Consider the following 57,671-nt stretch of genomic DNA (forward strand, 5'->3'; position numbering starts at 1 on the left):
GTAAGTAGATTATAAATGATTTGGGTTATAAGGCGACAATTATTTGTATCGTTTGACAGTTATTTGTAATTTTAACAATTATAGTCCTGAAAAATTAAAATGCAAGTTTTTTAGAATAATAAATTCGCTATATATATGTATGCATTTTGATTGAGAAAACTTTTTAATTAACATTATGTTAATGATTATTGTAAATGAATGATTTCTACTTCTTCTATTGATTTTACAGTAAATTTACAACTTTTAACTTTAATTACAAAAAACACTTAAATATGTGTGGATTTAGAGATGTCGCGATTTATTTCTTTTTTCTTTGTAGGAAAGTCGTATTTTTTACGCTTTTTTAACTTAACTAAATCAAATTTTGTTGTTTTTCTAAAAAAGGATATTTATGGAAGATCAATTTTATTGCATTTAGTCTCTTTCGATGCAAATTATGCTATATTGCCTGCCACTTTTTTATCCACTTTCTATATATTGCTGTAAAGTCGTGCAAAGTGCGGTCGGAAATGGCAATGGATTTGGGGGGAGCAACATGGGTAAGATGATTATTGACTTACAAATCGCCAGCGCAGATGAACGTGGCTTGCCGACGGCGGCACAAATTGAGCAATGGGCAACGGCAGCAGTGCAACCGCAAAGTGATGAAGTGGAAATGACCGTGCGCATTGTGGACGAGATGGAAAGCCACGCATTAAATCTCAATTATCGTGGCAAAGATCGCCCCACCAATGTGCTGTCTTTCCCTTTTGAATGCCCTGATGAAGTGGCGCTGCCGTTATTGGGCGATTTGGTGATTTGTCGTCAAGTGGTGGAGCGCGAAGCTCAAGAGCAAGAGAAACCGCTCATGGCGCATTGGGCACACATGGTGGTGCACGGCAGTTTGCATTTACTCGGTTATGATCATATTGAAGATGACGAAGCGGAGGAGATGGAAAGCTTGGAAACGCAAATTATGATAGGGCTTGGCTTTGTCGATCCGTACCTGAGCGAGAAGTAAGAAAAAAGTCGGAAAGCGTAAAACTATTTCGGAAAAACAGGGTCAAACGGGCATTCTTGCTTCAGTCGCCATTAAAAGCCATATATGGTTACACGTAATTCAGACTTTTAGGGTTGCTGCAGCGGGACAATGATTAATCTATTTTCAACCTGAAGGAATATCATGTTAAAAAAATACTTACTTATTTTACCGATTTCTATTTTAACCGCCTGTGCCGGTTATTATCCTTATCCGCAATTTGAACCCGGTTATCCGGTCCCTTCCGTGCAGCATAATGACGATGAAGAAAATGCCGTTTTCAGCACCCGCCGCACGTATGAACCGAAATATCAGGATCCGAGATACAAAATTTCCACGGAAGACATGGAAAAATTCATTTTAGCCAAAAATAACTTGGAATATTGTTTGCTGCCGGAATTGGGCAAGCAATCGGACGAACGTGTTACCGCCCTTGAAAAACGCTTATTAAAAGATATGATCAATGACGAGTTGGCGAAGATTGTGGGCAAACCTTCGGCGCGCACGATTTTTGACGATCAGTCTTCTTACGATTATTTTCAATTTAAGTATCAACAACTCAATCACGGTGTGAATAACATTCGTGAATTTGAATGCCGCGATTTGAAACGGCATTTTCGCGATCGCCTCAACGAACGTAAACGCCGGCAAGGCTTGGCGGGTGACAGTCGTTCCGTTGAAAGCCAAATGCAGAAGCAACGACAAACGATAGACGATGCGTTTCGCCGTTTTCACACGCAACGAGAATCTATTGAACGCCAAATTCGTGGCGAAAGCGAACCGCTCTATAAAAGCAATAAAAATATTAATGTAGATTGGACGGATCCGTATTCACGGGGTTGGTAAACTATGGCGCGGCAGTTAATTCTTCTCATTGGTGACGATGCCACGTTAGCGCACCAATGGGAACATTTTCCTGCCCTGAAAAGTGCGGTATGGATTGGCGGCGTTTCACCGCGCTTTTCTGCTCAGCCTCACTTCCCTTTTAGCAAAAGTAAAAATCTGCTCGGCAGCGAATTCCCCGCGCTTATTTATGATGGGCGTCAGGGCATTCATTTAGATGCTTTCGCCATTGCCGCTGGTGCGCTGTCGGGAGGCGGCACATTGTTGCTGTTATTCAATGAGTGGCAGGATTTGGCGGTGCAACCCGACGGCGACAGTTTGCGTTGGAGCGGTGAAAAACACCCGATAAACACACCGCACTTTACTGCTTTTCTGCAAGAAAAAATCCAAAAATACGGCTTTCCCATTTATCAATATCTGCCGCCCGCGCTCGTCTTTCCTAAGATTGAAACGTCGCTTTCAGAACCACACAAACCGACCTTGGAACAAGCCCATTTATTGCGGCAAATGGCGACATCCGGTGCAGAGATGTTAATCGTTACGGCAAAGCGTGGGCGGGGCAAATCCGCTTTGGCGGGCTTATTCGCCAAGCAGCAATTAGCGGCAAATCAGCTTGTTCTACTGATGGCACCGAACAAAAGTGCGGTCAATATTTTCAATGAATTTGCCGATGCGGAAATCCCGTTTATGCCGCCCGATGAACTGCGCCGAAAGATTGGTGAAAATCCGCAGCAATTTGCGGATTTATGGTTGTTTGTGGATGAAGCGGCGATGATCCCGTTGGATACGCTGTTTGCTTTAACTGCCGCCTTTAAACGCATTGTGCTGACCACGACCATTCACAGCTACGAAGGCACGAGCAGGGGCTTCCTGTTAAAATTCATGGCGAAAACCGACCGCACTTTTCGGCATTTTGAATTGTTCAGCCCGCTACGTTGGCAGGCGGATGATAAACTGGAGCGCTTTATTGACGAATTGCTGTTGTGCGATTGCGAAGATCATCTGCCGCAACCGCGTTACGACGCCAACCTTGCCGAACAGATGCAGATTTCTTACGAAGAACAGATTCCGCTTCATCAAATCGAATCGGTTTATGGCTTGCTGACCTTGGCGCATTACCGCACCTCGCCGTTAGATTTACGTCGATTATTGGATGCGCCGCGACAACAATTTTATCTTGCACAGACGGAGGAAGCTCTGCTGGGCTGTGTGTGGGCGGTGCCTGAGGGCGGATTTAAGGATGACGCATTAATTCGTCAAATTCGACGCGGACAACGTCGCCCGCGCGGCAATTTGGTGGTGCAAATGTTGTGTTTTCAGGCGGGATTGGAACAGGCGTGCAAATTGCGCTCATTACGCATTTCCCGTATCGCCGTACAGCCTAACTGGCAACAGCGGGGACTAGGGTGGCGTTTAATTGAACAGGTTAAACAACAACGTGCGGTAGATTTTCTTTCCGTCAGTTTTGGTTACACCCCCGAATTGCTCGCGTTTTGGCAAAAGTGCGGTTTTATTTTGGTGCATTTCAGCGAAAGCAAAGATGCGGGCAGCGGCTGTTATTCCGTGGTGGCATTGTGTCCGCTAACGGAGAACGGGCGGGCGTTGGTGCAACGGGCGGAACAACAATTTAAACGCAATTTGCCCCTTTCATTGCACCCGCTGGCGACACAATTTGCCGGAAGCGAAACGGATTGGTCGCTCAATGAAGCCGACCGGCAAGGTTTGGCGGATTTTGCCGATTTCTTCCTGCCGTTGGCGTTTGCCTTGCCCGCTATTCGGCGCTTGATGAAAGTAAGCGGGGAACAGGATTTTCCTTTATTGGCAGCCTATTGCAAACGTCCTGACGACATTCAACATAAAAAAACGTGGCTGGCAAATTGTCGGTTGGAAGTGAAGAAAGGGTTGCAAAAAAATTTCGCTTTCTTATGATAACAATCCAAAATAAAACGGCATCGACTAAGGAGGCAAATATGACAGAAGAAGCTAAAAAAGGTTGGTTAAAACGCGCTTGGGATGCCTATTCCGATTTCTGCAAAGAAGCTGGTGTGGATCAAGGCACTTGCCGGGGCTGCGTGCCGGTGGTGAAGTTTGATGAAGATCCCAAACCGAAAGAAAAAACGGCGGAGAAGAAAGAAACGCCCTAAGCGGGGATACTCGGGGCAATTCCTTGCCCTAGGTAGAATTACTGTCTTTTTATACAGATCTTTATTGGAAATCCCCCCTGTTTGCGCTAAACTAACGGCAATTTTTTTCTTACACTTTTGTTGTTTTATGCAAACTCAATTTTTTCATCTCGATATTCCTACCCAAGCGAATGATCATAAAATTTTAGCCAATGTGCTGCCCGGTGCGGATAGCCTCGCCATTAGCGAAATTGCCGCGCAATTTGACGGTTTAACCGTCGTCGTGACCAATGACACCCGAAGTGCGGTGCGTTTGGAGAAAGAATTGAAGCAACCGGCGCCCGCCGCATTATCGCAAAATGTAACTTTTTTCCCCGATTGGGAAACCCTGCCCTATGATAGTTTTTCGCCTCATCAGGATATTATTTCCGCGCGCCTGAGTGCGTTGTTTCATTTGCAACAGCGTAAACAAGGCATTTTCATTTTGCCTGTCGCCACCTTAATGCAACGGGTTTGTCCGCCGTCTTATTTGCAGCATAACGTATCGCTGATTAACAAAGGCGATCGTTTTGTGATCGAGTCCCTTCGCCTGCAATTGGAAAAAGCGGGTTATCGTGCGGTGGAACAGGTGTTGGAACATGGTGAATATGCGGTACGCGGTGCGTTGTTGGATTTGTTCCCGATGGGAAGTGCAGTGCCTTTTCGCCTAGATTTTTTTGATGATGAAATTGATTCCATTCGTACTTTTGATGTGGACACCCAGCGCACGTTGCAGGAAATCGACCAAATCAATTTATTGCCGGCACATGAATTTCCGACGGATAGCGCGGGCATTGAATTTTTCCGCAGCCAATTTCGGGCGGAATTCGGGGTAATTCGGCGGGATCCGGAACATATTTATCAACAGGTCAGCAAAGGCACGTTGGTGGCGGGCATTGAGTATTGGCAGCCGCTGTTTTTTGAACAAATGGCAACCTTATTCGATTATTTCCCGGCAAATACGCTGTTTATTACCGGCGAGCAAAATCAAATTCAAGGCGAACGTTTTTACACCGATGCGCAACAACGGTTTGAAAGCCGCCGCGTGGATCCTATGCGCCCGCTGTTATCACCCGATAAACTTTGGCTGCGCATTGATGAAGTCAATCGTCATTTGAAGCAATATCCGGCTATCGCGCTGAAAGCGGAAAAAGTGCGGTCGTCTGCACGGCAGAAAAATTTAGCGATTGCGTCGCTGCCACCGTTGACCATTCAATCCCAGCAAAAAGAACCCTTGCAGCAACTGCGCCAATTTATTGAGCAATTTAAAGGCAATATGTTATTTATCGTGGAAACGGAAGGGCGCCGCGAAACCTTGCTGAGCCTGCTTGCGCCGTTAAAACTCAAACCTAAACAAATTCCTACTTTAGTCCAGGCGGAAGAACAAAAATTTGCGTTAATGGTCAGCCCGTTGGAGCATGGCTTTATCATTGAACAAGGTACGCCGCTCGCCATTATTTGTGAAACGGAATTGCTGGGCGAACGCGTACAGCAACGGCAACGGGACAAATCCCGCACGGTGAATCCCGACACCTTGATTCGTAACCTGGCGGAACTGCAAATCGGTCAGCCCGTGGTACATTTGGATCATGGCGTAGGGCGCTACGGCGGTTTGGTGACGCTGGAAAACGGCGGTGTGAAAGCGGAATATTTATTGCTTAATTATGCTAACGACTCCAAATTGTATGTGCCGGTGGCGTCCTTGCATTTGATCAGCCGCTATGTGGGCGGTTCCGATGAAATGGCGCCGTTGCACAAATTAGGCTCTGAAGCCTGGGGCAAAGCACGTAGCAAAGCCGCCGAAAAAATCCGCGATGTGGCGGCAGAATTGCTGGGCGTATATGCTCAACGGGAAGCGCAAAAAGGCTTTGCTTTTCAATATGATCGTGAAGAATTTCAACAATTCACCGCGACGTTCCCTTTTGAGGAAACCCACGATCAGCTGATGGCGATTAATGCGGTGATTTCCGACATGACCCAACCGAAAGCTATGGACCGCCTGGTGTGCGGCGATGTGGGATTCGGCAAAACGGAAGTGGCAATGCGCGCGGCGTTTTTGGCGGTGATGAATCACAAACAGGTCGCCGTCTTGGTGCCGACGACATTGTTGGCGCAACAACAGTTTGATAATTTTAAAGACCGTTTCGCCAACCTGCCGGTGAACGTGGAAATGCTGTCCCGTTTTAAAACCGCCAAAGAACAAAAACAGGTGATTCAGGATTTAGCCGATGGCAAAGTGGATATTCTGATCGGCACCCATAAAATCATTCAGGGTGATGTGCAATTTCACGATCTTGGCTTATTGATTATTGACGAAGAACACCGTTTCGGCGTGCGGCAGAAAGAAAAGATGAAACAACTTCGCGCCAACGTTGATATTCTAACACTGACCGCGACGCCGATTCCGCGCACCTTAAACATGGCGATGAACGGCATTCGCGATCTTTCCATTATTTCCACGCCGCCGGCACGCCGTTTAGCCATTAAGACGTTCGTGCGCCAAACGGACGATTTGGTGATTCGCGAGGCGATTTTGCGTGAAATTTTGCGTGGCGGGCAGGTGTATTATTTACATAACGATGTGGCGAGCATTGAAAATACGGCGGAAAAACTGACCGCACTTGTGCCGGAAGCACGCGTTACAGTAGGGCACGGGCAAATGCGCGAGCGGGAGCTGGAGCGCGTGATGTCGGATTTTTATCATCAGCGTTATAACGTGTTGGTGTGTTCTACCATTATTGAAACCGGGATTGACGTGCCGACTGCCAATACCATTATTATTGAACGCGCCGATAATTTTGGTTTGGCACAGTTACACCAGCTCCGCGGACGGGTAGGGCGTTCCCACCATCAAGCCTATGCCTATTTGCTCACCCCGCCGCCGAAACTGATGACCAAAGACGCGCAAAAACGCCTGGAAGCCTTGGAAAGCCTGGATAATCTCGGGGCGGGCTTCATTTTGGCAACCCATGATTTGGAAATCCGCGGTGCCGGTGAATTACTGGGCAACGAGCAAAGCGGGCAAATTGAAAGCATCGGTTTTTCCCTTTATATGGAATTGCTGGAACGCGCCGTGAAAGCCTTAAAAGAAGGGCGTGAGCCGTCGTTGGACGAGCTGACCCAGCAACAAACGGAAATTGATTTACGCGTGCCGTCCCTGTTGCCGGAGGATTATTTGGGCGATGTGAATATGCGCCTGTCTTTCTACAAACGCATTGCCGGCGCGGAAAATACGGACACGTTGGACGAATTAAAAGTGGAGCTTATCGACCGCTTCGGCGTGCTTCCGCAAGCCACCCGCAACTTATTGCAAATCGCCCAATTGCGTCTGGATTTAAAACCGCTCAACGTTATTCGGTTGGATGCCAACGCACAGGGCGGTTTCATTGAGTTCGCCCCGAACGCCGATGTAGACCCGATGATCTTTTTGCAGCTTATTCAACGCAGTCCCGCCGTCTATCGCTTTGACGGCCCGCACAAATTCCGCTTTAGCAAAGACTTAACGGACAATAAAGTGCGGTTAGAATTTGTGGCGGATTTGGTGCGGGAGTTGACTAACCCCGATAATTTCCGTGGATAATGAATTTCTTGGGTATTGAGCGATACGCTGTTTTTGCATACAATCTATCGACTTTTCACGTTAAAGAAAAACTCAAAAGGAGAACCCGATGTATTTCGATCAAATCAAAGCCGAGCTTACCGAAGCGGCGGAGGTATTAAACAAATTTTTATCTGATGACAACAACATTAAATTGATTCAACAGGCGGCATTGTTGATTTCCGACAGCTTTAAACAAGGCGGTAAAGTGTTGTCTTGCGGTAATGGCGGTTCGCACTGTGATGCCATGCACTTTGCGGAAGAATTAACCGGTCGCTACCGTGAAAATCGTCCCGGTTATCCGGCAATCGCTATTTCCGATGTCAGCCATTTGAGCTGCGTAAGTAACGATTTCGGTTACGATTATGTATTTTCCCGTTATGTGGAAGCCGTGGGGCAAAAAGGCGACGTGTTGTTCGGTTTATCCACGTCCGGCAATTCCAAAAACGTGCTGAATGCCATTGAAGCGGCAAAAGCCAAAGGCATGAAAGTGATTGCCATGACCGGCAAAGACGGCGGCAAAATGGCGGGGCTTGCCGATGTGGAAATTCGCGTACCGCATTTCCGTTATGCGGATCGTATTCAGGAAATCCATATTAAAGTCATTCATATTTTGATGATGTTAATTGAATTCGAAATGGCGAAAGCGGAATAAAAGTGCGGTCGTTTTAAGAAACGTTTTTAAAATCCCAAAATGAGTTGGGATTTTTTATAAGTTTTATTTGCATAATTATTCATTAAATACTAATATATTTTCAATTTTAACGATGACTAAATGTAGAGAAGTAACAAACAATGACAATTAGGGTTGAGAATTTGAATTTTTTTTATGGCGCGAACCAAGCCTTGTTTGATATTAACTTAACTGCCGATGATGGCGATGTGCTGGTGTTGCTGGGGCCGAGCGGAGCGGGAAAAAGTACCTTAATTCGTACCCTGAACCTGTTGGAAGTGCCGCAATCCGGTAAATTGAGCATTGCCAATAATCAGTTTGATTTATCTTCCGGTAACGACCCGAAACAGCTTCGCCAATTGCGTCGTGATGTGGGCATGGTGTTTCAGCAATACAATTTGTGGCCGCACATGACGGTGATGCAAAATTTAATTGAAGCACCGATGAAAATTCTGGCTGTCAGCGAAACGGAAGCCAAGCAGCAAGCCTTGGAATTATTACAACGTTTGCGTTTGGATGAATTTGCCGATCGTTTCCCGTTGCATTTGTCCGGCGGTCAGCAACAGCGTGTGGCGATTGCCCGCGCGTTAATGATGAAACCGCAAGTGTTGTTGTTCGATGAGCCGACGGCGGCGCTGGATCCGGAAATTACCGCACAGATCGTTTCCATTATTGAAGAATTGCAACAAACGGGAATCACGCAGGTCATCGTTACCCACGAAGTGAATGTGGCGAAAAAAGTGGCGACCAAAGTGGTGTATATGGAACAGGGACATATCATTGAAATCGGTGATAAAAGCTGCTTTGAACAGCCGCATACGGAACAATTTAAACAATATCTATCACACAACATTTAATATTGAGTAGGAGAAATATCATGAAAAAATTACTGTTAAGCGCCCTTTTATTCGGTTCTGCGCTCGCCGCTAACGCCCAGGATTTAACCTTCGCCATGGAGCCGAGCTACCCGCCGTTTGAATCTACTAACGAGAAAGGCGAGATTATCGGTTTTGACGTAGATATTGCGAACGCCATTTGTAAAGAAATTCAAGCCACCTGTCATTTTAAAGGCGAGGCATTTGATTCGTTAATTACCAATTTAAGATCAAAACGTTTTGATGCGGCAATTTCCGCCATGGATATTACCGAAGCGCGCGCCAAACAAGTGCTATTCTCCGATCCTTATTATGACAGCACCGCAAGCTATGTAGCGCTGAAAGGCAAAGCCACATTGGACAGCGCGAAGAATGTCGGCGTGCAAAACGGCACGACTTTCCAACAATATACCGTTGCCGAAACCAAGCAATATGCGTCGAAATCTTACGCCAGCCTGCAAGATGCGATTTTGGACTTAAAAAACGGACGTATTGATATTATCTTCGGTGATACCGCCGTGCTTGCGGACATGATTTCCAAAGAACCGGAAATTCAATTTGTCGGTGATAAAGTAACCAACAAAAAATATTTCGGTAACGGTTTGGGCATCGCCATGAACAAAGCCAACAAAGAATTGGCAGAAAGTCTCAATAAAGGCTTGGCGGCAATTAAAGCCAACGGCGAGTATCAAAAAATCTATGATAAATGGATGACCAAATAATCTTATGTTTTCCGATTATTTTTCTTTAATGTTTACCGCAGCCCTGATGACCTTGGGGCTTGCGGTTTGTTCGTTAGTGCTTGGGCTGATTTTGGGTATGCTGTTCGCCGTGCTGGAAGCAAACCGCTTTGTGGGCAAACCGATGGCGGTGTTTGTCGCCTTATTGCGCGGCTTGCCGGAAATTCTGGTAGTGTTGTTGGTGTATTTCGGTTCTAGCGAAGTGGTGGAGATGATCACCGGCGATTACATCGAATTCGGTGCATTTGGTTGCGGTGTGTTTGCGCTTTCCCTCATTTTCGCGGCGTATGCCTCACAAACCTTGCGCGGCGCCATTCAAGCAATCGCCAAAGGGCAATGGGAATCCGGCGCGGCACTGGGCTTGAGCAAGGGATACACTTTCATTCATATCGTGATGCCGCAAGTATGGCGTCACGCGCTGCCGGGCTTGAGTAATCAATGGCTGGTGTTGCTGAAAGACACGGCGCTGATTTCTTTAATTGGGGTGGATGATTTAATGCGTCAGGCACAGCTGATTAACACCAATACCCATCAACCTTTTACTTGGTATGGCATTGCCGCGTTGATTTATCTATTGGTAACTTTGGTAAGCCAAGTGGGCATCCGTAAATTAGAACTGCGTTTTACCCGCTTTGAAAGGGGCGTGTAATCATGTTTCAGGAATATTTAAGCGTTATTGCACAGGGCATTCCCACCAGTTTGTTATTAACCGTCGTTTCATTGGCGATTGCGTTTTTCCTGGCGCTGTTGCTGACCGTTTTGCTTTCTATGGGCAATAAAGCGGTTAAAAGTGCGGTCAATTTATACCTTACTTTATTTACCGGCACGCCGTTATTGGTGCAATTCTTTTTGATCTATGCGGGACCGGGGCAATTTCAGTGGATCGTCAACAGCCCGTTGTGGTCGGTGCTATCTAATGCGTGGTTTTGCGCGGCGTTGGCATTGGCGTTAAATAGTGCGGCATATTCCACCCAATTATTCCACGGCGCCGTAAAAGCCATTCCGAAAGGGCAATGGGAAAGTTGTGCGGCGCTCGGATTAAGCCGTTTACAAACGTTGAAAATCCTGATTCCGTATGCGTTAAAACGCGCGTTGCCTTCTTATTCTAACGAAATTATTCTGGTGTTTAAAGGCACGGCGTTGGTGTCCACCATTACCATCATGGATATTATGGGTTACGCCCGCCAGCTTTATGGCACGGAATACGATGCGCTCACGATTTATGGCATTGCCGGCGGCATTTATCTGATTATCACCGGTATTGCAACACTCTTGTTGCGCAGACTGGAAAACAAAGTGCTTGCCTTTGACCGCTTGGCTATGAAAAGCGTCTAAAAAGTGCGGTGATTTTCCCAAGCGTTTTTAAAGTAGGTTAAACCTTACAAGAGAACCTGAATAAAGGGCGTGCGAAGATTTAGAATAATGATAAATGCCCGAGAATTTATGCTAAATGGGTAGTGAAGTCGGTATCGAAAAGCGGGCGGAATGTCGCCCTTTTTTATTTACTATTAGTTATCCGGCAGACTACAATCAGCACCAATTAAGATTGTCCTAAAATTAAGTGGAATTTCATGTTTTCAGGGTAGGGGTATAACATGATTTCTGTGGCAGAATCCGTTTTGGTAAAAAGTATAACCCGGCGATTTTTGTTTAAAACATGAGAAATTTATACTGCACTTTTTCGTTCAGCATGAAAATGTGATTAACATCACATTTTGTGAAGATATTTTGAAGCGAAGGATCATAGTTTATTTACTTAATAGTAACCGCGCCCTAAAATAGCGCCGCTTGCTCGGTTTCGAGTTTAAATTAACCCGAACCGATGATTTCTCTGATTCATTAAATTCACTGTTCTCTTCTCCGTAGGATGCTTATATGTTGTGGTTTTTCTTCTGTGTTTTAATGTTGATTTTAGGGTATTTTATTTATGGCAAAGTCGTCGAAAAGATTTTTGCCATTAATCCTAAACGTCGCTTACGAACTCACTGATGGCGTGGATTACATGCCAATGTCTAAAACCAAAATTTGGTTAATCCAATTACTCAATATTGCCGGTACCGGTCCGATTTTTGGTCCGATTCTGGGAGCGTTATACGGACCGGTGGCAATGTTGTGGATTGTGCTCGGTTGTATTTTTGCCGGTGCGGTGCACGATTATTTCTGCGGCATGTTAAGTATTCGTCACGGTGGTGCAACCATGCCTTATTTGGCAGGCAAATTTTTAGGTCGTCCCGTTAAAGTTTTCATTAATCTTTTAGCGCTGATTCTTCTTTTACTAGTCGGGGTGGTATTTGTGGCAAGTCCTGCGCAATTAATGGGTACCATCACGATGGATATTTTCGGCGTATCACAAGGTGCTTTGCAACTAGGCGATGCTGAGGCGCTACATCATTCCGTTGAAGCCGGTGGTATTCAAGTATGGGGCATGGATAAAGCAACAGTAGTTTCTGTTTGGACACTCGCTATTTTTGCTTACTATATCCTTGCTACCTTATTACCAATTGATAAAATTATCGGCCGAATTTATCCGCTCTTCGGTGCGTTATTACTCTTCATGTCTGTGGGTATGGTGTATGGTTTAGTCTCTGCACATTTCAGTGCCGCGGATCCAATTGAATTCTTCCGCACGGTGAACGCAGACGGTCAAGGTTTAACTTGGGATAAATTTACACAAAACTTCCAAGTAAAAGGTGATGTACCGATTTGGCCGCTCTTGTTCTTAACCATTTCCTGTGGTGCGCTGTCCGGTTTCCATGCCACTCAAACTCCGTTAATGGCGCGTTGTGCAGAAAATGAAAAAGAAGGTCGCTTTATTTTCTATGGTGCGATGATTACGGAAGGTATTATTGCTTTAGTCTGGTGTACGGTCGGTCTTGCGTTCTATGAGAATCCACAAGCGTTACAAGACGCGATCACTGCAGGTTCACCGTCTAAAGTGGTATATGATAGTTCATTACATTTCTTAGGTTTTGTAGGGGGGATTTTTGCTGTGTTAGGTGTAGTGGTATTACCAATTACATCCGGCGATACCGCCTTCCGTGCAGCACGTTTACAATTGGCGGAAATCTTCCATATTGATCAACGTGTACTTTCCAAACGTTTATTGATTGCACTTCCATTGTTTGCGTTAGGTTATGTTGTCTCTACCATTGACTTCAGCGTATTATGGCGCTATTTCACTTGGGCAAACCAAATGACCGCAATGGTGATGTTGTGGACAGCGGCAGCTTATTTGTATCGCTACCATAAATTCCACTGGGTGGCTTCAATTCCGGCATGGTTTATCACTACCGTTTGTGCGACCTACCTGTACTACAACAAGATCGGTTTTAACTTAGATTATCAGTTGTCTGTTTATTTAGGTTTCGCAACCACCATCGTATGCGTCGTATTGTTTTTCGTATTGGTTAAACGTTCGGGTGAACCGGATCCTGATGCGTTAGAGGATAACTTCGCAAAACAATAAAAATTTCTACCGCACTTTTGGCGGTAAACAGGAAAGCAACACCCTGCTAATGAAAATTGGCAGGGTGTTTTTTATATCTGTGATTTCAGCTTAAAAAGATCCTGGCTTAAAAAACTTTACGCAGAAGATCCTGAAACAGCTTGCAACTTGAGCAAACAAATAATAAACTTAGCGGAAAGTGGTAGAAAGTGGTTTTTTGTGGAGAATTTTGGAAGAAAATCCCAAATTCTGACCATCCAAACGGAAAAAAGGAATAAATTCATGTTTCGTGGAGCTTCGGCGGTTAATTTAGATGCGAAGGGTAGAATTTCTATCCCGACCCGCTATCGCGCCGAACTTTTGGAACAAAATCAAGGGCAAATGGTTTGTACGGTGGATATTCGTCAACCTTGTTTATTGCTTTATCCATTGCAGGAATGGGAAATTATTGAACAAAAACTACTCGAACTTTCCAATTTTGATCCTGTACAACGCAGTTTGCAACGGGTGATGTTGGGCTATGCCACCGAGTGTGAGTTGGATAGTGCAGGGCGGATTTTAATTAGCGGTCCACTGCGCCAACACGCCAAATTAGAAAAATCCATCATGCTGGTCGGGCAATTAAATAAATTTGAAATCTGGAGTGATGCGGAATGGCAAGCCCAGGTGGAACAAGACATGGCATTAGGTGCAACGGATACTTTTGCATTATCGGAAAAATTAAAAACGCTGTCATTATAAGAGGCAAACTCACAGAACAGCGGCACTAGCAAAAGATAAGCGGCGGTGACGCCGCTCTATCTTCTCTTTATTTTACATTGTAATTTTTATGTACCATTGGTAATGGATTATGACGCATTTAAATACGTTTTCTTCAACTGAGCATTTGACGGTTTTATTGCATGAAACCGTGGACGGCTTGGCGTTGAAAAAAAACGGCATTTACATTGATGGTACGTTTGGACGTGGTGGACACTCCCGTTTAATCCTTTCCCAATTATTGGCTAACGGCAAATTGATTGCCATCGATCGCGATCCGCAGGCGGTAGCTGAAGCACAAAAAATTCAAGATCCGCGTTTTCATATTGAACACAATACCTTCTCGGAAATTCTGCCGATTTGTGAAAAACTCGGTTTAGTCGGCAAGGTTGATGGCATTTTGCTTGATCTTGGCGTGTCTTCACCGCAATTGGACGATGCAGAACGCGGTTTCAGTTTTATGAAAGACGGTCCGTTAGATATGCGTATGGACAGTTCAAAAGGCATATCTGCCGCCGAATGGCTTGCGCAGGTTTCCGAGCAGGATTTGGCATGGGTATTAAAAACCTTCGGTGAGGAGCGTTTTGCCAAGCGTATCGCCAAAGCCATCGTCGATTACAACAAAAGTGCGGTGCAAAATGGCGGTGAATTTTTAGCACGCACCTTGCAACTTGCCGAACTCATTGCACAGGCAGTGCCGTTTAAAGATAAACACAAACATCCGGCGACCCGCAGCTTTCAGGCAATTCGGATTTATATTAATGCCGAGTTGGATGAATTGGAAAATGTATTGCAGTCTGCATTAAGCGTGTTAGCCCCGCAAGGGCGTTTATCCGTGATCAGTTTCCATTCGCTGGAAGATCGTATGGTAAAGCAATTTATGCGCAAACAAAGCCAAGGCGAAGTCATTCCGAAAGGGCTTCCGTTACGCGAAGATCAAATTCAGCGTAATCAGAGGTTAAAAGTGATCGGCAAAGCGATTATGCCGAGTGAAGCTGAGATTGCACAAAACCCAAGAGCCAGAAGTGCCGTATTACGCGTTGCGGAGAGAATAAACTGATGTTGGAAAATAACGATAGATACCCGCTGCAAGACATTATTATGGAAGACTTATTCACGTCGAATAAGTTTGTTCTTATCTTGTTATTTTTGATTGTCATTACTGCGCTCGGCACAGTGTGGATTACCCATCAAACCCGGAGTCTGGTGACGGAAAAAGGCGATTTGGTTCTTCAGCACCAAGCATTAGAAAACGAATTTTTAAATTTAAAATTGGAAGAGGCGACACAAAGCGATAACACTCGAATTGAAGCGATTGCCAAACAATTAGGCATGCAGCGTGCAACACCCGAACAAGAAGTTGTTATTCTTGAGTAAAGTTGAAGGTGATGAAAATGATGAAATTTAATAAATCGGTAAGACCTTTAAAACCAAAGAAAACGACAAAAACTTCTTCTAAAAGCGGTTCTGCGGTAAAACCGAATAAACCGAAACAGGTCTATGAAAGAAGTTTCCTGAAAGGTCGTTATTTCTCCGCACTAAGTTTTATTGTGGTGGGGTTAACCGCACTTATCGCTCAAGCGGCTTATATTCAAATTGTGAATGCCGATCCATTGGTTAACGAGGCGGATAAGCGCTCCTTGCGCAAACAGGAAGTACAGTTCGTGCGCGGTTCAATTTTAGATCGTAACGGTCAGCTGCTTTCCGTTAGCGTACCGATGTATTCCGTGGTTGCCGATCCAAAATTCATTTTTGATGAAAACTCGCTGAAGGATAAAGAACGTTGGCAAAAACTGGCGGAAGCTTTGAGTATTTCATACAGCAATTTACTTAAACGGGTGGAAAAAGATCCGAAATCCCGCTTTGTGTATTTATCCCGTCAGATTTCCCCGACACTGGCAAGCTATGTTAAAGATTTAAAAATTACCGGCATTGTGTTGAGGCCAGAGTCTCGCCGTTTTTATCCCCGTGTGGAAGAAACTGCACATTTAATCGGTTATACCAACATTGACGGTGCAGGTATTGAAGGTATCGAGAAAAGTTTTGATTCCATGTTGATCGGCAAGTCCGGTTTGCGTACTTATCGTAAAGATAAACTCGGCAACATCGTGGAAAATATTGCTGATGTGAAGAAATATGATGCGCAAGACGTGACTTTAAGTATCGACGAAAAATTACAATCCATGGTGTACCGTGAAATTAAGAAAGCGGTGGCAGAAAATAAAGCGGAATCGGGCACCGCCGTGTTGGTGGATGTGCGGACCGGTGAGGTGTTGGCGATGGCGAATGCACCGTCTTATAACCCGAATAACCGTACCGGTCTGAAATCCGAATTGACACGAAATCGTGCGATTACCGATACTTTTGAACCGGGTTCCACAGTAAAACCGTTCGTCGTTTTGACCGCACTTCAACGTGGCGCAGTGCGTCGTGATGAAGTGATTAATACCGGTCCGTTAGTCTTAAACGGTCATGCAGTCAAAGATGTGGCTCCTCGCGATAAATTAACTTTAGAGGGTATTTTGGAAAACTCCAGTAACCGTGGTGTGAGCCGTTTGGCGTTGCGTATGCCGCCGAATGCGTTGATGGAAACCTATCAAAATGCGGGATTAGGTAAAGCCACGGATTTAGGTTTAATCGGTGAACAATCCGGTTTATTGAATGCGCATCGTGCCCGTTGGTCGGATATTGAGCGTGCCAATGTGGCTTATGGTTATGGAATCAATGCTACGCCTTTACAAATTGCACGTGCCTATATGACGTTAGGCAGTTTTGGGGTTTATCGCCCGTTATCTATTACTAAAGTGGATCCACCGGTGGTGGGTAATCGTGTGTTCTCCGAAAAAATCACCCGTGAAGTGGTTAACATGATGGAAAAAGTGGCGATTAAAAACGGTCGTGCCATGGTGGACGGTTATCGTGTCGGTGTGAAAACCGGTACGGCGAAAAAATTGGAAAACGGTCGTTATGTAGATAAATATGTGGCATACACCGCAGGTATCGCACCGATTTCCGACCCACGTTATGCCTTGGTGGTTTTGATTAACGATCCAAAAGCAGGTCAATACTACGGTGGTGCAGTATCTGCGCCGTTGTTTTCCAGCATTATGGGTTACGCATTACGCGCCAACAACATTGCGCCGGACGGTTTGGGGCAGGAAAAAACGGTAAAACGCACTGTGCGTTTGAGTGATAAAAAAGCGAGCGGCGTAAACTAAATTGATGAGAAAAAACAATGCACCGATTAACCGCACTTTTAGGGATTGATATTGCCGGAGAGATCAATCTTACCGAAATGACATTAGACAGCCGTACTGCAAAGGCCGGCTGTCTTTTTATTGCCGTTAAAGGGCACCAAACCGACGGTCGCCAATATATTCCGCAAGCCATACAGAACGGCGCAAGTGCGGTCATTTTTGAAGCCGATTCTGCGCCGCAACATCTTCAGGTGCATTACGAACAGGGGATTCCTCTCATTGCCTTTTATCGGCTAAGCGAAAATTTATCCCGTCTTGCCGATGTGTTCTATCAATATCCTTCCAAGCATTTGACCTTAGTGGGTGTGACAGGTACCAACGGCAAGACCACTACCGCGCAATTACTGGCGCAATGGACGCAACTGTTAGGGCGCACCAGCGCCGTGATGGGCACCATCGGTAACGGTTTATTCGGTCAGGTGAAAGAAGCCGCGAATACCACCGGTTCTGCCGTCGAAATTCAAGCCTCGCTGGCGGATTTTGTCGCAAAAGGCGCAGACTTTGCGGCGATTGAAGTGTCTTCCCATGGTTTAGTGCAGCACCGCGTAGAATCCGTGCATTTCAGCGCGGCGGTGTTTACCAATTTAAGCCACGATCATTTGGATTACCATCACACCATGGAAAATTACGCCGCGGCAAAAAAACGCCTGTTTACCGAACTGGATAGTCGTCATCAGATTATTGACGCGGATGATCCCGTCGGTGCGGCGTGGTTGGCGGAAATGTCTCATGCCGTGGCGGTCAGTGCCAAGGCGGATTTTCTCCCGCAACAAGCCAACTGGCTGAAAGCCGTTGCTGTGCGTTTTAATCACAAAGGCGCAACAATTCAATTTGAATCCTCCTGGGGCAACGGCGAATTACAAAGCTCGCTTATCGGCGCGTTTAACGTCAGCAATTTACTGTTGGTGACCGCAACCTTGCTAACGCTCGGTTACCCCCTATCTGATCTCATTAACAGCGTACATAAATTAACCGGCGTATGTGGTCGTATGGAAATGCTGCACGTCCCACAAAAACCGACGGTGATTGTGGATTATGCACATACGCCCGACGCATTGGAAAAAGCCTTACAGGCGGCGCGACTACATTGCCATGGACAACTTTGGTGTATTTTCGGTTGTGGTGGCGATCGTGACAGCGGTAAACGTCCGCTGATGGCGAAAATTGCCGAACAGTTGGCGGATCATGTCATTGCCACCGACGACAATCCACGCACGGAAGAACCGACGAAAATCATGGCGGATATTTTAACCGGTTTTGTCCATCCGCAACGCGTACAAGTCATTCATCAGCGTGAACAAGCCATTGCTACCGCGATTAAAAGTGCGGTGGAAAATGACGTTATTTTAATTGCCGGTAAAGGTCATGAAGACTATCAAATCATTGGCAAAACCAAACATCATTTTTCAGATCAGGAAGTCGCTGGTAACTATTTATCTCAATAGAAACAACATGATTACATTATCTCTTTCACAAATTGCCTCCATTTTAGGGGCGGAGCTCATGGGCGATGGTACGGTTACCGTCGAAAGCGTGAGTACGGACAGCCGTCAGGCAGTGAGCAACGGGTTGTTTTTTGCGCTTAAAGGCGAAAATTTTGACGCGCACCATTATGTTGCCAAAGCCGCCGAACAGGGTTGTGTGGCGGCGGTGGTTGAACATCCGACGGAAGGCAATATCGCCCAACTTATCGTTAAAGACAGTCGCCTTGCCTTAGGGCAGCTTGCCAAATGGCTGCGTGAAAAAATCAACCCGAAAGTGGTGGCGATGACGGGATCTTCCGGTAAAACCACGGTGAAAGAGATGGTTGCTTCCATTTTGCAACAAAGTGCGGTGGATTCTGACGACGTTTTATTTACTCAAGGCAATTTTAACAACGACATCGGCGTGCCGCTCACTTTGTTACGTTTAACGGAACGGCATAAATTCGCGGTAATCGAACTTGGCGCCAATCATATCGGTGAAATCGCCTACACCACCGCCTTGGCGCAACCCGATGTGGCGCTGGTCAATAATGTCATGGCGGCACATTTGGAAGGGTTTGGTTCCCTTGACGGCGTGGCGACGGCAAAAGGCGAAATTTTTCGCGGCTTGACGGAACAGGGCGTCGCTATTATTAATCTGGCACATAATTATCAGCAAAAATGGCAGGCGGATATTGGTCGGCACGCCGTGCAATATTTTGCTTATGATAACCCGCAGGCGGATTTTTACGCCGAACAAATCCATTTCTCCGAACAAGGCGCGTCTTTCTTGCTTCACACGCCACAAGGCAGCGTACAAATCAATTCCCCGTATTTGGGCGAGCATAATGTTTCCAATGCGTTGGCGGCAACGGCGTTGGCAATGAACGTGGGCGCCACCACGGCACAGGTGAAAAAAGGATTGGAAACGCCGTCTTTGGTGAAAGGGCGTTTGTTCCCGATTCAACCTTGCGAAAATCTCTTATTGCTGGACGACACATACAACGCTAATGTGGGTTCCATGAAGTCAGCAATTTCCGTGTTAGAAAAATATCCTGCTTTTCGCGTCTTTGTTGTTGGTGATATGGGCGAATTAGGCGATAATGCGCAACTTTGCCATCAAGAGGTGGGTGAGTTTGCGCATGCCGCCAAGATAGACTTGGTGCTTTCTTTCGGGTGTTCCAGTGGCGTTATCAGTGCGGTCAATTCCGGACGCCATTTTACCGATAAAACGGAACTTGTAACTTATTTAACACCGATTATTCAACAACAATTAGCGCAACAAAAAGTCGTTGTTTTGGTGAAAGGATCACGCAGCATGAAAATGGAAGAAGTGATCGATTTATTAAAAGGTAATTTTTTATGTTAGTTTGGATTGCTGAGTTTTTAACCAAATATTATTCGAGTTTCCACGTTATTTCTTACATCACCGTGCGTGCTATTTTAGCCTTATTGACTGCGCTTTTAGTGTCTTTATGGATTGGTCCGAAAGTCATTCGTCGCTTACAAATGTTAAAATTCGGTCAGGTTGTGCGTAACGACGGGCCGGAAAGTCATTTTGCCAAAAAAGGCACACCGACCATGGGCGGTGTGATGATTTTATTCGCCATCGGCGTGAGTACCTTACTTTGGGCAGATTTGCGTAATCCGTACATTTGGTTCAGTTTATTCGTGTTATTCGGTTATGGCGCGGTCGGTTTTGTGGACGATTACCGCAAAATTACCCGCAAAAGTACCGACGGGCTAATTGCCCGCTGGAAATATTTTTGGCTTTCCGTGGTCGCTTTAGTGGCGATTTTCGGGATGTACGCCATGGGCAAGGATACCGATGCCACCCGTTTGGTGGTGCCGTTTTTTAAAGAATTTATGCCGCAACTCGGTGTCTTTTATATCGTGCTGTCTTATTTCGTTATCGTCGGCTCCAGCAACGCGGTGAACTTTACCGACGGCTTGGACGGCTTGGCAATTATGCCAACAGTGCTGGTGGCAGGTGCATTTGCTTTAGTAGCATGGGCGACGGGGAACATCAATTTCGCCGAATATTTACACATTCCGTACATTAAATTTAGCGCGGAATTAGTGGTGTTCTGTACCGCTATCGTCGGTGCGGGTTTAGGTTTCTTGTGGTTCAATACCTATCCTGCACAGGTGTTTATGGGCGATGTGGGCTCATTGGCATTAGGTGGCGCGCTGGGCGTGATTGCCGTGTTAGTGCGTCAGGAATTTTTATTATTAATTATGGGCGGCGTGTTCGTGATGGAAACCCTGTCCGTCATTTTACAAGTGGGCTCCTACAAACTGCGGAATAAACAACGTATTTTCCTGATGGCGCCGATTCATCACCATTTCGAGAAAAAAGGCTGGCCGGAGCCGCGCGTGATTGTACGTTTCTGGGTCATTTCCCTGATGCTCGTGTTAATCGGTTTGGTGACGTTAAAACTGCGTTAAACGGTCATTTTTGAGAGAGAATTTCAATGCAATATCAAGATAAAAAAGTCACGGTGATCGGGTTGGGCAAAACAGGCTTATCCTGTGTGGATTTTCTGCGTGCCAAACAGGCGGATGTGCGCGTCATTGATACGCGCCAACATCCTGCGGGCGCCGAGTTGCTTGATAAAGCGGTTCCTTTGCATACGGGCAGTTTAAATCAGCAATGGCTGTTGGAAAGCGATCTGATTGTTATCAGCCCGGGGCTGACAGTAAAAACACCTGAAATTCAGACCGCACTTCAAGCGGGCGTCGAGGTGGTGGGCGACATCGAATTATTCTGTCGCGAGGCGGATAAACCGATTGTGGCAATTACCGGTTCCAACGGTAAAAGCACCGTCACCACATTAGTGGCGGAAATGGCGAAAGCAGCCGGTTTAAGCGTGGGTATGGGCGGCAATATCGGCATCCCCGCGCTTTCCTTGTTAAATCAACAACATGATTTGTATGTGCTGGAACTGTCCAGCTTCCAACTGGAAACCACCTATTCCCTTAAAGCTACAGCGGCGACGGTGTTAAACGTGACCGAAGATCACATGAACCGCTATGTGGATTTGCAGGATTATCGTCAGGCGAAATTAAGCATTTACGACAACTGCCAAACGGCGGTGATTAATGCGGAAGACCCTTTGACTTTGCCAACTTCTCAACAACCGCAAAAGCAGGTTTCTTTTGGTGAAAGCAATGCGGATTATCGATTAAAAACCGAAAATAACAAAACCTACTTAATGGCGCACGATGAAACGGTTTTAGCCTGCGATGAAATGAAATTAAGCGGTCGTCATAATTACATGAACGCGTTGGCTGCTATTGCGTTGGCGCAGGCGGCTGGCATAAATTTAACCGGAATTCGGACCGCACTTCGTGAGTTCGGCGGTTTGGATCATCGCTTTCAAGTGGCGCACATCGCCGACGGAGTGCGCTGGATTAACGATTCCAAAGCCACTAATGTGGGCAGCACCGTTGCCGCGTTAACCGGTTTACAGATAGCGGGCAAATTGCATTTATTACTCGGCGGCGACGGCAAAGGCGCGGATTTCTCCGAATTAGCCCGCTTAATTAATCAACCGCACATTTATTGTTATTGTTTTGGTCGCGACGGCGAACAATTAGCCGCGCTTTCTTCCCAAAACCAATTATTTGACACCATGGAACACGCCATTGCGGCGATTCGTCCGCAGTTGCAGACAGGCGACATGGTGCTGTTATCACCGGCTTGCGCCAGTTTGGATCAATTCAGTTGTTTTGAAGCGCGCGGCGACGAATTTACGCGCCTGGCACGCTTAAGTTAAAGACGGGTTGAAACATGGGATTTTGGGATAAGTTCAAAGAAAGCAGTCAAAACGCCACCACGGTGGCGCCGACCAATTTGTTATACGACCGCGCGTTGTTGTGGTTGTATTTGGTGTTGTTGCTCATCGGTTTATTAGCGGTGTCTTCCGCGTCCATTCCGGTGGGGACCCGCTTGTATAATGACGCTTTTTATTTTGCCAAACGCGATATTATTTACATCATTTTGTCCTGTTTCACCTGTTACATCACCTTACAAATTTCCATGGAAAAATGGCAAAAATGGCATGCCAGATTATTTTGGGTTGCGATTATTTTGCTTGTTCTTGTGATGATTCCGGGTATCGGGCGCGAAGTTAACGGTGCGCGCCGTTGGATTCCTATGGGGTTATTTAATTTTCAGCCGGCGGAATTCGCCAAATTGGCATTGACCTGCTTCCTCGCCAGTTATTTCACCCGCCGTTATGATGAAGTGCGCAGTCGCAAACTGAGTGCGTTTAAACCCTTTGTGGTGATGGGCATCATGGGTTGTTTTCTGATTGTACAACCTGATTTGGGAAGTACCGTCGTCTTATTTATCATTACCTTCGGCTTATTGTTTATCGTCGGTGCCAACTTCTGGCAGTTCATCGGTTTAATCAGTATGGGCGTGTTCATGTTCGTGTGGTTAGTGCTTTCTTCCGCTTACCGGCTGAAGCGTATCATAGGTTTTATGGATCCCTTCAAAGACCCTTACGATACCGGTTTCCAATTATCCAATTCTTTAATGGCATTCGGACGCGGCGGTTTTTTCGGCGAGGGGTTAGGCAATTCCGTTCTGAAACTGGAATATTTGCCGGAAGCGCATACAGACTTCGTCATGGCGATTGTAGGCGAAGAATTCGGCTTCTTCGGTATTTTCGTGATTATTATTTTTCTTGGGTTGTTGGTTTTTCGTGCCATGAAAATCGGACGCGAATCTTTAATGTTAGAACAACGTTTTAAAGGTTTCTTAGCGTTTGGTATCAGTTTCTGGATTTTCTTCCAGGGCTTCGTCAACCTTGGCATGGCGCTCGGAATGTTGCCGACCAAAGGGTTGACATTTCCGCTCATCAGTTATGGCGGCTCCAGTATCATCATCATGTCCGTCACCATCGGTATGTTATTACGTATCGACCACGAGAATCGCCTCATGCGGGGTGGTCAGGCGCGATTACGGGATGACTAAAGTGCGGTCGTTTTTTTCAGTGTTTTTTAGAGAAGAGATATGGGTAAAAAATTATTAGTGATGGCAGGCGGAACGGGCGGACATGTTTTTCCTGCCATTGCCGTTGCACAAGAATTACAACAGCAAGGCTGGGAAATCCGCTGGCTGGGCACCAAAGACCGAATGGAAGCCCAATTGGTTCCGAAACACGGCATTCCCATCGAATTTATCCAAATTTCAGGTTTACGCGGCAAAGGCATCAAGAGTTTATTATTGGCGCCTTTTGCCATTTTGCGCGCGGTATGTCAGGCGCGTAACATCATCAAACAATATCAGCCTAACGCGGTGCTGGGTATGGGCGGCTATGTGTCCGGTCCGGGCGGTCTTGCGGCGAAACTTTGCGGCGTGCCGGTGGTGTTACATGAACAAAATGCCATTGCAGGGTTGACCAACAGTTGGTTGTCAAAAATTGCCACCCGCGTGCTACAAGCGTTCCCGAATGCATTCCCTCATGCGGAAGTGGTGGGTAATCCCGTGCGTCGCGATTTGTTCCAAACGGAAACGCCGGAACCGCGTTTTGCCGCGCGTGATAAAACGTTGCGTATTTTAGTGGTCGGCGGTAGCCAAGGTGCGCGCGTATTGAACCAAACCGTACCGCAGGTCGCGGCGAAACTTACCGCGCAGGGATTGGATATTCATGTGCGCCATCAAGTCGGTAAAGGCAATTTGGCGGGGATTGAAGCGGTTTATCAGGCAAATCACAACGGCGTTGCCACTGAATTTATTGACGACATGGCGAAAGCCTACGCGTGGGCGGATATTGTTATTTGCCGCTCAGGCGCGTTGACCGTATGCGAATTGGCGGCGGTCGGCACGCCAGCGATTTTCGTGCCGTTTCAACATAAAGATCGTCAGCAATTTCTGAATGCGACATATTTAGCGGACGCAGGCGCGGCGCTCATTATTGAACAGCCGGAATTTACCGAAGAACGTCTGTTGCGCGAACTAACCCCGTTATTGGCGGATCGTGAAAAATTATTAGCCATGGCGTTAAAGGCGAAAAAAATGGCGACACCGAAAGCGGCGAAACGGGTTGCCGAGGTGATTGAAGACGTAGCGAATTAAGCGAAAAGTGCGGTCGTTTTTCGCGGTGTTTTTACCTCCGACGACTCGCACGGGAGAAAAGGAAATAATCATGGACAATTATCATCAACAGATTAGAAACATCATTCCGGAAATGCGCCGAGTAAAACAAATTCATTTTATCGGTATCGGCGGTGCGGGGATGTGCGGTATCGCGGAAATTTTATTGAATGAAGGCTATTCGGTTGCCGGTTCAGATATTGCCGAAAGTGCGGTTACTCAGCGCTTAGCCAAAGCCGGGGCGAAAGTGTTTATCGGTCATCAAGCGGAGAATATTGCCGGTGCCAGTGTGGTGGTGATTTCCTCTGCCATTCACGGCGACAATCCGGAAGTGATAGAGGCAAAAGACGCTCGTATTCCGGTGATTCAGCGTGCGCAAATGCTGGCGGAGCTAATGCGCTTCCGCCATGGTATTGCCGTTGCCGGTACGCACGGTAAAACCACCACGACCGCGATGGTTTCCATGATTTATGCCGAAGCAGGATTGGATCCGACGTTCGTCAACGGCGGCTTGGTGAAATCTGCAGGCACCAATGCGCATTTAGGTTGTAGCCGTTATTTGATCGCCGAAGCGGATGAAAGTGACGCGTCTTTTTTGCATTTGCAACCGATGATTTCCATCGTGACGAATATTGAACCCGATCACATGGATACTTATCACGGCGATTTTGATGAAATGAAGCAAACGTATGTGAATTTTCTGCATAATTTGCCGTTTTATGGTTTGGCGGTGTTATGTGCCGATGATGCCGTGCTGATGGGGTTGGTGCCGCAGGTCGGGCGTCAGGTGATCACTTACGGTTTTAGTGAAAACGCTGATTATCGCATTGAAGATTATCAACAAACCGGTTTTCAGGGGCATTACACGGTGATTTGCCCGAACGGCGAACGTATTGATGTGTTGCTGAACGTGCCGGGACGTCACAACGCACTGAACGCCACTGCCGCCTTGGTGGTCGCCAAAGAAGAAGGCATTAAAAACGACGCCATTTTAGCCGCGCTGGCAGATTTCCAAGGCGCGGGACGTCGTTTCGATCAGTTGGGGCAATTTATCCGTCCGAACGGCAAAGTGATGTTGGTGGATGATTACGGTCATCACCCGACGGAAGTGGGCGTTACTATTCAAGCGGCGCGTCAAGGCTGGGAAAATAAACGCATTGTGATGATCTTCCAGCCGCACCGTTATTCCCGCACCCGCGATTTATTCGATGATTTCGTGCAGGTGTTATCTCAAGTGGATGTGTTGATTATGTTAGATGTGTATCCCGCAGGCGAAACGCCGATTGTAGGCGCGGACAGCAAAGCATTGTGTCGTTCTATTCGTAATCTGGGAAAAGTGGATCCGATTTTGGTTTCCGATACGGCGCAATTAGGTGGCGTGCTCGATCAGATTATTCAGGATGGGGATTTAATTTTGGCGCAAGGCGCCGGTAGCGTGAGTAAACTTTCACGTCAGTTGGTGGAATGTTGGACGAAAGAATAAGTGGATAAGAAGATGAGTAAAACATTAAAACAGGAAAAAATCGCCGTGTTATTAGGCGGCACCTCTGCCGAACGCGAGGTGTCTTTAAATTCGGGCGAAGCGGTATTAAACGCGTTGCGCAAACAAGGATATGACGCCCATCCGATTGATCCGAAAACCTTTCCGGTAGCGACCTTAAAAGCACAGGGGTTTGATCGCGTGTTTAATATTTTGCATGGTCGCGGCGGGGAAGACGGCACGATGCAGGGCTTATTGGAGCAAATCGGCATTCCTTACACCGGCTGTGGCGTGATGACTTCCGCCTTAACCATGGACAAAATGCGTACCAAAATGTTGTGGAAAGCGTTTGGTCTGCCGGTCGCCGAGATGGAAATCGTGACGACGGAAAATAGAGTAAACTTAAACCCGGAGTCTGTGGTCAAAAAGCTAGGATTGCCGTTGATGGTTAAGCCGTCGTTGGAAGGCTCCAGTGTGGGATTGACCAAAGTCAAATCTGTGGATGAACTGGAAAGTGCGGTGGATTTTGCGCTTAAATTTGATAACACGGTGTTAATTGAAGAATGGCTTGCCGGCGATGAATTTACCGTGCCGGTGCTGGATAATGAAGTTTTGCCTTCCATTAAAATTGTGCCGGAAGGTGAGTTTTATGATTACGACGCGAAATATATTTCTGACAATACGCAATATTTTTGCCCGGCGGGATTAACCGAGGAGCGTGAACAGGAGCTCCGCCGTTTGGTAAAACAGGCTTATGATGTGGTGGGCTGCCGTGGTTGGAGTCGTATTGATGTGATGACGGACGCAGAAGGGAAGTTCCGTTTGGTGGAAGTCAATACCAATCCGGGCATGACTAGCCACAGTTTATTCCCGAAATCGGCGGCAACGGTGGGCTATTCTTTTGAGCAGTTGGTTGAGAAAATTTTAGAGTTGAGCGCGGAATGAATTTACTAAAACGCAAAACCCCACAAAATATAAGATATGGTGAACCGAAATCAAAAGTTTTTGTGCAAATTAAATTATTACTTGTGCTATTATGCGTCGGTATTTTGTTCTATTCTTATTCAAATTGGCAAAATTTTTTAGAAAAATTAGATAGTAAGCCAATCAGCGCATTTGCTTTGGTCGGCACGCCGAATTTTACTGATGATACGGATGTACGCGAAGCACTATTAAAAATGGGCGAGCTAAAGGGATTTTTCGGTCAGGATGCCGATTTAATTCGTGAACAAATTGAGACAATGCCTTGGGTTAAAGGCGCGGTTGTCCGTAAAATGTGGCCGAATAGGTTAAGCATTTGGGTTACGGAATATCAACCGGTCGCCATTTGGAACGAAACCGAATTCCTCTCAAAAGACGGCGTGGTTTTTCAGTTGCCGATGAATAAACTGAGAGAGCAGCATTTGCCCCGTTTGTCCGGACCCGATTTCCAAAGTGAAAAAGTATTGGATGCCTGGAATAGAATTTATGCCGATTTAAAACAAAAAGGGTTAACCCTTAAAGCGGTTGCTATTGACGCACGCGGCGCTTGGCAGGTGGTATTGGATAATGATGTGGTGCTGAAACTTGGGCGTGGTGAGTGGAAAACAAAATTGGATCGTTTTGTGACCATTTATCCGCAAATTGAAGTGCCTGAAAATAAAAAACTCTCCTATGTGGATTTGCGTTACGCTTCCGGTGCTTCGGTGGGTATGGTTGATTTAAATTAATGATTAACAGTGTGAAGTTAAAAAATGTCTAAAATTGTGGAATCAAAGACGATTGTTGGTTTGGAAGTGGGTACTTCTAAAGTCGTTGCCGTAGTCGGTGAAGTCTTACCGGACGGTGTCGTAAATGTGCTTGGCGTGGGCAGTTGTCCGTCTAAAGGGATCGATAAAGGAAGCATTACCGACCTCAATGCGGTGGTTATATCTATTCAACGGGCTATTGAAGCGGCCGAGTCCGTTGCCGATTGCCGTATTATGAGTGTGACTTTGGCGATTACCGGTGAGCATATTCAAAGCCTGAATGAGAATGGTTTTGTACCTATTGCCGAAGGCGAGGTGACCCAAGATGAAATTGATTCTGCTATTCACACGGCAAGCTCGGTTAAAATGCCGGAAGGATTGTCTTTACTTCACATTATTCCGCAAGAATTTGCTGTCGATAAGCAAATGAACATTAAAAATCCGTTGGGTTTACAAGGTGTTCGTTTAAAAGCGCAGACTCACTTAATCGCTTGTCATCAGGACTGGTTAAATAACCTGAAGAAGGCGGTAGAACGTTGTAAATTAAAAGTCGATAAGATTGTGTTCTCAGGCTTGGCATCCAGTTATTCCGTTTTAACCGAAGATGAAAAAGATTTAGGGGTTTGTTTGATTGATTTCGGTGCCGGCACCATGGACATTATGGTGTATATCAACGGTGCATTGCGTTTCAGTAAGGTGATTCCTTATGCTGGTAATCGTGTCACCGATGATATTGCGTATGCTTGCGCCACTTCTCGAATGGAGGCGGAAAGCATCAAAGTGAATCATGGTAGTGCATTAACGCCGCCGAAATATCATGCCGACAAGAAAATTGAAGTTTCCAGTATCGGTGGGCGAGGTCCTCGCATATTAACAAAAGAACAGCTTTCTTTAGTAACTTCCGCCCGTTATAAAGAACTATTGAGTTTGGTGAAAAATGAATTACTTTATTTGAAAACGGATTTGGAAGCCAAACATATTAAGTTTGATCTCATTGCCGGCGTTGTAATTACCGGTGGTGGTGCACAAATTGAAGACTTGAAAGATAGTGCGGCGGAAGTGTTTGGGCAAAATGCGCAAGTGAGAATTGGTAGCCCGCTAAATATTACCGGCTTGACCGATTATGTGAACAAACCGCAATACGCGACTGTTATTGGTTTATTGCAATATGAACATAGCAATGAGGATGAAGGACCGCTTAATGATGAGCATTCGGATAGCGGATTTTTTAGTGCATGTGGTAAGGTCATGAAAAAAATTTTTAATAAAGTGCGGTCGGAATTTTGAGAATTTTGATTTTTCATCTACAATATGAACAGTTTGGGTTTTAATATATGCTGATAGTGTGTGTCGGCAGTGACGGAGAATAAGTATGTTTGAGCCAGTAGATTATGATCTCGGTGAAATGAGTGGAGCACTGATTAAAGTGGTCGGTGTCGGTGGCGGTGGCGGTAATGCCGTTAACCACATGGTTGCCACGATGGTTAAAGATGATATTGGCGGTGTCCTTGTTGATGAAACAATGTTGAACACTGATGAACATGGAAAAATCATGTTCTATGCTATTAATACCGATGCACAAGCATTGCGTAAAAGCCAAGTGCAGCAAACGGTTCAAATTGGTGCGAATACCACCAAAGGTTTGGGCGCGGGCGCCAACCCAAATGTCGGACGTAAAGCCGCAGAAGACGATCAGGATGCCATTCGTCAAATGTTAGAAGGCGCCGATATGGTGTTTATCGCTGCCGGTATGGGTGGCGGTACAGGTACAGGTGCAGCGCCGATAGTCGCTCAAATAGCGAAAGAATTGGGTATTCTTACCGTTGCTGTGGTTACCAAACCATTTGCTTTTGAAGGTAAGAAACGAATGATGTTCGCTGAAATGGGAATTAAAGAACTATCCAAACATGTAGATTCGCTGATCATCATTCCAAATGAACAGTTAGCTAAAGTTATGCCGAAAAATGCAACATTAATGCAAGCTTTCTCCGCCGCTAATGATGTGTTGCGTAATTCCGTTACCGGTATTTCGGACATGATTACCTCCCCGGGTTTAATTAACGTGGACTTTGCCGATGTTCGTACCGTAATGTCGGAAATGGGGCAGGCAATGATTGGTTTTGGTTCCGCATTAGGTGCGCCGGGTGAAGGTCGTGCGGAAGATGCAGCTAAAATTGCAGTGAAAAGTGACTTGTTAGAACGTGTGGATTTATCCGGTGCCAGAGGGGTGTTGGTTAATATTACGGCGGGTATGGACTTGGGACTAACCGAGTTCCAAGCAGTAGGTGATACGATTAAAGCATTTGCTTCTGATGAGGCTACGGTTGTAGTCGGTACAACATTGGTACCTGATATGGTGGATGAGATTCGCGTAACCATTGTTGCAACAGGTATTGGCGAACCCGAAGCGCCGGAGATTCAAATTTCTCCACGTCCACAAGCAGCCCCGAATAATCAACCGATAAATACTCAGTTCGGCGCACCGAGAACAAATGCGCCAACTTATGGACATAGTACACAGGATGCTAATTTGTCCAATAACCAGCAAAACGTACAACGTAGAGACGATTTAGATACGCCGATTACCGAACGCTTGAAGGATACCAATTTGTTCAATGTGCAAGGTTTTATGCGTAATGGCGATAAATAATATTATCTTGTGGTAACAGCAAGTTAAGAGAAAGGTTATGATTAAACAAAGAACATTAAAACAAAGTATAAAAGTTACCGGTGTGGGATTACACAGCGGTGATAAGGTTACTTTGGTTTTACGTCCTGCAATGCCGAATACCGGCGTTGTTTATTGCCGCACCGATTTGAACCCGCCGGTTACCTTTCCGGCGAATGCTGATGCAGTGCACGATACTATGCTTTGTACTTGTTTAGTGAATGAGCAGGGTGTGCGAATTTCAACGGTTGAACATCTAAATGCGGCTTTAGCAGGACTTGGTATTGATAACATTATTGTTGAAGTGGATGCGCCTGAAATTCCTATTATGGATGGTAGTGCAAGCCCGTTTATTTATTTATTATTAGATGCAGGCATTGAAGAACAAAATGCACCAAAAAAATTCATTCGTGTCAAACAAAAAGTTCGCGTGGAAGATGGCGATAAATGGGCAGAATTCTCTCCTTATAACGGTTTTCGTTTGAATTTCACTATTGATTTTAATCATCCGGCAATTAGCGAAGATGTACGTAATTATGTGATGGATTTCTCCGCACAAGCATTTGTTCAGCAAATCAGCCGCGCGAGAACTTTTGGTTTTATGAAAGATATTGAATATCTTCAATCCCAAGGTTTAGCGTTAGGCGGCAGTCTGGATAATGCTATCGTACTGGATGATTACCGTATTCTGAATGAAGACGGTTTGCGTTTTAAAGATGAACTGGTCCGCCACAAAATGCTGGATGCTATTGGTGATTTATATATGTGTGGTTATAACATTATCGGTGATTTCAAAGCCTATAAATCAGGTCATGGTTTAAATAATAAATTATTAAGAGCGGTATTGGATAATCAAGAAGCGTGGGAACTCGTAACCTTTGAAGACAAAGAGCAAGTCCCACAAGGTTATATTTCTCCCGCTCAAATATTGATTTAATAAAAGTGATTATAAGAGCTATATTTCCAAAGAAATATAGCTCTTTTTTTGCTACCTTTTCATAAAGCCACCTTAAAATGGTGGATTTTTTTGCCTTTCCTTTCCATAAAAGTGCGGTTAAAAAAGTAATATATTTTCAATATTTGTTTTATTTATTGCCTTAATTTGAGGTGTAATAAATGTGAATATAAAGGAAGCATTATGTCATTGGATTTAAGTGAAATTCGCCAGCAAATTACGCAAATTGACCGCAGTTTATTGAAATTGCTGTCCGAACGCCACCGTTTGGCGTTTGATGTGGTACGTAGCAAAGAAGTGACGCAAAAACCGTTGCGTGATGCCGCCCGTGAAGAGCAGTTATTGCAGGAGTTGGTACAGTTCGCGGAAAACGAAAACTATCAGCTTGAACCGCAATATATCACCTCGATTTTCCAGAAAATCATTGAAGATTCGGTGTTAACACAGCAGGTTTATTTGCAGAAGAAGCTCAATGAACAGCGTGAACAGGATATTCATATTGCGTTTCTCGGTAAACGCGGCTCGTATTCTCATCTGGCAGCACGTAATTATGCCACCCGTTATCAGGAACAACTGGTTGAAATCAGCTGTGCGAGTTTTGAACAGGTGTTTGAAAAAGTGCGTAACGACGAAGCGGATTACGGCGTTCTGCCGTTAGAAAACACCACTTCCGGCGCCATTAACGAAGTGTATGATTTATTACAGCACACCGATTTATTTCTGGTGGGCGAACTTGCCTATCCGATTCAACATTGCGTGTTAGTGAATGAGCAGCATGATTTAAGCAAAATTGATACCCTGTACAGTCACCCGCAAGTGATTCAGCAATGCAGTCAATTTATCCAAGGGTTAGATCGGGTACATATTGAATATTGCGAAAGCAGCTCCCATGCCATGCAGTTGGTTGTCGGTTTAAATAAACCGAATATTGCGGCGTTAGGCAATGAGGACGGCGGCAAGTTGTATGGCTTGAAAGTGTTGCAACGCAATATCGCCAACCAAGAAAACAACATCACCCGTTTTATCGTGATCGCGAAGAAAGCGCACAGTGTTTCCCCGCAAATTCACACTAAAACGCTATTGTTAATGAGCACGGGGCAGCAAGCGGGATCGTTGGTTGATGCCTTATTGGTGTTCAAAAAACATAATATTAATATGACAAAGCTGGAATCCCGACCGATTTACGGTAAGCCTTGGGAGGAAATGTTTTATTTGGAAATCGAAGCTAATATTCACCACCCCGATACGCAAGCCGCGTTGGAAGAATTAAAACAATTCAGTAATCATATGAAAATTCTGGGGTGTTATCCAAGCGAAATTGTCAAACCGACAGTGCTCCCCGAATAACTTCCAACATCAAAGTGCGGTTGAAAAAATACTTAAATTTTCAACCGCACTTTTTTTACGACAGCTCTTGAAATTTTGCCTTCCGCACTTATATCCATAACGTTTTTAATTTACCAACATAAGTAGGAAAAAGATGAGTACAAATCAAGAAACCCGCGGCTTCCAATCGGAAGTCAAACAACTGTTACAATTAATGATCCATTCTTTATATTCCAATAAAGAAATTTTCTTGCGCGAGTTGATTTCCAATGCCTCCGATGCGGCGGATAAACTGCGCTTCAAAGCCCTTTCCAACCCGGATTTATATGCAGGCGACGGCGAATTGCGCGTGCGTATCAGCTTTGACAGCGAAAAAGGCACCTTAACCGTAAGCGATAACGGTATCGGCATGACCCGCGGGCAGGTTATCGATCACTTGGGCACGATCGCCAAATCCGGTACGAAAGAATTTTTAGCTGCTCTCGGCAGCGACCAAGCGAAAGACAGCCAGCTTATCGGTCAATTCGGTGTGGGATTTTATTCCGCCTTTATTGTTGCCGATAAAGTCACGGTAAAAACCCGTGCGGCAGGCGAACCTGAGGATAAAGGCGTGATTTGGGAATCTTCCGGCGAAGGCGATTATACGGTGGCGGACATTGAGAAAAAATCCCGTGGTACCGATGTAATTTTGCATTTGCGCGAGGATGAAAAAGAATTTTTAAACGAATGGCGCTTGCGTGACATCATCGGCAAATATTCCGACCATATCGGTCTTCCGGTGGAAATGCTGACCAAAGAATATGACGAGGAAGGCAAAGAAACGGGTGAAAAATGGGAAAAAATCAACAAATCCGATGCTCTTTGGACGCGCAGTAAAAACGAAATTTCTGACGATGAATACAAAGAATTTTATAAGCATTTAAGCCATGATTTCGCCGACCCGCTACTGTGGGCGCATAACAAGGTGGAAGGCAATCAGGAATATACCAGCCTGCTTTACGTGCCATCCAAAGCTCCTTGGGATTTGTTTAATCGTGAGCACAAGCACGGCTTAAAACTCTATGTGCAACGCGTGTTTATCATGGATGACGCGGAACAATTCATGCCGAATTATCTGCGTTTTATGCGCGGGTTAATTGATAGCAACGATTTGCCGCTAAACGTATCCCGTGAAATTTTGCAAGACAACAAAGTCACGGCGGCGTTACGTAAAGCCTTGACCAAACGTTCCTTGCAAATGTTGGAAAAATTGGCGAAAGACGATGCGGAAAAATATCAACAATTCTGGAAAGAATTCGGCTTGGTGTTAAAAGAAGGTCCGGCGGAAGACTTTGCCAACAAAGAAGCCACCGCCAAACTATTGCGTTTTGCCTCCACTCACAATGATGGCAGCGAACAAACCGTTTCCTTGGAAGACTACGTTTCCCGCATGAAAGAAGGGCAAAAAGCCATTTATTACATCACGGCGGACAGCTATGTGGCGGCGAAAAACAGCCCGCACTTGGAATTATTCAACAAAAAAGGCATTGAAGTGTTGCTGTTGTCCGATCGCATTGACGAATGGATGTTGAGCTACTTAACGGAATTCGACGGCAAACCGTTACAAAGCATCACTAAAGCAGATCTGGATTTGGGCGATTTGGCAGACAACGAAGCGGAAGAACAAAAAGCACAAGACGAATCTTTCGGCAGCTTTGTTGAACGGGTGAAAACCTTGTTGGGCGAACGCGTGAAAGCGGTGCGTTTAACCCACCGTTTAACCGACACCCCGGCAGTGGTTTCCACCGATAACGATCAAATGACCACGCAGATGGCAAAACTTTTTGCCGCCGCAGGTCAGCCGGTGCCGGAAGTAAAATACACCTTCGAGCTGAATCCGGAACATCATTTGGTGAAAAAAGTCGCTGAAATCGCCGATGAAGCACAATTCGCCGATTGGGTGGAATTATTGCTGGAACAAGCCATGCTTGCCGAACGCGGCTCCTTGGAAAATCTGGCGGCGTTCATTAAGCGAATTAATAAGTTATTAGGCTAATCGGCGTAATTTCGGTTAAAATCCCTACTCTGAAATGGAGTAGGGATTTTTTTATTTAGGAGAAACGATGATTACTGTTTATGGCATTAAAAACTGCGATACCGTGAAAAAAGCGCTGAAATGGCTTGCGGATCACCATATTGAACACAAACTGCATGATTACCGCGTGGATGGGTTGGGTAAGGCTTTTTTACAACAGGCGGAAGCGCAATTCGGCTGGGAAAATTTGGTGAATAAACGCAGCACCACCTGGCGTAATCTTGATGAGCAAATCAAAAAAACACTTTTAAAATCCACCGCACTTTCTGTGCTTGCCGATAATCCAACCTTAATCAAACGTCCGATCATTTTGCAAGAGGGCAAAGCGTTGATTGGGTTTAATGAAAAAGAATATCAGGCGGCGTTTGCATAAAGTGCGGTCAATTTTCAGGGAGTTTTTATGAAAGAAAAGGTTGTCTCTTTGGCACAAGCGTTAATCCGTCGCCCTTCTATCAGCCCGAATGACGAAGGCTGCCAGCAGCTGATTGCAGAACGGTTAGAAAAATTAGGTTTCCGAATCGAATGGCTGCCTTTTAATGACACGCTAAATTTATGGGCGAAACATGGCAGTGGCGATCCTGTGATTGCCTTTGCCGGGCATACGGATGTGGTGCCGACAGGCGATGAATGCCAATGGACTTATCCGCCTTTCGCCGCAAAAATTGTGGACAATATGCTTTATGGTCGCGGCGCGGCGGATATGAAAGGATCGCTTGCGGCAATGGTCGTGGCAGCTGAAGAATATGTGAAAACCCATCCGAATCATCAAGGCACCATTGCGCTATTAATCACCTCCGACGAAGAAGCCGCCGCGAAAGATGGCACGGTGCGCGTGGTGGAAACTTTAATGGCGAGAGGTGAAAATATCACCTATTGCATGGTGGGCGAGCCTTCCAGTTCTCAAACCTTGGGCGATGTGGTGAAAAACGGCCGCCGTGGTTCCATCACGGGCAATCTGTATATTCAAGGCATTCAAGGGCATGTCGCCTATCCTCATCTGGCGGAAAATCCCATTCACAAAGCCGCGCCGTTCTTGCAGGAACTCACCACATACCAATGGGACAACGGCAATGAATTTTTCCCGCCGACCAGTCTGCAAATCGCCAATATTCACGCCGGCACCGGCAGCAATAACGTGATTCCGGGCGAGCTTTATGTGCAATTTAATTTGCGTTATTGCACGGAAGTGACGGACGAGATGATTAAGCAGAAAGTCGCCGACATGCTGGAAAAACACGGGCTGACGTATTGTATTGACTGGAATCTTTCCGGCAAGCCGTTTTTAACCAAACCGGGAAAACTGGTAAATGCGTTGGTGGACAGTCTGCGAGAAATCGCTGGCATCACGCCGAAATTGGAAACCGGCGGCGGCACTTCAGACGGACGTTTTATTGCGCTGATGGGCGCGGAAGTGGTGGAATTCGGACCGCTTAACGCCACCATTCATAAAGTGAACGAGTGCGTGAGCGTAGATGATCTTGGCAGTAGCGCTAAGATTTACCATCAAATGTTAGTGAATTTATTGGATCGTTAAAATGAACTTAACAGCAGATATGCTTACCGGAAAATCCCGTGAACATTTAGTGAACCTGCCGACACCCCATTCACCCAACCATTTCTTACAGGCGCAGGCGGTGAAAGCCTTTCAAGGCTTGCAAAAAAGTGCGGTGAAAAATGGCTTTAATTTACAGCCGGCGAGCAGCTTTCGTGATTTTGCGCGCCAGCAACAGATTTGGAACGGTAAATTTAACGGTGAACGTAAGGTGCATGATGACGCAGGTAAGGCGTTAGATTTAACCCGATTGGACGACTGGCAAAAATGTCAGGCGATTTTGCGTTGGTCGGCGTTGCCGGGGGCGAGCCGCCATCATTGGGGCACGGAAATTGATATTTTCGATCCTGATTTACTGCCACTGGGTCAGGCATTACAACTGGAACCTTGGGAATATGAAAAGGGCGGTTATTTCTTTGAATTGAGCGAATTTCTCGCGGAAAATCTACCGCACTTTGATTTCGTCCTGCCGTTTATGACAATGCCGAAAGGGAAAAAAATCGGGCGCGAACCTTGGCATATTAGCTATGTTCCTTTGGCGGAAAAGGCGAAACAACAGTTCTCAGCGGCGGTGTTATTACAAGCATGGGAAAATGAGGAGGTTGCAGGCAGCGCGGTGTTACGGCAGCATTTGCCACAGATTTTCGAGCAATATTTCGTGTAATTTTCGCGAAAAAGTGCGGTCGGTTTTCCAAACGTCCCCCCCCCTCCCCCCGAAAAACAATCTGAAAACCGACCGCACTTTTTGTGTTTATACTTGGTTATATTTCTATTGTCTATGACCGGTTTACGTCATGTCACAAACTTTTGTGACCGAGTTCAAAAATCTAAACATTTTGCGAAGAATGGCATTTTTTTTTGTTACAAATGAAAGTATCCTAGTTGCCGGCAGTAATTTAAGGAGCGAAAGATGTATCAGTTTCAACAATTTACTCAAAACGATATTGAAATTGTAAAGGATGAAACAGTTTATCAAGGTTTTTTTAAGCTAAATAAGGTTCAGTTTCGACATAAACTTTTTAACGGTGGCTGGAGTGGGATCGTCACCCGCGAGCTGTTAATTAAAGGCGCTGCGTCGGCGGTAGTGGCTTATGACCCCGTGTTAGACAAGGTGGTTTTGGTGGAGCAGGTGCGTATCGGCGCTTATGATCCGAAACTGCAACAATCGCCGTGGTTGCTGGAACTTATTGCCGGTATGGTGGAAGACGGCGAAACACCGGAAAATGTGGCGTTGCGGGAAAGTGAAGAAGAAGCAGGCGCGCAAATTAGTCATTTACAACATTGTTTGAGCGTATGGGACAGCCCGGGCGGCGTGCTGGAGCGGATCCATTTGTTCGTAGGCAACGTTGACAGCACAAACATCGGCGGCATTCACGGTTTAGCGGACGAAAACGAAGATATACGCGTTCACGTCATCAGTAGGGAAACCGCGTATCAATGGGTTTGCGAGGGTAAAATTGATAACGGCATTGCCGTAATGGGATTACAGTGGTTGGAGTTAAATTACCGAAAATTGCAGGCGCAATGGCTGTAAACATGCCATAGGTAATTTAGACTAAGTTTAATACAGAAATAGGAGTTTATTTGTTAAATACCTATAAATATGATACCCGGCAAGAGGTGTTTCGTGTCATTCAAATCACGGATCCCCATTTATTTAAAGACGCAACCGGTGAGTTATTGGGGGTCAATACTCAAGAAAGCTTTTCACAAGTGTTAAGTGAAATTCGGCAACAAGCCTATGATTATGATCTGGTGTTAGCCACCGGCGATTTGGTTCAAGACAGCAGCGAAGAAGGCTATCTGCGTTTTTGCGAAAGCGTTAAGTCCCTTGAGAAAACCGTATTTTGGATCCCCGGCAACCACGATTTCCAACCGAAAATGTTTGATATTCTCAAACGTGACAATATTTGCGATAAAAAGCACATTCTGTTGGGTGAAAATTGGCAAATTTTGCTATTGGACAGCCAAATCTCCGGCGTTCCCCACGGTCAGCTCGGGCAATATCAGCTGGATTGGTTGATGGCAAAGCTGAAAGAACATCCGCAGCGTTATTCATTAGTGGTGTTGCATCATCATATTTTATCTACCCATTCCGCCTGGCTGGATCAGCATAATCTGCGTAACGCGCATGAATTGGCTTATACGCTGGCGCCGTTTAATAACGTGAAAGGTATTTTATACGGACATATTCATCAGCAAGTGGACGGCGAATGGAACGGTTACAAAATCATGGCAACGCCTTCGACGGGCATTCAATTCAAACCGGATAGCAACACCTTCGCCCTGGACACCGCTCAACCGGGCTGGCGCGAAATTGAATTGTATGCCGACGGACGCATCGAAACCCGTGTTAAACGCATTCAACACAAAACTTTCCTGCCGAATTTACAGGAAGAAGGGTATTGATTGGCATTAACGGCATTATGTAGCAGTTGCACAAAGATTTAACCGATTGAACATACTAAAATCCCTATTGAAATTTTATTCAATAGAGATTTTTCTATTGTGTCACAAAAATTATCCAGGCACGAGTTGATCTCTCGTCTGCTATCACTAAAAGAAAACAAGAAATGAATGCTTTAATTCAGCCGAGAGTCTAAGCCATCATCTTTAATTACAGCACGATGGGTTGCTCAAGTGTTACGAGAAAATCGGCAGTGGCTGTTTTGCGGTGAGATAGCAGAAAAGGTCTTAGCACTCACAGGAAACCCGCAATTTGTGGATATTGGAGATAAGCGCTATAAAGCGGTTAATCGGATTTGACTTAGATTGCATAAGCAAGGAATTGTCGAATGTGCGGCGAGATTTTGGCGGTTAAAACCGCTCAAATAGGGTAGAAAATAGCAGTAGAAATACCGCTATTGTCGCTTAGAATTTCATTTTGAGCGAGGACGACACAACATTTTGTGTTGTTTCTTCTTTCTTATTTGTCGCTTCATCTAGAAAAGCTTTAAATTGCTTTTGAGCATTAGGCGTTAGTGCTTGCATTGCAGGGTGATTTTGTATTTGTTGCGTGAAATAAATCGTTTCTGCCATTTCATTTAACTCAAGGGCAACTTGATCCACATCCATAATTTTATTAAGTAGCGGATCTGCTTGGATATTTTGACTATATAGGCTGACTAATTTATCAGGGTCTTGAGCAAAACCCTTCAAGCGAGTAGCAAGCTCAAAATCAAAATGTTCAGCATAATGGCTTGCTAAGAAATGCAAATCAAATAAATCACGCCCTTTTGTTCGGGTGTTATCGCCATCATAAGCTGCGTGCAGTTTGTTATCAATAATGCGTTCCACCGATGAAAAACGGATACCATCTTTAACCGTAATTTGCTCATCTGACGCTGGCGTTCGATAAGAGATCTCCATTTTTAGTGCATCTTTGACACCTGTATTACGGATATGATAATTCACAATATAACGGCTCACTGTGTCTGTATCTTTTTTCACATTAATATCATCAATCACAATATCGTGTGGAGCAGAAGCTTTAATTTTATTGAGCAAATTTAACTTTTTATCTGAATCAAAATCCAAATCTTCGGAAAAACGGTTTAAGCCATAACCAAGATAAAGTGCAGTGCCACCTTTCAGAACTAAAGGTGTATCGGAAAGATTTTTTAGGATATTTACCATCAACTTTTCGTGATGTTTATCACGTTCCGTGAGCATTAGATTATCGGGTTTTTGCGTTTCCATAATTGTAAATTTTCCCATTCTTGTTCGGTTAAATTGGGTTCGAGCTGGTTCAGTAAATCGTAAACCGATTGTTTATCTTCATAGCTAGGAAACCATTCATCAAGCATAACTTCTCCAAGTGAACCAGTTTGAAGCACGGCGGTGTAGAGATAATCCACGCAGGCTCTTGGGTGGTCGGCGAGCCATACGGGGTTATTTTCGGGGAAGTATCCCATTTCATTGAGCCGTTTTGTGCCGTCAATAATGCCTAAATTACCCAGCAAATGATTAGTATTTCTTTTTTGATTCTCGCCATAAATATAAAAATCCTGCGGATAAGCATCGTCATTCAACGCCGCCGCACTATGCCAATCGCCCGTACCGTTTGGGCTATGCACGTTTAATGCCACAATGCTACTTACATAGCGTTCAGGGTGTGTTTGAGGGATATATAGCATCAACTTTTCCTTAAACTTGATTATGTTTTAAGCTAATTATCTTTGAATTTCCATTTCACGTCCACCACATTAATTTTTAACCGTTCTACAACTATTCAGCTAAGCACGCACACGGTGTGTTGAGGGTGAATAATCGGTTCTTGACTGCACTTGAGTAACACGCGTTTAATCAGTTCATTCACGGTGAAATATCGGGCATTAAAGTGCGGTTGGTTTCAGCGGCGTTTTTTAAAGGGGATTTTTCATCTCCGTATTTCTTTGCTAAAATCCACCGCACTTTTCTTTGTATTCTTTGTAGTTCGCAACCCTCCCGCATAAAAAATTAAGGATTCATTATGTCAAATCAGCCTAACAAAGCCCTCGTGATTTTTTCCGGCGGGCAAGATTCCACCACCTGTCTGTTTCTCGCCATACAAGAATTCGGCGCGGAAAATGTCGAAGTCATCACATTCCAATACGGTCAACGTCATGCCATCGAGTTGGAAAAAGCCCGATGGATTGCACAGGATTTAAAGGTAAAGCAAACGGTGCTCGACACCAGCGTCATCAAAGCTATTACCCACAACGCCTTAATGGATCCGAGCGCACAAATCAGCCAAAATGATAACGAATTACCGAATACCTTCGTTGACGGACGCAACGCCTTATTTTTACTCTACGCCGCCATTTACGCCAAAAGCCAAGGCATTTGCGTCATCTACACCGGCGTATGTGAAACGGATTTCAGCGGCTACCCTGATTGTCGCGATGTTTTCATCAAATCCATGAACGTCACTTTAAACCTTGCCATGGATTACCCTTTTGAAATCCGCACGCCGTTAATGTGGCTGGATAAAAAAGCAACCTGGGCGCTGGCGGATCAACTCGGCGCCTTTGATTACATCCGCCAACACACCCACACCTGCTACAACGGTGTCGAAGGCGGCTGCGGCGAATGCCCTAGCTGCGTTTTGCGCGAACGTGGATTGAAAGCGTATTTGCCGGAACGTGAGGCAAATACGCCTAAGAAAAAAACCGCACTTTTGAGGGAGTAACATTTAAAAGTTAGTTCAATTCAATATGTCATGTGAAATTAAACTTAAAAATTCACAGTTTCCCTTGTTTAAATTAATTTAATTTAATATGCTGTATTGAATTAAACTAATTTTGAGAGTGAATATGTACCTTTCCCGCCAAATCCAACCTTTAGTAAATCGTCTACTTAAGCAATTTCCGGCAGTTCTTGTCACCGGTGCGAGACAGGTCGGTAAATCGACGTTGTTAAAGCATATTGCAAAAGATTACGCTTATTTGACCTTTGACGATCCTCTGCTGCTGGAACAAGCCAAACAAGAACCACGTTTATTCTTTTTAAATCACGCAGGTAATGTGATTTTAGACGAGGTGCAGTATGCACAAGAATTGTTTTCTTTATTAAAGCTTGAAATCGATAAACAGCAAAAAAACGGGACGTTTTTGCTTTCCGGTTCACAGGCCTTTGAGCTTATGCAAAATGTCAGTGAAACACTGGCGGGCAGAATCGCTATTCTCAAACTGCAAGGATTATCACTACGTGAAATATTAAATGTTGAGTTTTACCTGCCTTTTATTCCCAGTCGAGATTATTTAGCGAGCAGAGAGAAAATGCTGAAATCGCCTGAAAATATCTGGCAAATTATTCATAAAGGTGATATGCCGCGTTTATATCAGCAAGAAACAGATTGGGAAATTTACTATTCTTCCTACGTTTCCACTTACATCGAAAGGGATGTGCGCCAGCTCACCAATATTACCAATACAACGGATTTTACCCGCTTTATGGTAGCGTTGGCGTCCCGCAGTGGAGAATTATTGAACTACAGTAATGTGGCACAGGAAGTTGGCGTCTCTAACGAAACGATTAAACGTTGGACGGCCATTTTACAGACCTCAGGCATTATTTATTTGCTACAACCTTATAGTAATAATCATCTGAAACGTACCATTAAAACCCCGAAGATCTACTTCTTGAACACCGGTCTCATGGCATATTTAACCAAATGGCTTACACCGGAGACCATTTCTAAAGGTGCAAAGAGCGGTCAATTTTTTGAGAGTTTTGTGGTGAGTGAAATTATAAAATCTTTCACGAATAACGGCATTGAACCGCCACTTTATTTTTATCGTAATACCAATCAGAAGGAAATTGATTTGATTATTGAATATGACCGCACGATTTATCCCATTGAAATCAAAACGACTGCCAATCCGAATAAAAAGATGGCAAAAAGTTTTGCGTTATTAAATTCGCTTGGGAAAGAATCTACTATCGGGATGGGGGTGATTATTAATCAGTATCCGAATAAGCATTATTTGGCAGAGAATCTGGTGGCGTTACCTGTTAAGTATTTATAATCATCCCAAAAAAACAAACCCGACTTTCGTCAGGTTTGCTTCATTTTTAATTTATTGCCGACCGGATACCGATAATAAGGTGTTTTATGGTATGGTCTTACTTTGATTGACGTTTAACACAATTCGAAACCGTGCTTTGCCTGATTTCAATCGTGCAATAGCTTCATTTGCTTTTTTGAGCGGAAATATTTCTACCTGCGGTTTTACGCCTGAAAGTACACTAAATTTGAGCGTGCATTCTGCATCAAACGGCGTACCTGTTAACGAACCTTGGATCGTTTGCTCTTTGCCTACTATACGGTTGAGCGGCAGTGCCAAAGGCTCGCCGCTTGCGCCCAGCAGCAACAATTTTCCTCTTGCTTTTAAGCTTTTTGCCACATCGCCGATGGTTTCGGCGTCGGTTATAGTGCTGAGGATTAAATCTGCACCGCCCAATTCACGTAAAAAATCCACTGCACTTTGTTTTGCTAAATTAACGTAATGATGTGCGCCAAGAGCGGCCATTTTTTCGGATAAGTCTTGCCGCCCGATAGATACCACTTCAAAGCCCATTTTTTGTGCATATTGTACCGCCAAATGCCCCAAGCCTCCTGTGCCAAGCACTGCCACTGTGTCGCCGGCTTTGGTACCACTGTTACGTAGTGCATTAAAAGTTGCTAAGCCGGCACAAAGTAGTGGGGCAGCGTCAGTGCTATTCAGGCTTTCGGGTATAGCGACCAAACCTGTTTGGTTTACGATCATCAGCTCGGCATAACCGCCATCACGGCTTGCGCCTATGTAGCTTTGATCTGCGCAATGCACAAATTGTCCCGCACGGCATGCATCGCACTCATGACAATGTCCGCCAAGTCGACCTACACCAACCCGTTGTCCTACCTGCCAGCGCTTTGAAACAGCTTCACCTTTAGCCAGGATCCATCCGATCACTTCGTGCCCGATAACGCGCGGGGTTTGTAAGTTATGCTTGATATCACCCAAATCCGCCCCGCACACGCCACAGGCTTCCACTTGAATCAATACTTGATGAGCGGTGGGCAATACGGTTTGCTTTTCGGTTAGTACTAAATTTCCTTGTGGCGTAGTTTGCATAGCTAAATAAGTTTGGGGAATCATAGTTTTTCCTAGTAAAAGTGAGTAAATTTTTTAATGATTAAGTTTATTTTAAGGATAAAAAGTTGATATTTTCAATAGGTCAAAAAATTACACATCTGAAAAATGATGTCTCGCCGATAATGCGCCTAAAATAACCGTTTTTTAGGAAAGGTTTATATTATGATAGCAGGTGGTTTGTCGGCAAACAGATTGTTTTTGGCATATTGTGCGTTATCAGCAACTGACACAAGGCAATATTAATGTAAAAATTTCCCTTGCCTATTCGCTTTATTTAATATGTACAAATCTGATTTTCTTAAAAGTGCGGTTAGTTTTTGCGATGAATTTAAAATATCCATAAAATCCACCGCACTTCAACCTATTTAGCGGCTAAAACTGCTATAATTTCCGCCAATTTTTCTACACATTTGAGACCGGTATGAAACAACTTTTTGCCACCACAGCCCGTGGATTTGAAGAACTTTTGAAATCTGAATTAACCGACTTAGGCGCGCGCGATGCGAAAGTGGCGCAGGGCGGTGTGCATTATTGGGCGGATGATGAAACCCTGTATCGCACTTTGCTTTGGAGCCGTTTGAGTTCGCGCATTTTATTGCCTATCGTGCAAGCCAAGGTGTTCAGTGATTTGGATTTATATTCTGCGGTGGTGGGCGTGAACTGGCTGGATTATTTCGATGAAAAGGTTCATTTTTTCGTGGATTTTAACGGCACGAATCAAGAAATTCGCCACACCCAATTCGGTGCCATGCGCGTAAAAGACGGCATTGTGGATTATTTTGAACGTCACGGTCGCGCCCGCCCGAACGTCGATAAAGAACAGCCGGACATTCGTATTCATGCCTATCTGAACCTTGATGAGGTGGTGCTTTCTCTGGATTTAAGCGGCGATGCGCTACATATGCGCGGTTATCGTGAGGACACCGGCAAAGCGCCGTTGCGTGAAACCTTGGCGGCGGCAATTGTGCTGCGTTCCGGCTGGCAGCAGGGCACGCCGTTGGTTGACCCGATGTGCGGTTCCGGCACGTTGCTGATTGAAGCGGCGCAAATGGAAGCGAAAATTGCACCGCAATTGTATCGCCTACATTGGGGCTTTGATTTTTGGTTGGGGCATAATCAGGCAGCGTGGGAAAAGGTGAAAGCAGAAGCGTTGGCATTGGCGGAAGCGGAAAAACAACGGGAAAATCCACCGCACTTTTATGGCTTTGATTTGGATCATCGAGTGCTGCAAAAAGCCAAACAAAACGCCAAAAATGCCGGTGTGGCGCATTTAATGCAATGGCAACAGGGCGATGTGGCGGCGCTTAAAAATCCAAGCCCGAACGCCACCGGCACGGTGATTTGTAACCCGCCGTACGGCGAACGTTTAGGCACGACCCCTGCGCTGATTGCTTTGTATTCGGTGTTCGGGCAACGCTTAAAACAACAATTCGCCAGTTGGAACGCCTCTATTTTCAGTGGCGAACCGAGCCTGTTGGATTGCCTGCGTTTACGTTCCTATCGCCAGTTCAAAGCGAAAAACGGCCCTTTGGATTGCGTGCAAAAGAACTATCAACTCGCCGAATGGGCAGCGCAAAGTGCGGTGGAAAACGCCGTTGAATTTGACCGCACTTCTGCAGGAGCTGCTTCCACTTTTTCTTCTGACGTCGCACCGGATTTTGCCAATCGACTGCAGAAAAATATCAAGAAAATCGAAAAATGGGCGAAACAGCAGGGGCTGGATGCCTATCGTTTATATGACGCGGATTTGCCGGAATATAATTTGGCGGTGGATCGTTATGCCGATCATATCGTGGTGCAGGAATATGCCGCGCCGAAAAATATTGATGAAAACAAAGCCCGCCAGCGTTTGTTGGATGCCGTGAACGCCACGTTAAACGTCACGGGTGTGGAAACCAATAAATTGATTTTGAAAGTGCGCCAAAAACAAAAAGGCACCAATCAATATGAAAAACTGGCGAACAAAGGCGAGTATTTTTATGTGAACGAATACGGCGCGAAATTGTGGGTAAATCTGACGGATTATTTGGACACGGGCTTGTTTTTGGATCACCGCCTGACCCGCAAAATGTTGGGTGAAATGGCGCAAGGCAAGGATTTTCTGAATCTGTTTGCTTACACGGGTTCTGCCACCGTCCACGCGGCACTTGGCGGGGCGAAATCCACCACCACGGTAGATATGTCAAATACCTATCTTAACTGGGCGGAACAAAATTTATTGCTCAATGACATTGAAGGCAAGCAGCACAAACTTATTCAGGCGGATTGTCTGCAATGGCTGGAAAAATGTGATCGTCAGTTTGATGTGATTTTTGTTGACCCGCCGACATTCTCCAACTCCAAACGCATGGAAGACAGCTGGGATGTGCAACGGGATCACATTAAGTTAATGACGAATTTAAAACGCATTCTGCGCCCGAACGGTACCATCGTGTTTTCCAATAATAAACGCGGCTTCAAAATGGATTTTAGCGGTTTGGAAGCGTTGGGATTAAGTGCGGTGGAAATTTCCCGCAAAACATTGCCGTTGGATTTTGAGCGCAATAAGCAGATTCATAATTGTTGGGTTGTGCAGGCGAAATAGAAAACGCGAGAAAAAGAGACCGCACTTTTGGGTCAAACAATGATGACAAACATAAAAAAACGCCCTGGCATTGAGGGCGTTTTTCGTTGCTATTCAGGTTAGATATTGCATACAGCGAATAACACGATGATGCTATAAAGTGTCGCCAAGCCGTAGAAGATGAACCCGCCGGCAGGGACGTGCACTTTAATGTCGTGCATACCGTGATGGACGCGGTGTAAGCCTGCCCACATCGGGAAGATGGTGAGTGCAAGGATAACTAATTTGCCAAACCAATGGTGTGCGAAGGCAATGATGTTATCCGGGCTGACTAAGCCGAAAGGCAATAACAAGCCGATGATCAGAATGAGTACCGGGAAAGCCAGACCGCTAACCATGCCACCCGCACTGAACATTAACCATACAGGCGGTTCGTTTGAACGTTTTGGATTTTGATTAACCATGTCTTCCCCCTAGATAAATACAAGTACTAAAGCCAATACGGTGACGGCGGCAAATAATCCGCGCAATGCGTTTTTGATTAATGACGGCGGTAATCCGGTGCTGCCGGACATCACTTCGCCGGTCATGTCAAATAATGTCACGGCATGCAACAATAAGGCGGCAAGCGAGATGATGTTGAGAATCACCACAATCGGATTTTGCAGGAACGGAATGAAACTTGCGATAAAGCCGTCCGCTTTACCCAAACAAATCACACCGTAAAGCAACACCAGGCTGAACCAGACGGTCGGAAATGCGGTGGCTTCACGCAACATGTAGAATTTGTAGAAATCCCAACTTTTCCACCAAGTCGGGGTGATTTCACGGACGTATTTTTTACGTTTGGTTACTGTTGTTGTCATAATCTCTCCCCTTATGCTTTCGGTTTAAGCATGGAAATCAGATAGTCTTTCGCACTTTCTAATTTACCTTGGTTAATGGCGGTTGCCGGGCCTACGTGTTTCGGACAAACTTCGGAACAGGCGCCGACGAAGGTACAGGACCAAACACCGTTTTCGCCGTTCATGATTTTCATCCGTTCCGCTTTACCATGGTCACGGTTATCTAAGTTATAACGATGTGCCAAGGTTAACGCGGCAGGACCGACGAATTCAGGATTCAAACCGAATTGCGGGCAAGCGGCATAGCATAAGCCGCAGTTGATACACATGGAGAATTGACGGTATTTTTCCAATTGTGCCGGTGTTTGTTTGGTACGGCTTTTTGCCAATTCTTTTGACGGATGCGGTTTGCCGTCCAATTCCGGCATTTTGTTGCCGATAATGTAAGGCTTGATGGCTTCCAAACTTTCAATGAAGTGGCTTAAGTCAACCACTAAGTCACGTTCAATCGGGAAATTGGCAAGGGGCTCGATACGCATATGACCGCTGTAATCGCGTAGGAACGTTTTACATGCCAGTTTCGGAATGTTGTTAACCATCATCCCGCAAGAACCGCAAATCGCCATACGGCAAGACCAACGATAGGAAAGTTCCGGTTCAAGTTTATCTTTGATATAACCTAAGGCATCAAGCAATGAGGTTTGGCTGTCGAAAGGTACTTGGTAGGTTTTTAAGCGCGGTTCTTTATCGACTTCAGGATTGTAACGTAGAATCTCAACGTTCATGATTGGTTGTTCGGCCATGTTATTACTCCTTACCTGCTTGAGCTTGTTCTTTCGCTTTCGCTGCCGCTTCCGCAGTTTCTGCTTCCGCGCCGTAAACACGTTTCGCCGGTTGAGATTTGGTGATTTTCACCGTGCTGTATTCAATACGCGGTGCGCCGTCTTCGTTATAGAATGCTAAGGTGTGTTTTAAGTAGTTCACATCATCACGTTCGGTGTAATCCAAGCGTTGGTGTGCACCACGGGATTCTTTACGTTCAACAGCGGAATTGGCGATAGATTGTGCCACATCCAGGATATAACCTAATTCCACGGTGTAGAGCACGTTAGTGTTGAACACGCTGGAACGGTCGGTAATACGAATATGTTTGTAACGTTCTTTGAGTTCGGCGATTTTATCCACCGCTTGTTGCATACTTTCTTGGGTACGATAAATACCGCAACCTTCTTCCATGGCTTGACCCATTTCATCACGAATATCGGACCAAGATTCGGTACCTTCTTGATCGTATAAGGCATTCAGGCGTTTCATGATGTCTTGTGCTTGCGCATCTACCGCCGTTTGGTTGGCAGGGACGGCTTCAACGGCGCGTTGTGCGGCATATTCACCGGCGACGCGACCTAATACCACTAATTCGGCCAAGGAGTTGGAGCCTAAACGGTTGGCGCCGTGTAAGCCGGAAGAAGCACACTCACCCACGGCAAATAAGCCTTTAATACGGGTTTCGCTGTTGAAGTCCACTTCGATACCGCCCATGGTGTAGTGCACCACCGGACGTACCGGAATCGGCGCTTGTGCCGGATCCACACCTTCATAAGCTTTCGCCAATTCGCAAATGAACGGCAAACGCTCGTGTAAGTATTTTTCACCGAGGTGGCGTAAATCCAGGTGCACCACATCAACGCCTTTCGCGGTTTTCAAGGTGTTGCCTTTGCGCCATTCTTGCCAGAAGGCTTGGGAAACTTTGTCGCGCGGACCTAATTCCATGTATTTGTTTTCCGGTTTGCCGATTGGGGTTTCCGGTCCCAAACCGTAATCTTGTAAATAGCGGTAGCCGTCTTTATTGACCAAAATGCCGCCTTCACCACGACAACCTTCGGTCATTAAGATACCGGTGTTGGGTAAGCCGGTCGGGTGATATTGCACGAATTCCATGTCACGCAACGGTACGCCGTGACGATATGCCATAGATAAGCCGTCACCGGTCACGATACCGCCGTTGGTATTGAAACGGAACGCACGGCAACCACCGCCGGTAGCGATAACCACGGCATTGGCATTGATTTGCACCAGTGTGCCTTCCATCATGTTCATGGCGACCATACCGCGGGCATTGCCGTCATCCACTAAAATATCCAACACGAAGTGTTCATCGAAACGGATGATTTGCGGGAATTGAATGGAAGTTTGGAATAAAGTGTGAAGCAAATGGAAACCGGTTTTATCGGCGGCGAACCAAGTACGTTCGATTTTCATCCCGCCGAAACGACGCACGTTCACATCGCCATCGGTTTTACGGCTCCAAGGGCAGCCCCAGCGTTCAAGTTGGGTCATTTCCACTGGGGAATGTTCAACGAAATATTCCACCACATCCTGTTCACATAACCAGTCACCACCGGCAACGGTATCATGGAAGTGTTTGTCGTAGGAATCTTCTTCTTTAATCACTGCCGCAGCACCACCTTCAGCCGCAACGGTATGACTGCGCATTGGGTAGACTTTTGATACTAAAGCAATTTTAAGATTTGGATTAGCTTGGGCTGCAGCAATCGCTGCACGTAAACCACCACCACCTGCGCCAACAATGGCGATATCGACGTTAACAGTTTGCACGATATTCCTCCAAGTAAAGGGATAGTAATAAAAAATACCAAATAACTTTGGACTGTTAGGGTAGCGTCATTTTGCCACTATTTGAGGGGATTAAAATCTTTTTTCTCACTTTTGTTATACTTTCGTGATCTAACTCAAAAAAGTTAGAAAGAAGAGTGAGTTGTTCGTTTTTTATTCTTAATATTGTGCAAAAATATACGATGAGAGTAAAAAAGTGCGGTCGATTCTCAAGGTGTTTTTGCATTTGTGCCGACTTGCTTTAGAATAAACCGATAATTTCCCCCATCCACCAAAATGAAAGGCCATTTTTATGTTGGAACAGGAACAATGGCAGCCCACGGCATCCATTAAAAATTTACTTACCCGCGCCAAATTCATCGCGGAAATTCGTCGATTTTTCACCGATCGCGGCTTATTGGAAGTGGAAACGCCGGTGTTAAGTGAATTTGGCGTAACGGATGTTCACCTTGCTACCTTCAGCACGGAATTCATTTCGCCCTTCGGCGAACAATCCAAAACCCTGCGGCTTTCCACCAGCCCGGAATATCACATGAAACGCTTGTTGGCGGCGGGAAGCGGTCCGATTTTTCAAATCGGCAAAGTATTTCGTAACGAAGAAGCGGGCAGCCGCCACAACCCGGAATTTACCATGCTGGAATGGTATCGACCGCATTTCGATATGTACCGTTTAATCAATGAAGTGGATGATTTGTTACAGCAAATTTTGGAATGTCCGCCGGCGGAAAGCATGAGTTATCAGTTTGCCTTTCAGCAATATGTAGGCTTGGACCCTTTATCGGCGGAGCATGAAGAATTGGTGGAAAAAGCTAAAAAATACCAACTGATGAACGCCGAAGAAGAAAATCGCGACACCTTGTTACAATTTCTTTTCAGCGCTGTGGTAGAGGCGCAAATCGGGCAGGAAAATCCGGTCGTGGTGTATCACTTCCCTGCGAGTCAGGCGGCATTGGCGCAAATCAGCTCGGAAGATTTACGGGTGGCGGAGCGTTTCGAGTTTTATTACAAAGGGTTGGAACTTGCCAACGGCTTCCACGAGTTGTCCGATGCCCGCGAGCAGTTAAGACGTTTTGAGCAGGATAATCAGCTTCGGAAGAAAATGGGCTTGCCACCGCAGACGATTGATACCCGTTTGTTATCCGCTTTGCAAGCGGGCATTCCGAACTGTTCCGGTGTGGCGCTTGGCGTGGATCGTCTGTTGATGATTGCCATGGGCGCGGAAAGCATTAAAGAAGTGATTTCTTTCGCTATTGATAATGCGTAAACGGCAAAAGTGCGGTGAAAAAACACATTATTTTTTCACCGCACTTTTGTCCCGCTTATTTCAAAATAAACATCGGTGTTTGGCTGACGGGATCGCGATGAATTTCCACATCCAGGTCAAACACGGTTTTCAAAAGTGCTTCCGACATCACTTCATCGGGCGTGCCTTTTACCATCAGGTTGCCGTCTTTTAACAAAATGAAGGAAAGCATACTGTCGGTAAAAATCGCCGGCAATGCACGAGGCAGGTGGCATTCAATAGTAGTAAGAATAATGCGAAGATCGCTTTAAAAAAATTTTTCATTTCTGAGTCCTAACGTTAAAAAAACGTTCAGGCTATACAATACACAGAAACCCGTAGTTGAGAATAGTTCTTTTTAACCTCCGACCACGTCGATAATCATCACTTCCGATTGTGAACCCAAACGCATCGGTACGCCCCAGAAGCCATAACCGGAGGTCACGAAGAAGTGCCCGCCGTTAATTTGTTCGTAGCCGTAACTTAAACGATAAATGAATTTAACTATCAGATTTGCCGGGAAAATCTGCCCGTTATGGGCATGCCCCGACACCTGAATATCAATAGGCAATGTGGCGTGCTGTTCAATTTCCGACGGGCGATGATCCAACAGAATAATCGGCAGATTGGTATCCACGCCTTTCAGTAATTGTTCCGTGGAAGGACGATCGGTAACCAGATCGTCGTTACGCCCGATTAATACGAAGCGATTATCCACTACCAGGCTTTCATCCATCAGCGGAATAATGCCGGCTTTACGAATTTCCCGCTCAATGCGCGCCTGATCGCCGAAGAAATCGTGGTTGCCGAGCGTGGCATAGACGCCGAGAGGGGCTTTCAGTTTGGCTAAGTGCGGTTGCATTTTCTCCGCCAAATAAGCGTTGACGTTATCATCCATAATGTCGCCCGGCAGCAGAATAATATCCACCTTTTCCCGTTGCATAATATCCGCGAGTTTATCCAGTTGCTTCCCACCGAAAAATTTCCCTAAATGGGTATCGCTTGCCATACCGATGCGCAACGGCTTCATCGGTTTGTCCAAATGCACCTGATAATGGCGCACCACCGGTGTGTAGGCGTTATATAAACCGACAGTAACAAAACTCAAAAAAAGGATTGGGTAAAGCCATTTTAAGGAATGACGCCATTTTTTGCGCAATAAATAGAGAAAACCGACAATCAAACTGCTGAACGTTGAAAAGAGTAAAAGGGTTAAAATCAGGGCGCTGACACGAAAACTTTCCGTGTAAAGACGTAACGGCGCACTTAATACGAGCGCATTTAGTACAAGAAATAGCACAATGGTCAGTGTGCAGCGTGTTTTGCCGTTAAGGTTAAATATCCAGTTAAGTGTTCGACTCAAACCAAATAGCATAAATTGCAGTGCCAGCATAGCGGCTAGCATGGTGATGTAATATCGGGTTTCCATGATTTTTCCTGTTTACAGTGGCTCAAAAGTGCGGTGGTCTTTTTCAGTGAATTTAAAGGCGGATAATAATATGAATGGCGGGATGACGCAATGTGACGATAAAATTGATCGTTTCCAAGCGGCAAATTTTTCGCTAAAATGCGTGCACTTTTTTACTCAACTTTTTAATAACGGAAGAAAATTTATGTTCGGAAAAGGCGGATTGGGCAACTTAATGAAACAAGCCCAACAAATGCAAGATCGTATGCAAAAAATGCAGGAAGAAATTGCGCAACTGGAAGTGACCGGCGAATCCGGCGCGGGTTTGGTTAAAATCATCATCAATGGCGCCCACAACTGCCGTCGTGTAGAAATCGATCCTTCTTTAATGGAAGACGATAAAGAAATGTTGGAAGACTTAATTGCGGCGGCATTTAACGATGCGGTTCGCCGTGCCGAAGAGTTACAAAAAGAAAAAATGGCGTCGGTGACCGCCGGTATGTCTTTACCGCCTGGCTTCAAAATGCCGTTTTAAAAAACATTCTAAAAAACGACCGCACTTTTTCTTCATTGACGGCAAAGTGCGGTTTATTTTTTAAGCAAATCCATCGAGAACCTTATGCAAACCAGCCCCTTGTTAGAAAATCTGATCGAAAGTTTACGCGTATTGCCGGGCGTCGGTCCGAAATCCGCGCAGCGTATGGCGTATCATTTGTTGCAACGCAACCGCAGCGGCGGAATGCGGTTGGCGCAAGGGCTGACGGAAGCCATGTCGAAAATCGGGCATTGCGAACATTGTCGTACCTTTACGGAAAAAGAGGTGTGCAACATTTGCAGTAATCCGCGCCGCCAAAATTCGGGCTTGCTTTGTGTGGTGGAAATGCCGGCGGATATTCTTGCCATCGAGCAAACGGGGCAGTTCTCCGGGCGTTATTTCGTGTTGATGGGGCATTTGTCGCCACTGGACGGTATCGGTCCGCGCGAAATCGGTTTGGATTTGCTGCAAAAACGCCTGCAAACGGAATCCTTCAATGAAGTGATTTTAGCCACCAACCCGACGGTGGAAGGCGACGCCACGGCTAACTACATTGCGGAGCTTTGCTTGCAACAAAACGTCAAAGTCAGCCGCATTGCGCACGGCATTCCGGTGGGCGGCGAATTGGAAATGGTGGACGGCACGACGCTGACCCATTCCTTCTTAGGTCGCCGCGAAATCGGCTAATCCTCTTTTCCTGTCCCCAACGTTTCTTTCTATGCGACTTTTTATAGCGGAAAAACCCAGTCTCGGACGCGCTATCGCCGATGTGTTGCCGAAACCGCACCAACGCGGCGACGGTTTTATTAAATGCGGCGAGAACGACTGCGTCACCTGGTGCGTGGGGCATTTGCTGGAACAGGCGGAACCCGATGCGTACGACGCGCGTTTCAAACAATGGCGGCTGGACGATTTGCCCATCGTACCGCAGAAATGGCAGCTCATTCCGAAAAAAGAAACCCACAAGCAGCTGAAAACCGTTGAAAAATTAGTGCAACAAGCGGACGTTTTGGTCAACGCCGGCGACCCCGATCGCGAAGGGCAGTTGTTGGTGGACGAAGTGTTCAGTTATCTCAACCTGTCGGCGGAAAAACGCAATGCCATTCAGCGTTGTTTAATCAGCGATTTGAACCCAAGTGCGGTGGAAAAAGCCATCAAAAAATTGCAGCCGAATCGAGATTTTATCCCGCTTGCCACCTCCGCCTTAGCCCGCGCCCGAGCCGATTGGTTATACGGCATTAACATGACCCGTGCCTACACCATTCGCGGTCGCCAGGCGGGCTACGACGGCGTACTTTCCGTCGGACGCGTGCAAACGCCGGTGCTGGGTTTGATCGTGCGTCGGGATTTGGAAATCGAACATTTCCAACCGAAAGATTTTTTTGAAGTGCTGGCTTGGGTGCGGGACCCGAAAGACGAAAAAACACCTGAAAAACCGACCGCACTTTTTTCCGCGTTATGGCAACCGAGCAAAGCCTGCGAAGATTATCAGGACGACGACGGTCGTGTGCTGTCCTGCGCGTTGGCGGAAAATGTGGTAAAACGCATTACCGACCAGCCGGCGGAAGTCACCGATTACACGGACAAACGGGAAAAAGAAACGGCGCCTTTGCCTTATTCGTTATCCGCCCTACAAATCGATGCCGCGAAGCGTTTCGGGATGTCGGCGCAGGAGGTGTTGGATACGTGCCAGCGTTTGTATGAAACCCACAAATTGATTACTTACCCCCGCTCCGACTGTCGCTATTTGCCGCAAGAACATTTTGCCGACCGAATAGCGGTGATGAATGCGATTTCCGGTCATTTAACCCAATTTCAGCCGTTGCCGGAAATCATCGATCCTGAACAGAAAAATCGTTGCTGGAACGATAAAAAAGTGGAGGCGCACCACGCCATTATCCCGACGGCAAAAAATCGTCCTGTGAGTTTGACCCTGGCAGAGCAAAATGTGTATTTTCTGATTGCCCGCCAATATCTCATGCAGTTTTGCCCGGACGCGGAATACCGAAAATGCAAAATTACGCTGAACATTGCTGGCGGCACTTTTGTGGCACAGGCGCGCAATTTGCAAATTGCCGGTTGGAAGCAACTCTGGGGCAAGGAAGACAGCGACGATGAACAACAGGACGCGCTGCTGCCCGTGGTAAAAAAAGGGCAAATATTGCATTGCGAAAAAGGTGAGATTGTCAGTAAAAAAACGCAACCGCCGAAACCCTTCACTGACGCGACTCTGCTTTCCGCCATGACAGGCATTGCGCGCTTCGTGCAGGATAAAGAATTGAGAAAAATCCTACGTGAAACCGACGGCTTGGGCACCGAAGCCACCCGCGCGGGAATCATTGAGTTGTTGTTTAAACGCGGTTTTCTGTATAAAAAAGGACGCAATATTCACAGCACCGAGGCGGGGCGAATTCTGATTAACGCCTTGCCGGATGTGGCGACCCAGCCCGACATGACGGCGCATTGGGAGTCTCAGTTGGACGGCATTAGCCGCAAACAGGCGAGTTATCAGCAATTTATGGAAAACCTGACGCAACTTTTGCCGGAATTGTTGCATTACATTAATTTTTCCGCCTTGCGTGAGTTAAGCCGACATAACTCGGGTGTCAAAAAGCAGGGTATTAAAAAGAAAACAGCGAGAGCCAAGAAAAGTTAGCGAGAGCCAAGAAAAGTTAGCGGGAACGGAAAAGTGCGGTGGTTTTTTGCAGTGTTTTTTCTGATCGAATTTGCTCCAAACAGCCTAAAAATGCACAAAACGACTTGCGGAATGACAAGATATCCGCTAATATCTGCGCCGTTATTTTTCATTAAAATTTGCTAAATCAGAGAAGATAAAATGTACTCAGCTTTGTTAATCATTTATTTGGTCGTTTCCATTGCCCTTATCGCGTTTATCCTGTTACAACAAGGTAAAGGCGCGGATGCAGGCGCATCTTTCGGTGGTGGCGCGTCCGGTACGGTTTTCGGTTCTGCCGGTGCAGGTAACTTCCTGTCCAGAACCACAGCGATTTTAGCAACTGTCTTCTTTATTATCAGTATCGTTATCGGCAACATCAACTCGCACAGAAATAACGTAAAACAAGGCGCATTTGATGATTTATCCGGCACAGCGGAACAAATTCAGCAGCAACAGCAACAACAAGCGCCGGCTGTATTAGATACAAAAAACAACGATATTCCTCAATAAAATGTATCAAATTAAGCTCTGGTGGTGGAATTGGTAGACACGCTATCTTGAGGGGGTAGTGGCCGTAGGTCGTGCGAGTTCAAGTCTCGCCCAGAGCACCAATTTAGAAAAGATCGCATTTTTGCGGTCTTTTTTTATTGATTTTCTACATGTTATCTCACTATCTTAAATTAAGGAGTTTTCTATGAAAAAATTATCTGCTTCCTTGCTTCTTGCCGGTTCATTGCTTGCTTTGGTTGGTTGTGAAGAAAAGAATCTGACAATTTATGATTATCTTCAGAACGAGGAACTGTTAAATAAAACATTAAATGAATGTATTAGTGGAGCTTTAAATGATGAACACAAATGTCAGACGGTAAAGGGTGCTTATGCCAATATAGATAGTTTTAAAAATGGTTCATTAAGTGAAGAACATTTAAAAATGCTTGGTAAAAAATAATGTCTTTACTCGAATTGATACCTTTCTGAATGAATTTTTAACGAAAATTGCAGAGCATATCCAGAAATTGTTATCGTTGGGGTGAGGTTATTCGATAGTTTACTTGAAACCACTTCTGATTTTTCAGATGTTGTTGGAAGAATTGGAAAGTAGAATTGCCTATAGCAACACAAAGTTGTATTGGTTTTAAATTAATGGTGATTCCAATATGTATTCTGTTCTGTAGGCAATGATGGTATTTCCCGTGAGAATATTTACTGTAATAAAGAGTAAAAAAGCCTTGCTAAGTTCGCAAGGCTTTTTGTTGATATTAATTGGACGTCGTTTTTCTCAATAACCCATATCCTATAATAGCCGATACGCCGGAGCCTAATAAAATCCCTAAGCGTGAGAGGGTGTCGAAGCTATTATGAGGTGTTTCGCCGAATGCCAGTCCGG

The 57,671-nt window shown here is 45.6% G+C and carries 51 protein-coding genes, 1 tRNA gene and 2 pseudogenes (1 of these 54 running past the window's edge); 44 read left to right on the plus strand and 10 right to left on the minus strand.

Annotation, left to right across the window (positions count from 1 at the left end; translation table 11 throughout):
* Positions 1-535: 535 nt before the first annotated feature.
* The 34 genes and pseudogenes from ybeY to cpdA all read left to right on the plus strand — a co-directional run bounded on the left by ybeY (position 536) and on the right by cpdA (position 39,130).
* Entirely contained in the window at positions 536-1,000 is a 465-nt protein-coding gene (gene ybeY / locus DK423_RS08115; protein ID WP_005557702.1) for an rRNA maturation RNase YbeY, read from the plus strand.
* Between the two features lie 162 nt (positions 1,001-1,162).
* Positions 1,163-1,864: a DUF5358 family protein gene (locus DK423_RS08120; protein ID WP_005557700.1), complete on the plus strand. Its 702-nt coding sequence runs from the start codon at positions 1,163-1,165 to the stop codon at positions 1,862-1,864.
* 3 nt (positions 1,865-1,867) lie between these two features.
* Complete coding sequence (locus tag DK423_RS08125) at positions 1,868-3,790, plus strand: GNAT family N-acetyltransferase (RefSeq protein ID WP_005557698.1); 1,923 nt, start codon at positions 1,868-1,870, stop codon at positions 3,788-3,790.
* 41 nt (positions 3,791-3,831) lie between these two features.
* Positions 3,832-4,005, plus strand: coding sequence for a DUF5363 domain-containing protein (locus DK423_RS11045; protein WP_005557695.1), 174 nt, complete (start codon positions 3,832-3,834; stop codon positions 4,003-4,005).
* Between the two features lie 127 nt (positions 4,006-4,132).
* Entirely contained in the window at positions 4,133-7,603 is a 3,471-nt protein-coding gene (gene mfd, locus DK423_RS08130; protein ID WP_109043950.1) for a transcription-repair coupling factor, read from the plus strand.
* A gap of 88 nt (positions 7,604-7,691) precedes the next feature.
* Positions 7,692-8,276 carry a D-sedoheptulose 7-phosphate isomerase gene (gene lpcA, locus DK423_RS08135; RefSeq protein WP_005557691.1) on the plus strand — a complete coding sequence of 195 codons (585 nt, stop codon included), beginning with the start codon at positions 7,692-7,694 and terminating at the stop codon, positions 8,274-8,276.
* Positions 8,277-8,416: 140 nt separating this feature from the next.
* Positions 8,417-9,151 carry an arginine ABC transporter ATP-binding protein ArtP gene (gene artP, locus DK423_RS08140; protein ID WP_032996698.1) on the plus strand — a complete coding sequence of 245 codons (735 nt, stop codon included), beginning with the start codon at positions 8,417-8,419 and terminating at the stop codon, positions 9,149-9,151.
* 20 nt (positions 9,152-9,171) lie between these two features.
* Complete coding sequence (locus tag DK423_RS08145; protein ID WP_005557686.1) at positions 9,172-9,891, plus strand: lysine/arginine/ornithine ABC transporter substrate-binding protein; 720 nt, start codon at positions 9,172-9,174, stop codon at positions 9,889-9,891.
* 4 nt (positions 9,892-9,895) lie between these two features.
* Positions 9,896-10,558, plus strand: a complete 663-nt coding sequence (artQ, locus tag DK423_RS08150; protein ID WP_005546802.1) for an arginine ABC transporter permease ArtQ — start codon at positions 9,896-9,898, stop codon at positions 10,556-10,558.
* A 2-nt stretch (positions 10,559-10,560) separates the two neighbouring features.
* Positions 10,561-11,244, plus strand: coding sequence for an arginine ABC transporter permease ArtM (gene artM / locus DK423_RS08155; RefSeq protein WP_005557684.1), 684 nt, complete (start codon positions 10,561-10,563; stop codon positions 11,242-11,244).
* A 540-nt stretch (positions 11,245-11,784) separates the two neighbouring features.
* Positions 11,785-13,375: pseudogene (locus DK423_RS08160) on the plus strand (carbon starvation CstA family protein).
* A 261-nt stretch (positions 13,376-13,636) separates the two neighbouring features.
* Positions 13,637-14,095, plus strand: coding sequence for a division/cell wall cluster transcriptional repressor MraZ (gene mraZ / locus DK423_RS08165; protein ID WP_005577913.1), 459 nt, complete (start codon positions 13,637-13,639; stop codon positions 14,093-14,095).
* 109 nt (positions 14,096-14,204) lie between these two features.
* The gene (gene rsmH, locus DK423_RS08170) at positions 14,205-15,173 is read left to right on the plus strand and encodes a 16S rRNA (cytosine(1402)-N(4))-methyltransferase RsmH (RefSeq protein WP_005557677.1); all 969 of its coding nucleotides are present in this window, start codon (positions 14,205-14,207) and stop codon (positions 15,171-15,173) included.
* Positions 15,173-15,490, plus strand: coding sequence for a cell division protein FtsL (gene ftsL, locus DK423_RS08175; RefSeq protein ID WP_005557675.1), 318 nt, complete (start codon positions 15,173-15,175; stop codon positions 15,488-15,490). Before rsmH ends, ftsL begins: the two co-directional genes overlap by 1 nt.
* A gap of 17 nt (positions 15,491-15,507) precedes the next feature.
* On the plus strand, positions 15,508-17,331 hold the full coding sequence (gene ftsI / locus DK423_RS08180; RefSeq protein WP_109043952.1) for a peptidoglycan glycosyltransferase FtsI: 1,824 nt from the start codon (positions 15,508-15,510) through the stop codon (positions 17,329-17,331).
* Between the two features lie 17 nt (positions 17,332-17,348).
* Entirely contained in the window at positions 17,349-18,815 is a 1,467-nt protein-coding gene (gene murE / locus DK423_RS08185; RefSeq protein ID WP_005557670.1) for a UDP-N-acetylmuramoyl-L-alanyl-D-glutamate--2,6-diaminopimelate ligase, read from the plus strand.
* 7 nt (positions 18,816-18,822) lie between these two features.
* Positions 18,823-20,202, plus strand: a complete 1,380-nt coding sequence (gene murF, locus DK423_RS08190) for a UDP-N-acetylmuramoyl-tripeptide--D-alanyl-D-alanine ligase (protein WP_005557668.1) — start codon at positions 18,823-18,825, stop codon at positions 20,200-20,202.
* Entirely contained in the window at positions 20,196-21,281 is a 1,086-nt protein-coding gene (gene mraY, locus DK423_RS08195; RefSeq protein WP_005557666.1) for a phospho-N-acetylmuramoyl-pentapeptide-transferase, read from the plus strand. The genes murF and mraY overlap by 7 nt, the downstream gene beginning before the upstream one ends.
* 26 nt (positions 21,282-21,307) lie before the next feature.
* Positions 21,308-22,612, plus strand: coding sequence for a UDP-N-acetylmuramoyl-L-alanine--D-glutamate ligase (murD, locus tag DK423_RS08200; RefSeq protein ID WP_005557664.1), 1,305 nt, complete (start codon positions 21,308-21,310; stop codon positions 22,610-22,612).
* 14 nt (positions 22,613-22,626) lie between these two features.
* Positions 22,627-23,817, plus strand: coding sequence for a putative lipid II flippase FtsW (gene ftsW / locus DK423_RS08205; protein WP_005557662.1), 1,191 nt, complete (start codon positions 22,627-22,629; stop codon positions 23,815-23,817).
* A 39-nt stretch (positions 23,818-23,856) separates the two neighbouring features.
* Complete coding sequence (gene murG, locus DK423_RS08210) at positions 23,857-24,921, plus strand: undecaprenyldiphospho-muramoylpentapeptide beta-N-acetylglucosaminyltransferase (protein WP_005557659.1); 1,065 nt, start codon at positions 23,857-23,859, stop codon at positions 24,919-24,921.
* Between the two features lie 70 nt (positions 24,922-24,991).
* A complete protein-coding gene (murC, locus tag DK423_RS08215; protein ID WP_061886882.1) occupies positions 24,992-26,422 on the plus strand; it encodes a UDP-N-acetylmuramate--L-alanine ligase in 1,431 nt (476 codons plus the stop codon).
* 12 nt (positions 26,423-26,434) lie between these two features.
* Positions 26,435-27,364, plus strand: a complete 930-nt coding sequence (locus DK423_RS08220; protein WP_005557654.1) for a D-alanine--D-alanine ligase — start codon at positions 26,435-26,437, stop codon at positions 27,362-27,364.
* The gene (locus DK423_RS08225) at positions 27,361-28,128 is read left to right on the plus strand and encodes a cell division protein FtsQ/DivIB (protein ID WP_005557652.1); all 768 of its coding nucleotides are present in this window, start codon (positions 27,361-27,363) and stop codon (positions 28,126-28,128) included. The genes DK423_RS08220 and DK423_RS08225 overlap by 4 nt, the downstream gene beginning before the upstream one ends.
* 24 nt (positions 28,129-28,152) lie before the next feature.
* Positions 28,153-29,433 (plus strand): cell division protein FtsA, encoded by a 1,281-nt coding sequence (gene ftsA, locus DK423_RS08230; protein WP_005557650.1) that lies wholly within the window; start codon positions 28,153-28,155, stop codon positions 29,431-29,433.
* Positions 29,434-29,518: 85 nt separating this feature from the next.
* On the plus strand, positions 29,519-30,796 hold the full coding sequence (gene ftsZ, locus DK423_RS08235) for a cell division protein FtsZ (RefSeq protein ID WP_005557648.1): 1,278 nt from the start codon (positions 29,519-29,521) through the stop codon (positions 30,794-30,796).
* A gap of 37 nt (positions 30,797-30,833) precedes the next feature.
* Entirely contained in the window at positions 30,834-31,751 is a 918-nt protein-coding gene (gene lpxC / locus DK423_RS08240; RefSeq protein ID WP_005557647.1) for a UDP-3-O-acyl-N-acetylglucosamine deacetylase, read from the plus strand.
* 201 nt (positions 31,752-31,952) lie between these two features.
* The gene (gene pheA, locus DK423_RS08245) at positions 31,953-33,116 is read left to right on the plus strand and encodes a prephenate dehydratase (protein ID WP_005557645.1); all 1,164 of its coding nucleotides are present in this window, start codon (positions 31,953-31,955) and stop codon (positions 33,114-33,116) included.
* A 133-nt stretch (positions 33,117-33,249) separates the two neighbouring features.
* Entirely contained in the window at positions 33,250-35,130 is a 1,881-nt protein-coding gene (gene htpG, locus DK423_RS08250; RefSeq protein WP_005557642.1) for a molecular chaperone HtpG, read from the plus strand.
* 67 nt (positions 35,131-35,197) lie between these two features.
* Positions 35,198-35,542 (plus strand): ArsC family reductase, encoded by a 345-nt coding sequence (locus DK423_RS08255; protein ID WP_005557640.1) that lies wholly within the window; start codon positions 35,198-35,200, stop codon positions 35,540-35,542.
* Between the two features lie 27 nt (positions 35,543-35,569).
* The gene (gene dapE / locus DK423_RS08260) at positions 35,570-36,703 is read left to right on the plus strand and encodes a succinyl-diaminopimelate desuccinylase (protein WP_061886883.1); all 1,134 of its coding nucleotides are present in this window, start codon (positions 35,570-35,572) and stop codon (positions 36,701-36,703) included.
* Position 36,704: 1 nt separating this feature from the next.
* Positions 36,705-37,385, plus strand: coding sequence for a M15 family metallopeptidase (locus DK423_RS08265; RefSeq protein ID WP_005557636.1), 681 nt, complete (start codon positions 36,705-36,707; stop codon positions 37,383-37,385).
* A 246-nt stretch (positions 37,386-37,631) separates the two neighbouring features.
* Positions 37,632-38,255: an ADP-ribose diphosphatase gene (nudF, locus tag DK423_RS08270; protein WP_005557634.1), complete on the plus strand. Its 624-nt coding sequence runs from the start codon at positions 37,632-37,634 to the stop codon at positions 38,253-38,255.
* A gap of 50 nt (positions 38,256-38,305) precedes the next feature.
* Entirely contained in the window at positions 38,306-39,130 is an 825-nt protein-coding gene (gene cpdA / locus DK423_RS08275) for a 3',5'-cyclic-AMP phosphodiesterase (protein ID WP_005557632.1), read from the plus strand.
* A 462-nt stretch (positions 39,131-39,592) separates the two neighbouring features.
* On the opposite strand, the gene DK423_RS08280 is transcribed toward cpdA, so the two are convergent.
* Positions 39,593-40,420, minus strand: a complete 828-nt coding sequence (locus DK423_RS08280) for a nucleotidyl transferase AbiEii/AbiGii toxin family protein (protein WP_005557630.1) — start codon at positions 40,418-40,420, stop codon at positions 39,593-39,595.
* On the minus strand, positions 40,393-40,857 hold the full coding sequence (locus DK423_RS08285; protein ID WP_005557628.1) for a hypothetical protein: 465 nt from the start codon (positions 40,855-40,857) through the stop codon (positions 40,393-40,395). Before DK423_RS08285 ends, DK423_RS08280 begins: the two co-directional genes overlap by 28 nt.
* 335 nt (positions 40,858-41,192) lie before the next feature.
* On the opposite strand from DK423_RS08285, the gene queC reads away from it, so the two are divergent.
* Together queC and DK423_RS08300 are read left to right on the plus strand one after the other, a co-directional pair.
* Positions 41,193-41,891 carry a 7-cyano-7-deazaguanine synthase QueC gene (queC, locus tag DK423_RS08295; protein WP_005557624.1) on the plus strand — a complete coding sequence of 233 codons (699 nt, stop codon included), beginning with the start codon at positions 41,193-41,195 and terminating at the stop codon, positions 41,889-41,891.
* Positions 41,892-42,015: 124 nt separating this feature from the next.
* Positions 42,016-43,230: an ATP-binding protein gene (locus DK423_RS08300; RefSeq protein WP_005557622.1), complete on the plus strand. Its 1,215-nt coding sequence runs from the start codon at positions 42,016-42,018 to the stop codon at positions 43,228-43,230.
* An 84-nt stretch (positions 43,231-43,314) separates the two neighbouring features.
* Here the strand turns inward: DK423_RS08300 and DK423_RS08305 are convergent, their stop codons facing one another.
* Positions 43,315-44,343: an alcohol dehydrogenase gene (locus DK423_RS08305; RefSeq protein ID WP_005557620.1), complete on the minus strand. Its 1,029-nt coding sequence runs from the start codon at positions 44,341-44,343 to the stop codon at positions 43,315-43,317.
* Between the two features lie 418 nt (positions 44,344-44,761).
* Here DK423_RS08305 and rlmKL point away from each other — a divergent pair, with 418 nt between their 5' ends.
* On the plus strand, positions 44,762-46,924 hold the full coding sequence (gene rlmKL, locus DK423_RS08310) for a bifunctional 23S rRNA (guanine(2069)-N(7))-methyltransferase RlmK/23S rRNA (guanine(2445)-N(2))-methyltransferase RlmL (protein WP_061886542.1): 2,163 nt from the start codon (positions 44,762-44,764) through the stop codon (positions 46,922-46,924).
* A gap of 98 nt (positions 46,925-47,022) precedes the next feature.
* Here the strand turns inward: rlmKL and frdD are convergent, their stop codons facing one another.
* From frdD to frdA, 4 genes are read right to left on the minus strand one after another with little or no spacing between them, the layout of a single operon-like run.
* Entirely contained in the window at positions 47,023-47,367 is a 345-nt protein-coding gene (gene frdD / locus DK423_RS08315; protein ID WP_005557615.1) for a fumarate reductase subunit FrdD, read from the minus strand.
* Between the two features lie 9 nt (positions 47,368-47,376).
* Complete coding sequence (gene frdC / locus DK423_RS08320; RefSeq protein ID WP_005557612.1) at positions 47,377-47,769, minus strand: fumarate reductase subunit FrdC; 393 nt, start codon at positions 47,767-47,769, stop codon at positions 47,377-47,379.
* 11 nt (positions 47,770-47,780) lie between these two features.
* The gene (locus DK423_RS08325) at positions 47,781-48,551 is read right to left on the minus strand and encodes a succinate dehydrogenase/fumarate reductase iron-sulfur subunit (protein ID WP_005557609.1); all 771 of its coding nucleotides are present in this window, start codon (positions 48,549-48,551) and stop codon (positions 47,781-47,783) included.
* Between the two features lie 4 nt (positions 48,552-48,555).
* Positions 48,556-50,364: a fumarate reductase (quinol) flavoprotein subunit gene (gene frdA, locus DK423_RS08330; protein WP_005557606.1), complete on the minus strand. Its 1,809-nt coding sequence runs from the start codon at positions 50,362-50,364 to the stop codon at positions 48,556-48,558.
* A 310-nt stretch (positions 50,365-50,674) separates the two neighbouring features.
* Between frdA and epmA the strand changes: the two genes are divergently transcribed.
* Positions 50,675-51,646 carry an elongation factor P--(R)-beta-lysine ligase gene (gene epmA, locus DK423_RS08340; protein WP_005557604.1) on the plus strand — a complete coding sequence of 324 codons (972 nt, stop codon included), beginning with the start codon at positions 50,675-50,677 and terminating at the stop codon, positions 51,644-51,646.
* A 55-nt stretch (positions 51,647-51,701) separates the two neighbouring features.
* Here epmA and DK423_RS08345 read toward each other — a convergent pair.
* Positions 51,702-51,845: pseudogene (locus tag DK423_RS08345) on the minus strand (ferric citrate ABC transporter ATP-binding protein FecE); the annotation flags it as partial.
* 177 nt (positions 51,846-52,022) lie between these two features.
* Positions 52,023-53,093: a metallophosphoesterase gene (locus DK423_RS08350; RefSeq protein WP_005557599.1), complete on the minus strand. Its 1,071-nt coding sequence runs from the start codon at positions 53,091-53,093 to the stop codon at positions 52,023-52,025.
* Positions 53,094-53,277: 184 nt separating this feature from the next.
* On the opposite strand from DK423_RS08350, the gene DK423_RS08355 reads away from it, so the two are divergent.
* The 6 genes from DK423_RS08355 (at position 53,278) to DK423_RS08380 (ending at position 57,233) form a co-directional block, all read left to right on the plus strand.
* The gene (locus tag DK423_RS08355) at positions 53,278-53,607 is read left to right on the plus strand and encodes a YbaB/EbfC family nucleoid-associated protein (RefSeq protein WP_032996701.1); all 330 of its coding nucleotides are present in this window, start codon (positions 53,278-53,280) and stop codon (positions 53,605-53,607) included.
* Positions 53,608-53,691: 84 nt separating this feature from the next.
* Positions 53,692-54,294, plus strand: coding sequence for a recombination mediator RecR (recR, locus tag DK423_RS08360; RefSeq protein ID WP_109043953.1), 603 nt, complete (start codon positions 53,692-53,694; stop codon positions 54,292-54,294).
* Positions 54,295-54,325: 31 nt separating this feature from the next.
* On the plus strand, positions 54,326-56,263 hold the full coding sequence (locus DK423_RS08365; protein WP_061886885.1) for a DNA topoisomerase III: 1,938 nt from the start codon (positions 54,326-54,328) through the stop codon (positions 56,261-56,263).
* Between the two features lie 180 nt (positions 56,264-56,443).
* Entirely contained in the window at positions 56,444-56,794 is a 351-nt protein-coding gene (gene secG / locus DK423_RS08370; RefSeq protein WP_005557589.1) for a preprotein translocase subunit SecG, read from the plus strand.
* 15 nt (positions 56,795-56,809) lie between these two features.
* Positions 56,810-56,895: transfer RNA gene (locus DK423_RS08375), tRNA-Leu, on the plus strand.
* A gap of 83 nt (positions 56,896-56,978) precedes the next feature.
* Positions 56,979-57,233 carry an EexN family lipoprotein gene (locus DK423_RS08380; protein WP_005557587.1) on the plus strand — a complete coding sequence of 85 codons (255 nt, stop codon included), beginning with the start codon at positions 56,979-56,981 and terminating at the stop codon, positions 57,231-57,233.
* A 310-nt stretch (positions 57,234-57,543) separates the two neighbouring features.
* Here the strand turns inward: DK423_RS08380 and nhaA are convergent, their stop codons facing one another.
* Positions 57,544-57,671: the 3' portion of a Na+/H+ antiporter NhaA gene (nhaA, locus tag DK423_RS08390; RefSeq protein WP_005557585.1), read on the minus strand. 1,036 nt of this gene lie beyond the right edge of the window; only the last 128 of its 1,164 coding nucleotides appear in the window; the start codon falls outside the window, past its right edge; it ends in the stop codon at positions 57,544-57,546.

Origin of the sequence: Aggregatibacter actinomycetemcomitans, from assembly GCF_003130205.1 — a bacterium.
In the GTDB taxonomy this organism is placed as follows: domain Bacteria; phylum Pseudomonadota; class Gammaproteobacteria; order Enterobacterales; family Pasteurellaceae; genus Aggregatibacter; species Aggregatibacter actinomycetemcomitans_A.

Coding starts and splice junctions, on each gene's coding strand:
- ybeY (WP_005557702.1), top strand. CDS start 536: ATGGGTAAGATGATTATTGACTTACAAATCGCCAGCGCAGATGAACGT.
- DK423_RS08120 (WP_005557700.1), top strand. CDS start 1,163: ATGTTAAAAAAATACTTACTTATTTTACCGATTTCTATTTTAACCGCC.
- DK423_RS08125 (WP_005557698.1), top strand. CDS start 1,868: ATGGCGCGGCAGTTAATTCTTCTCATTGGTGACGATGCCACGTTAGCG.
- DK423_RS11045 (WP_005557695.1), top strand. CDS start 3,832: ATGACAGAAGAAGCTAAAAAAGGTTGGTTAAAACGCGCTTGGGATGCC.
- mfd (WP_109043950.1), top strand. CDS start 4,133: ATGCAAACTCAATTTTTTCATCTCGATATTCCTACCCAAGCGAATGAT.
- lpcA (WP_005557691.1), top strand. CDS start 7,692: ATGTATTTCGATCAAATCAAAGCCGAGCTTACCGAAGCGGCGGAGGTA.
- artP (WP_032996698.1), top strand. CDS start 8,417: ATGACAATTAGGGTTGAGAATTTGAATTTTTTTTATGGCGCGAACCAA.
- DK423_RS08145 (WP_005557686.1), top strand. CDS start 9,172: ATGAAAAAATTACTGTTAAGCGCCCTTTTATTCGGTTCTGCGCTCGCC.
- artQ (WP_005546802.1), top strand. CDS start 9,896: ATGTTTTCCGATTATTTTTCTTTAATGTTTACCGCAGCCCTGATGACC.
- artM (WP_005557684.1), top strand. CDS start 10,561: ATGTTTCAGGAATATTTAAGCGTTATTGCACAGGGCATTCCCACCAGT.
- mraZ (WP_005577913.1), top strand. CDS start 13,637: ATGTTTCGTGGAGCTTCGGCGGTTAATTTAGATGCGAAGGGTAGAATT.
- rsmH (WP_005557677.1), top strand. CDS start 14,205: ATGACGCATTTAAATACGTTTTCTTCAACTGAGCATTTGACGGTTTTA.
- ftsL (WP_005557675.1), top strand. CDS start 15,173: ATGTTGGAAAATAACGATAGATACCCGCTGCAAGACATTATTATGGAA.
- ftsI (WP_109043952.1), top strand. CDS start 15,508: ATGATGAAATTTAATAAATCGGTAAGACCTTTAAAACCAAAGAAAACG.
- murE (WP_005557670.1), top strand. CDS start 17,349: ATGCACCGATTAACCGCACTTTTAGGGATTGATATTGCCGGAGAGATC.
- murF (WP_005557668.1), top strand. CDS start 18,823: ATGATTACATTATCTCTTTCACAAATTGCCTCCATTTTAGGGGCGGAG.
- mraY (WP_005557666.1), top strand. CDS start 20,196: ATGTTAGTTTGGATTGCTGAGTTTTTAACCAAATATTATTCGAGTTTC.
- murD (WP_005557664.1), top strand. CDS start 21,308: ATGCAATATCAAGATAAAAAAGTCACGGTGATCGGGTTGGGCAAAACA.
- ftsW (WP_005557662.1), top strand. CDS start 22,627: ATGGGATTTTGGGATAAGTTCAAAGAAAGCAGTCAAAACGCCACCACG.
- murG (WP_005557659.1), top strand. CDS start 23,857: ATGGGTAAAAAATTATTAGTGATGGCAGGCGGAACGGGCGGACATGTT.
- murC (WP_061886882.1), top strand. CDS start 24,992: ATGGACAATTATCATCAACAGATTAGAAACATCATTCCGGAAATGCGC.
- DK423_RS08220 (WP_005557654.1), top strand. CDS start 26,435: ATGAGTAAAACATTAAAACAGGAAAAAATCGCCGTGTTATTAGGCGGC.
- DK423_RS08225 (WP_005557652.1), top strand. CDS start 27,361: ATGAATTTACTAAAACGCAAAACCCCACAAAATATAAGATATGGTGAA.
- ftsA (WP_005557650.1), top strand. CDS start 28,153: ATGTCTAAAATTGTGGAATCAAAGACGATTGTTGGTTTGGAAGTGGGT.
- ftsZ (WP_005557648.1), top strand. CDS start 29,519: ATGTTTGAGCCAGTAGATTATGATCTCGGTGAAATGAGTGGAGCACTG.
- lpxC (WP_005557647.1), top strand. CDS start 30,834: ATGATTAAACAAAGAACATTAAAACAAAGTATAAAAGTTACCGGTGTG.
- pheA (WP_005557645.1), top strand. CDS start 31,953: ATGTCATTGGATTTAAGTGAAATTCGCCAGCAAATTACGCAAATTGAC.
- htpG (WP_005557642.1), top strand. CDS start 33,250: ATGAGTACAAATCAAGAAACCCGCGGCTTCCAATCGGAAGTCAAACAA.
- DK423_RS08255 (WP_005557640.1), top strand. CDS start 35,198: ATGATTACTGTTTATGGCATTAAAAACTGCGATACCGTGAAAAAAGCG.
- dapE (WP_061886883.1), top strand. CDS start 35,570: ATGAAAGAAAAGGTTGTCTCTTTGGCACAAGCGTTAATCCGTCGCCCT.
- DK423_RS08265 (WP_005557636.1), top strand. CDS start 36,705: ATGAACTTAACAGCAGATATGCTTACCGGAAAATCCCGTGAACATTTA.
- nudF (WP_005557634.1), top strand. CDS start 37,632: ATGTATCAGTTTCAACAATTTACTCAAAACGATATTGAAATTGTAAAG.
- DK423_RS08280 (WP_005557630.1), bottom strand. CDS start 40,420: ATGGAAACGCAAAAACCCGATAATCTAATGCTCACGGAACGTGATAAA.
- DK423_RS08285 (WP_005557628.1), bottom strand. CDS start 40,857: ATGCTATATATCCCTCAAACACACCCTGAACGCTATGTAAGTAGCATT.
- queC (WP_005557624.1), top strand. CDS start 41,193: ATGTCAAATCAGCCTAACAAAGCCCTCGTGATTTTTTCCGGCGGGCAA.
- DK423_RS08300 (WP_005557622.1), top strand. CDS start 42,016: ATGTACCTTTCCCGCCAAATCCAACCTTTAGTAAATCGTCTACTTAAG.
- DK423_RS08305 (WP_005557620.1), bottom strand. CDS start 44,343: ATGATTCCCCAAACTTATTTAGCTATGCAAACTACGCCACAAGGAAAT.
- rlmKL (WP_061886542.1), top strand. CDS start 44,762: ATGAAACAACTTTTTGCCACCACAGCCCGTGGATTTGAAGAACTTTTG.
- frdD (WP_005557615.1), bottom strand. CDS start 47,367: ATGGTTAATCAAAATCCAAAACGTTCAAACGAACCGCCTGTATGGTTA.
- frdC (WP_005557612.1), bottom strand. CDS start 47,769: ATGACAACAACAGTAACCAAACGTAAAAAATACGTCCGTGAAATCACC.
- DK423_RS08325 (WP_005557609.1), bottom strand. CDS start 48,551: ATGGCCGAACAACCAATCATGAACGTTGAGATTCTACGTTACAATCCT.
- epmA (WP_005557604.1), top strand. CDS start 50,675: ATGTTGGAACAGGAACAATGGCAGCCCACGGCATCCATTAAAAATTTA.
- DK423_RS08350 (WP_005557599.1), bottom strand. CDS start 53,093: ATGGAAACCCGATATTACATCACCATGCTAGCCGCTATGCTGGCACTG.
- DK423_RS08355 (WP_032996701.1), top strand. CDS start 53,278: ATGTTCGGAAAAGGCGGATTGGGCAACTTAATGAAACAAGCCCAACAA.
- recR (WP_109043953.1), top strand. CDS start 53,692: ATGCAAACCAGCCCCTTGTTAGAAAATCTGATCGAAAGTTTACGCGTA.
- DK423_RS08365 (WP_061886885.1), top strand. CDS start 54,326: ATGCGACTTTTTATAGCGGAAAAACCCAGTCTCGGACGCGCTATCGCC.
- secG (WP_005557589.1), top strand. CDS start 56,444: ATGTACTCAGCTTTGTTAATCATTTATTTGGTCGTTTCCATTGCCCTT.
- DK423_RS08380 (WP_005557587.1), top strand. CDS start 56,979: ATGAAAAAATTATCTGCTTCCTTGCTTCTTGCCGGTTCATTGCTTGCT.